Below are 57,671 nucleotides of genomic sequence, written 5' to 3'. Positions count from 1 at the left end.
CGCTGAAGGCTGGCCGCGAGCCGTCGCTGGAGGATCTGACCAGCCAGCAGACCGAGGTCGAGCTACGCATGCCCGCCCTGCTGCCGGATGATTACATCCCGGACGTCAACACGCGCCTGTCGTTCTACAAGCGCGTCGCCAGCGCCAAAAGCAGCAGCGAGCTGGAAGAGATCAAGGTCGAGCTGATTGACCGCTTTGGTCTGCTGCCCGATCCAGCCCGCACCCTGCTTGAGGTGGCTCGACTGCGTCAGCAGGCGCAGCAGCTGGGAATCCGCAAGCTGGAGAGCAACGATAAAGGCGGCGCGATTGAGTTTGCCGAGAAGAACCATGTCAATCCGGCCTGGCTTATCGGCCTGCTGCAGAAGCAGCCGCAACACTTCCGTCTCGATGGCCCTACCCGGCTGAAGTTTATGCAGGAGCTGGGCGAGCGCAAAACCCGCATGGAGTGGGTAAGTAACTTTATGAAGGAGCTGGCAGAGAACGCCATCGCCTGATCTCAAGGCGCACGCGATAAGGCGTGCGCCACTCTTTACAAATCCTTGCACATCTGAGAAACATTTCGACACACCTTGCGTCCATACTTCATGTTTGCCATTGCATAACAATTAGTTGCATAACTACAACCTGAAGCACGGTGGTCAAATGATTAAACAGATGCGCATTGCTCGCTGGATAACGCTGCTGGCCCTTGCGGCAGCGGCCCTTCTCTCTCTTTCCGCCCAGGCCAATACCTGGCCGCTTCCCGCTAACGGCAGCCGCCTGGTAGGCGAGAACCGTTTTCACCTCGTCGAAAACGACGGCGGCTCGCTGGAAGCGATTGCCAAAAAATATAACGTCGGCTTTCTGGCCCTGTTACAGGCTAACCCCGGCGTTGATCCCTACGTGCCGCGCGCCGGCAGCGTGTTGACCATCCCGCTCCAGACCTTGCTGCCGAACGTGCCGCACCAGGGAATCGTTATTAACCTGTCCGAGCTGCGCCTCTACTGGTTCCCGCCTGGTAAGAACGAAGTGATCGTCTACCCCATCGGCATTGGCCAGCTGGGAGGCGACACCTTAACGCCAACGATGGTCACCCGCGTATCGGATAAACGCGCCAACCCGACCTGGACGCCGACGGCCAACATTCGTGCGCGCTATAAGGCGCAGGGCGTGGAGCTTCCGGCAGTTGTGCCGGCTGGGCCAAATAACCCGATGGGCCACCACGCGATCCGCCTGGCAGCCTACGGCGGCGTCTACCTGATTCACGGCACTAACGCCGACTTTGGTATCGGGATGCGCGTTAGCTCGGGCTGTATTCGCCTGCGCGATAACGACATTGCGACGCTGTTCCGTCAAATCACCCCTGGAACAAAGGTCAATATCATCAACGCGCCGGTTAAAGCCTCGGTGGAGCCGGACGGCACGCGGCTGGTTGAAGTGCATCAGCCGCTGTCAAAATCCATTCACGACGATCCAAAAACGCAGCCGCTGGTGCTGAATGCCAGCATGGAGAGCTTTAGATCCGCTGCCGAGACCGACGCTGCGCTGATGGACAAAGTAATGGCCGTACGCTCGGGGATGCCAGTCGACGTAACGCAGCATGGCGCTGCATCAATGCAGTCCATGTAATAGGTAAAACGTTAAAAGTCATTAAGATATAACATAATTATTTTTAACTATTCCCTGCTGGCCTTTGGGGACAATTATTTTTATAATGATTGTTCAATAATTCAACATTGGGTGAGGAGCCACTATGACCACTGACGTCAGCAGTTGCACAAAAAAAAGCCGTGGCCGACCAAAAGTTTTCGACAGGGAAGCGGCGCTCGACAAAGCCATGACCCTTTTCTGGCAGCATGGCTATGAGGCCACATCGCTGTCCGATCTGGTCGAGGCCACCGGTGCGAAAGCCCCGACGCTCTACGCCGAGTTTACCAACAAAGAGGGGCTGTTCCGCGCCGTGCTCGATCGCTATATTTCGCAGTTTGCGACCAAGTACCAGGCGGAGCTGTTTTGCGATGAGAAGCGCGTTGAGCAGGCGCTGCTGGACTACTTTACCTCCGTCGCGACCTGCTTCACCAGCAAAGAGACGCCTTCCGGCTGCTTCTTAATCAGCACCTCGGCGGCGCTGGCGGCCTCGTCAAATGAGATTGCCCAGACGCTGAAGTCTCGTCACGCTTTGCAGGAAGCGGCTCTGCTGCGCTTTCTTGAGGAGCGCCAGCAGCGCGGCGAGATCCCCGCGACAGCCACACCGCAGACCATAGCCCAGTTTCTGAACTGCGTGATCCAGGGGATGTCGGTCAGCGCGCGTGAAGGCGCGTCGCAAGAGAAGCTGCTGCAAATTACCCGCACCGCCCTCGCCCTGTGGCCAGAACTCATCAAATCATAATATTCATCAAGTCATAGTATTGCCGTGGCCTATTTAAATAATAGGCCAAATCTTTCTCACACTTTTGTATGACTCTTGCTACCCTTAGTAAGTGATTATTCCCCTGCTAACCATTAGCAGGATTTTTTTCAGGACAATTTACGACTATTCACATGCAGAAGGATAACGGTCATGGTTTTGCTATTACCATTATTTAAAGTGTTAATAGTAATTACATTGTTATTTAGTCTCTGGGTAGTATGTGGTGGTTCGATCCTGTTCGCTTTCATCTCTGTGCTGATCACAGGATGCTTGCTGATCCGCCAGCAGAGTATGATTTGAATCTGAGCGTTCATAAAAGCCTTGCGTAAGCGAGGCTTTTTTATGCCATAAAAAAAGCTCCCCAGCCTGAGCGAATGGGGAGCTAAATCAGGGTACTGCTTTTTTATGCTTTGTTATCCAAAACCAGCTGCCCGTTGCTATCTAACGGGATCTGGGTACCGGGATCGTTCTCCATGCGAATTTTCCCGTGCTGGTCACCAATTTTGTAGGTAACGTCGTAGCCGAGCATCTTCTCTGATTTGTCATAGACGGTTTTGCAGCGCTGCTGCGTACTGGTATAGGTATCCCGCTCCTGCATGGCCCCCTGAACCTGGTTGCCGGCATAGCCGCCGCCCAGCGCCCCAACGACCGTGGCGACATCTTTACCGCGTCCGCCGCCGAACTGGTGACCAATCACCCCGCCCGCTACCGCGCCGAGAACCGAGCCGGTGAGGCGGTTTTCATCCTGAACCGGACGTCGATGGGTTACCGTCACGTTGCGGCACTCTTTACGCGGCGTTTTCACCGTCTCTTTAATAGGTGTAGCAGAAACCACCTGCGCGTACTGAGGGCCGCGATTGAAAACGTCTAAGCCTGCCACCGCAGCAACGCCCAGTGCAGCGGCCACACCAATTCCGATACCCGCTAACATGGATTTATTCATTGAATAGTCCTTCTGGTTGGCTCTGATGTCATAATTCTGCAATCAGCGTGGCAAGATGCCAATCAGAAAGGCGGTAAAAAACGGGGAGTTATGTGGCAGATCGCGGTGATTCAGAGAAATCTGAGCCACCTGATGGAAATCCACAGAAGGATATGCTAAACGCCCCGTCAGACGTGACGGGGCGACAGGCTTAGTGCAGCTTCAGTCGCGGACGGATCACGCGGTTGATGCTGCCTACCAGCATCATCAGACCCGTCTTGAAGTAGCCGTGCAAGGCTACCTGGTGCATACGGTAGAGCGAGATATAGACGAAACGCGCTACGCGCCCCTCTACCATCATCGAACCGCGCATCAGGTTACCCATCAGGCTGCCCACGGTGGAGAAATTCGACAGCGAAACCAGCGAGCCGTGATCTTTGTAGACATAGGCTTTCAGCGGCTTGCCTTTGATCTGCGCCAGAATGTTGTGCAGCGCGCAGGTCGCCATCTGATGCGCAGCCTGGGCACGCGGCGGCACGAAGCCCCCTTCCGGACGCGTGCAGGAGGCGCAATCGCCAATCGCATAGATATCCGCATCGCGGGTGGTCTGCAACGTCGGCTCTACCGCCAGCTGGTTGATACGGTTAGTTTCAAGGCCGCCAATCTCTTTCATAAAGTCTGGTGCTTTGATCCCTGCCGCCCAGACCATCAGATCGGCCTGGATATATTCGCCATCTTTAGTATGCAGACCGCCCTCGTCCGCGCTGGTGACCATGGTCTGGGTCAGCACGCGTACGCCCATTTTAGTCAGCTCGCTGTGAGCCGCCCCGGAGATGCGCGGTGGCAGCGCAGGCAGAATGCGCTCGCCTGCTTCTACCAGGGTCACGTTCAGCGCCTCGTTGGTCAGGCCCTTATAGCCGTAGCTGTGCAGCTGCTTCACCGCGTTGTGCAGCTCAGCCGACAGCTCAACGCCGGTGGCCCCACCGCCAACGATGGCAATGTTGACCTTGCCGCTGGCCCCAAGGTTAGCGGAGTACTTCAGGAACAGGTTCAACATCTCCTGATGGAAACGGCGCGCCTGATGCGGATTATCAAGGAAAATGCAGTGCTCTTTTACGCCCGGCGTGTTGAAGTCGTTGGAGGTACTCCCCAGCGCCATCACCAGCGTGTCATAAGGCAGCTTGCGCTCAGGCACCAGTAGCTCGCCCTTCTCATCACGCAGCTCGCCCAGGGTAATGGTTTTACCTTCACGGTTAATATCCACAACCGAACCAAGCTGGAACTGGAAGTCATGATTGCGCGCGTGGGCCAGATAGCTCAGCGCGTCCACGCCTTCATCCAGCGAGCCGGTGGCCACTTCATGCAGCAGCGGCTTCCACAGGTGGCTGTGGTTGCGGTCGACGAGGGTAATTTTAGCTTTTTTACCCCGGCCCAGCTTCTTACCCAGCTGGGTGGCCAGCTCTAGCCCGCCAGCTCCACCGCCAACAATCACAATCTTTTTCAATGGTGTAGTCAACATGACCCCCTAAAATATTAACCAATTGTTAACTAAAAGTTATGCAAATAGCTTTTAGTTAACAACAAGTTAGCTGCAAAAAACCTCATCTACCCCTTGAGAATAACATGAACGGTGCATTGGTCATACCAAAATTGATATATATCAAGTTTTGATGCATAAAAGATAACCAGGTTTCAGTCGAAGGGTGAAAAAAAACCAGCCATTAAAAGGCTGGTTTTTATGCTGGCGTCTTAGCCCAGGGTTTTGAAGGCCTTGATGCGCTGCAAATGAGGAGAGATATTCTTGAACTTATGCGTCTGCGCTTCGTCCCAGACAATCTCATAAAAGTCGTGCAGTACCTCGGCAGTGCGCTGGCTGTTTAGTGCTTCATCGTGGCGGGAGAGGATCGCCAGGCAGCGGTCGCGGTTCTTTTCGCGGAAGTTGGTTACACACTTGGTGGCGATATCCGCATACTCCTCCGGCCTGTCGATTTTGCCCTCCATATTCTCCTGTGGGTAGAGATTAGGATTAAAGATCACCTGCCGGATGTCGCAGAGAAAACCAATGCGCTCGGCCCAGTATCCGCCCAGGCCCACGCCGCAGATCAGCGGTCGCTCATCGACGTTAAGCTGCAGCATCTTATCGACCTCTTTCAGCAGATGCTGCATATCATGCTTCGGATGGCGCGTGCTGTAACTCAGCAGGCGCACGTCGGGATCGATAAACTGCAGTTGCAGAACCTTTTCGTGATTGCCCGGACTGTTTGAATCAAAACCGTGTAAGTAGATGATCATCTGTCCTCACCCTGTGCTATCTCCCTTTCAGGGAGCGTTAATGGGCCGCTGGCCGCTCCAGCCAGCGGGCCTGAAGCTGTTCCAGTTTGCTGTTCACCGCTTTCCATTCGGCAGACGCAAGCAGCTCCTGACGCGTAAACGAACCTCTATGATACAACTCTGTAACACGCGCTGCATTGATCGGCGACAGGTTATCCAGCACGCTCACCGCCCCCTGGCGATTATTACAGACCAGAACCATATCGCAGCCAGCATCCAGCGAGGCCTGGGCACGTTCGGCATAGCTACCCATGATCGCCGCCCCCTCCATGGAGAGATCGTCCGAGAAGATCACGCCGTCAAAACCCAGCTCACCGCGCAGCACCGTTTTCAGCCAGTGCGGCGAGCCGCTGGCCGGACGTGGATCCACCTCGCTGTAGATGACGTGTGCGGGCATAATGGCATCCAGCTTGCCGTCGCGGATCAGCGCGCTAAAGATCGCCATATCATGCTCGCGGATCAGCGCCTCTGGCCGCGGATCGCGCGGGGTCTCTTTATGGGAGTCCGCCGCAACCGCCCCGTGGCCGGGGAAGTGCTTGCCGGTGGCTTTCATGCCTGCCCGGTGCATACCGTCGATCACGCGGGTGGCGATAGCCAGCGCCTTATGCGGATCGGCATGGTACGCGCGCTCACCGATGGCCGCGCTGATATGGCCCACGTCCAGCACCGGCGCAAAGCTGATGTCGATATCCATAGCGATCATCTCGCAGGCCATCAGCCAGCCCGCCTCCTCGGCCAGCCTGCCGCCCTCCTCCATCCCGAGCAGTGCGGCAAACGACTGAGCAGCAGGCAGGCGCGTAAAGCCGTCGCGAAAACGCTGTACCCGGCCTCCCTCTTGATCCACCGCCACCACCAGCCGGTGGTGCGAGGCGGCGCGGATCTGCCGCACCAGCTCGCGCAGCTGCGCGGGATCGTGATAGTTTCGGGTAAAGAGGATCAGGCCTCCTACCAGCGGATGCGCCAGAATCTCGCGCTCCTCCGCATCCAGTTCATAGCCTGCCACATCTAACATTACCGGACCCACACTGACCTCTCTTATCCTTTTGTCTCTAACTGACACCATGTTTCATTTGCCAGCATAATAAATTGCAGCTCCCCGGTCTGCTGCCAGCGGCACTCGTACCAGCCCGCCATCAGCATCAGCACCCAGGGCCGCCAGCGCTGAACCTGCCGCACCAGCCGCGCGTTCTCTATGTTTGCCACGCGGGCGTAAGCATCAATAAGCCGCTGACGCTCAGCCTCATCCGCTGTCCAGACCGAGGCCAGCTCAAGGGCAATATCGCCATCGCCAGCATACTCCCAGTCAATCAGCCGCAGGCCAGAGTCGGTATGCACCAGGTTACCTGCATGCACATCCATATGTAACGGAGCCAGTCTGATAACGCCTGGCTCACGCTCACGCTTCAGGCGTTTTAGCCATATCAGCCAGCGCGGCGTACGCCGCGCAGGATCGCACGTCTGCCAATAGCGCTCCAGCAGCGGCAGCAGCGTGATGCGCCAGCCAAACCGGGGCTGCTGATGCAGATGATACAGCAACTCGGCAAGGTGATGGGTTTCCGGAAGCGTGGTTTTCACCTCGCCGGCAAGATAGTCTACGGCCATCCAGCCCTCACCCAGCCACTGTGGACGGGGTGCCAACGTATGCGGAAGTTGCTTAAGGGCGCGGTATTGACGGAGAAACGGCGCTGGCGTGGTAGCCGCATGCTGCTGGCGCAGCACCAGCCGCTGCGGGCCGTTGGCAATGACGCCGCTCCCGCCGCTCAGCCCAGTATGTTCAGGGCTGGCGACGAGCGTTGCGTGGGGAAAGAAGCGTGACAGGATTTCGTCACGCTCAGGATTACTGTTGTTGAACTGCACCTTTACCTGACCAGACGATCTCGCCCGTCTGCACCAGCATCAGCTGCATCTGTAGCGCGGGGGAGTTAACGTTGCCGGAGGCGCTGGTGTAGAGCACATACTGCGCCCCCACGTTGCGGGCGATACCGATCGCTTTACTGCGCGTGCCAAGGCTGTCCTGCGGCGACAGGCCGAGCTGCTGCTTGGCTACGGAGAGCTGCTGCGCAGAGACCAACGTAAACTTACCGTTATTCGCCAGCGCACCACGCAGGACCTCTGTCGCTTCGGCGGTATTCAGCGAGCCGTTGGTACGGTTATTGACGCTGTCCACCAGCAGCACGCTGCCACCGGAGGCGCCGCTGGCCTGCAGCATTTTGCTGACCATCGGTGACACCGCCCCGCTCCAGTCGAAATGACGTTCGCGCGGCGTCGGCTGCGCCGTTTCATCCTGGTGCTCAATCGGCCCCGGCTGGGAAGGGACAGACGGTACGGACGGCACCTCAGGAACCGGCTGCGGCTGCGGCTGTTCAATCGGCTGCTGCGGCTGCGGTTTGGCTTCTTCTACGGGTGCTGGCTGCTGCTCGCCCCGCATAATACATCCCGAAAGGATCATCGCTACGGTCGTGAGTAGCGCATACCGACCCAGTTTATTAATCAAGATTCACCCCTTACAGATAGAGATAGAGTCTCACCTTACGCGCGCCTAAATAGTTAGCGCTGCCGTAGAGCGTTACCGATGAATGCGCAGGAATGGTAATGCGCCGGGGCGCTTCCAGCGGATGCATTTCGAGACCCCTGGCGTCATACCAGAAAAAACGATAGTTGACGGTGGCGGGTTCGCCCCGTTCGTTATAGAGCGTTGAGGACGCAGAGGGCTGGATCTCAGCGTTATTCAGCACCGGTTTTTCTGCGCTTATGCCCGCCGCCAGCACGGTTGCTTCCATCACCAGCGTCTGCTCATCGCTCACCGGGATCGACGGACGCGAGCTACAGCCGGTCAATACAGCCAGCGCCAGCAGCGCGGCCAGGCCTCCTCTCAGCATCAGCTTAACCTTTATGTGTCAGCATCGGGCCCAGCGCGCGGCCACCCAGCAGATGCAGATGAATATGGTACACCTCCTGGCCGCCGTGGCGGTTGCAGTTCATGATCACCCGATAGCCATCTTCGGCAATCCCCTCCTGAGCGGCCAGCTTCGCGGCGACGGTGAGCATACGCCCCAGCGCCTGCTCGTGCGCCTCAGAGACGTCATTTAGCGTTGGGATCAGCAGGTTAGGCACAATCAGGATATGCGTCGGCGCTTGCGGAGAGATATCACGGAATGCCGTGACCAGCTCATCCTGCCAGACGATATCCGACGGAATTTCGCGGCGGATAATTTTACTGAAAATCGTTTCTTCGGCCATGACGTCTTCCTTAATGAATAACTGCGGGACTCAACAAGAGAGTATGATCGAGAATCTCCTGATGTTTCAACTATTACGCCGCTTTTCTTCACGCATTAGGATTAACCACTGCCGTTACGTCTGATTTTTCACCACTTAACGCCCTGCAATAATTCACTTAATAAATATTACATCTGTTTACAGCGATAAGATGAATGCGTATATTTCGCATTTGCATTTTCATGCGCAATTGCATGACAAGAACACACAGCACGCTCGGCATCGGCAACGTATCGGTCAGAGCGCACTATTTAACTTGCAAAAAGGGTTTACCATGTCTTTCACCGTTCACGCCAGGGATGGACACCGTCCTGCCGCCGCGCCATCCCTGCTGGCAGTCTGTATTGCTTTTGCACTTGCCCCTGCCGCTGGCGTTGCCGCCACGCCGGATACCACCGCGGATGATACCGTTATCGTTGATGGCTCAGCAGACAGCGCCTATGCCGAGCAAGAGCGCCAGGACTACAGCGTTAAAACCACCACCTCCGGCACCAAAATGCTGCTGGTTGCGCGTGATATCCCGCAGTCCGTGAGCATCATCAGCGAACAGCGCATTAAGGATCAGAAGCTGGAATCCCTCGGCGACGTGCTGAAAAACACCACCGGCATTACCCAAAGCGCGACGGACTCTGAGCGCACCAACTACTATTCCCGCGGGTTTGAGATCGACAACTTTATGGTCGATGGCATTCCGACCCTGTTTGAGACCCGCTGGAATATGGGTGACGCCCTGTCTGATACCGCTCTGTATGAGCGTATCGAAGTCGTCCGCGGCGCTAACGGCCTGACCACCGGCTCCGGTAACCCTTCCGCCGCCATTAACATGGTCCGTAAACATGCCGACAGCCGTGAATTTGTCGGCAACGTCTCCGCTGAGTATGGCAGCTGGAACAAACAGCGCTACGTGGCCGATCTCTCTACCCCACTCACCGACGACGGTCGCATTCGTGGCCGCATGGTGTCGGGCTACCAGCACAATGACAGCTGGCTGGATCGCTATAGCCAGGAGAAAAAATTCTTCTACGGTGTGCTGGATGTTGATCTGACCGACGCGACGACGTTCTCCGTCGGCTACGACTACCAGGAGACTAACTCCAACAGCCCCACCTGGGGCGGCATTCCACGCTGGTATACCGATGGCGGCCGCGTCAATCCGGATCGCAGCTTCAGCACCGCACCGGAGTGGGCCTATGTTGATAAAAAATCTGAGCGTACCTTCGCGACCCTGAAGCAGAAGCTTGGGGACAACTGGCAGCTGACCGTCAACGGCACCCATACCGAACAGAATCTCGACAGCAAGCAGCTCTATCTTGACGGCCAGGTTGATCGTGAGACCGGCCTGATGGTCAGCCCCTACGGCGCATCCTATCCTTTCGTGGGCGGCACCGGTTACAACACTGGCAAGCGCAAAGTTGACGCTATCGATACCTTCGCTAACGGCTCCTATGACCTGCTTGGCCGTCAGCACGAGCTGATGATCGGGACGAACTACAGCCGTCAGAACAACATCTACTACAGCTCCTGGGAGAACATTGGCGATACTCAGCTGGGTAACTACGCTGACTATAACGGTAACTTCCCGCAGACTAACTGGAACCCGCTGAGCCTGGCGCAGGATGACACTATCCACCAGAAATCAGTCTATACAGCGACCCGCCTCTCTCTGGCCGATCCGCTGCACCTGATCCTGGGGGCGCGCTATACCAAATACAACCTGGATACGCTGAACCAGCAGATGGAGAAGAACAATACCTCTCCTTATGCCGGCGTGGTGTTTGATATCAACGACAGCTGGTCCACCTACGCCAGCTATACCTCGATCTTCAAGCCGCAGACCCAGCGTGATGAGCAGCGTAAGTATCTGTCACCCATCACCGGTAATAACTATGAGGCCGGCGTGAAGGCAGACTGGATGAACAGCCGTTTGACCACCTCCCTTGCCGTGTTCCGCATTGAGCAGGATCACCTGGCGCAGTCTACCGGTCTGGTGATCCCTGGCAGCAACGGCGAAACTGCCTACCGCGAAGCGGACGGCACGGTGAGTAAAGGCGTTGAGTTTGAGATCAACGGGGCGCTGACCGATAACTGGCAGATGACCTTTGGCGCAACCCGCTACGTGGCGAACGATGCCGAAGGCGACGCGGTTAATCCGAACCTGCCGCGTACCACCGTGAAGATGTTCACCAGCTACCGTCTGCCGATGATGCAGGATCTGACCCTCGGCGGCGGCGTTAACTGGCAGAACCGCGTCTGGTCTAACGTTGCCGTTGCCGACGGCACGCTGCGCGCTGAGCAGGGTAGCTATGCGCTGGTGGATCTGTTTGCCCGTTATCAGGTCACTAAAGCGTTCTCTCTGCAGGCGAACGTCGACAACCTGTTCGACAAATCCTACGAAACCGACATCGACAGCCGCACCATTGTCTATGGCGAGCCGCGTAACTTCTCTATCAGCGCTAACTACAGTTTCTGATAGCAGTGATGTAAAAAAGGGAGCCGAAAGGCTCCCTTTTTATTTGCTTGTAAGCCAGCCTCTTACTTGCAGGCCGCTAAATCAGCCATCTGTTGCGCGTTGGGCATGCCCAGAATCTGCTGAAGGGCGCGGTCTTTATTCAGATAATAAATGGCTGGCGTGCCATTTGCCCCTAACTTATCCATAAGCTGCTGATTACGCTGAATTTGCTCAAAAACAGGGCGAGGCGTATTTTCTTTTAACGCCGGTTTGTTTTTACCGTTAGAGTTTTCAAGTTCGTGCCACGCCTTACGGGGATCGTCTGCTGCCAGGATGGCCGCTGCATATTGTCCACTCTCAGGGCGGATCACGCCTACCAGCAACGTTGTCATGCTGACGCGCTTGTCTTTAATAAGCGGCTGCACCTGATGCCAGAATTTATTGCAATAGGGGCAGAAGGGATCGGCAAACATCACCACCTTGCAGTTCGCCTCCTCGCTCCCCTCTTTTATCCCCTGCGCCTGGGTGAGCGTTTTCCACATCTCCCGGCCTGCCGGAATATAGATCTCATCATTGATAATTTTCTCGCTCAGGTTATTACCCTGGGCATCGTACATATAGCCTGAAATAGCGTGTTTTTTATCAGGCGTCAGATAGATCGTAACCCCAGTATCCTGATATTTGCCCAACCATCCTTCGACGCCTCCGGGTGCGGTAAAGGGTTTAATAATCTCAATCCCCTGCTTCTCTATCTGCTTGACGGGTTCAGGAAGCGGCGCGTTTTGCGCATGGGCCGCGAGGCTCCCCAGCAGAGAACATATCAATGCAATTTTTTTCATGGTTGTTCCTTAACAGCGGGTTTAATCATGCTGCTGATGCTATTTGAATTCAGTGTGCGTATTACCCTATCATCAATGAATACAAAAAGAGGAGCATAATGAATGGTTATGCTCCTCAACACAGCATCACAGTAATGCCCCTGCCCCAGGACGCCAGAAAATATTTAACCAGGATAATAAAACTCAATTCTTATGCCACTTGGCTCATAGCACATCATGTGCATTGACGGCCCCTCTTTTTAAGGAATTCAATCCGCCTGACGGACATGACGGTCAAGAAATTTCCGCACGTCGTCCCCTATCTCTTTCGCATGGGTTTCAAGCGCGAAGTGACCGGTGTCATAGAAGTTTATCTCGGCTTTCGGGATATCGCGCTTCCAGGCTTCCGCACCAGCGGCCATGAAGAACGGATCGTGTTTCCCCCAGACCGCCAGCAAGGGTGGCTGGTACTCTCTAAAATAGCGCTGAAACAGAGGGTACATCTTCACGTTCGAAGCATAATCCAGCAGCAGGTCAAGCTGGATCTCCGCATTGCCCGGCCGTGATACCTGCATCCCTTCAAGTGAATAGCCATCCGGGGAAACCAGGCTCGGATCGGTTACACCTTCCAGATACTGCCATTTGATTGACGCCGGCGTTGGAAAATCACGCAACGCGCTCCGGTTCCCGGAGGTCGGGTCGGCCCAGTACCTCTGAATAGGTGCCCAGGCCTCTCCCAGCCCCTCTTCGTAAGCGTTGCCATTCTGGGAAATGATGGCGGTAATCCGCTGCGGATGCGACAAGGCAAGACGCCATCCGACGGGAGCACCGTAGTCGTGAACCATCAGAGCATAGGGATCGAGGCCCAGCTCTTGAGTAAACCGGTCGATAGTTTCAGCAAGCTGGTCAAAAGTATAAGCGTATTCACCCCGTGCTGGCGCCTCGGTAAAACCGAAGGCCGGCAAATCTGGCGCTATCAGGTGATAACGATCTGCCAGCTGCGCAATAAGATCACGGAACATAAATGATGAGCCCGCGAAACCATGCAGCATCAGCAGGACTGGCGATGTCGGATCGCCAGCCTCACGGTAAAAAACGTTAACGTCACCCGCCTGTTTATAGCGGTAATGAACTTGTGCCGCTGGCCTGGCAGACGCGTTATCTGCAGCTGATGATCCAAAATGAGAAGATGTCATAGCAAACCCCTTGTAACCGTTAAAGTGCTTAATTGAAGGTTACACAAAATTGTGGTAACCTGTCAAAATTATTTAACGGGTTACAGGTGCGTATGGAAATCAATAAGCGTTCTTCTCCTCTATTCCTGGCCGATAACCTCGCACTGGATTTCATCAACAGTGAATACGGGACGGGTGACGACCGACATGATTGCTTTGATGACGATCGACGCGTTATCGACTGGCTGGAAACGGCGGGACTTGTGCCAAAAGACGCTGTGGCTCCGCCTCAATTACTGGCGGAGGCTCGCCAGCTCCGCGATGCCGCCCGGGCAGTCGTGCATGCCGCGATGAAGTCCAGTGAGGCAGATCTGACGGTCATTAACAGGATCCTTGAAAAAGGCCGTCCTGAGACGCGGCTGAAATGGGACCAGGATACGCAGCGCTATCGTGTGGATGTTCGTTCCGACGCTGACAGCCCCGAAGGCCTCCTCTGGCCGGTTGCCGATGCGCTTGTAAAACTGATCACGGATGAAAAGTTTGAATACGTGCGGCAGTGTGAAGCCCACAACTGTATTTTACTTTTTCACGATTTAAGTAAATCCCATCGCCGCCGCTGGTGCAGCATGGCCACCTGCGGCAATCGCATGAAAGTGGCTGCATTCCGCAACAGAAAAGGCGTTTAGCAAACCAGGCCGCACCTGTAAAAGTGCGGCTACGGTTAGCATTTATATCCACCCTCCCCAGCAGCCACCCCATCCTCGACACTCATTTTATCCCTGACAGCATTGTCTTTTCAGAAAACCACCTTGCCGTACAAAAATTATTTACCTCTTATTTATTGATTTAAAAGAATTTATTTCCTTAGTACCCCGCCCGTGTCGAAATACGCGAAAACAAACGCTTGACCAGGTAGAACGATCGTTCTACCTTTAAGACATGAACAAGAAGCCAAGTGATACCCGAGAAAAAATCCTCGCCACCGCTGAGCAGCTCATCTACCAGAACGGCATCCACGCCATGGGCATGGACCTTCTGGTGAAGACCTCCGGCGTCGCCAGGAAAAGTATTTATCGCCATTTCGCGAACAAAGAGGACGTGGCTTCGGCCGCGTTGAATGAGCGTGACGAACGGTGGATGCAGTGGTTCAGAACCGAATCTGATAAAGGCGAAACGCCTCAGGATCGTATTCTGAACATGTTCACTGTCCTGAAGAGCTGGTTTGAGTCTGAAGGCTTCCGGGGCTGTGCCTTTATCAACACAGCCGGAGAGGTGGGAGACCCGGACGATCCCGTTCGCCAGATAGCAAAGATGCATAAACAGAAACTGCTGGATTATGCCCTCGAACTTAGCGAGCAGCTGAATACTGAACAGCCCGAGGTCTTGGCCAGGCAGCTACTGGTTCTGATAGAGGGGGCTATCACCATGACATATGTAATGGGCGACCGGAACGCCGCTGATGACGCACGGGACGTTGCAAAAGTTTTGCTGGAGAGGTTCTCAGCCGGAGCCTGAGTAACAAATATTGCTATTACTTTAAATCGAAATTAACAGGAGTCTTACCATGACTGATACACAAGTACGTCCGCCGCTTCCGCCATTTACGCTGGAAACGGCTATTGAGAAAGTCCGTCTGGCTGAAGATGGTTGGAACAGCCGCGACGCGGCAAAAGTCGCGCTGGCTTACTCGCTGGATACCAAATGGCGTAACCGTGCAGAGTTCGCTAATAACCGCGAAGAGGCTGAAGGCTTCCTCGCCCGTAAATGGAAAAAAGAGCACGAGTACCGCCTCATTAAAGAGCTGTGGGCGTTTGGCGGGAACCGCATTGCTGTCCGCTATGCTTACGAATGGCGTGATGACTCGGGTAACTGGTTCCGCTCTTATGGCAACGAAAACTGGGAATTTGAGGCCGACGGCCTGATGAAGCGCCGCTTCGCATGTATCAATGACATGCCTATCAAAGAGAGCGAGCGCAAGTTCTTCTGGCCGCTGGGGCGTCGTCCTGACGATCACCCGAGCCTGTCCGATCTGGGTCTGTAAGTTATTACGTTATCCCGCGTAAGGCCCACGACTCCTCTCCTGGCCGGGGCTTTACTCAACCCGTCGATGTTAAGTTGAGACTGGGGCTTTTTACAATTTTGTCGGAGCGCGGGTTTACCGGGGCAAGTACAGTCCATCTATTTTACCTCGGTAAGTAGCGCACTATTTTATAGCAAACGATATTATTAAGGTCATATTATGAATATTAAATCTGTATTGCTGACTGCCGCAATGGCAGCCGTTTCAGGCAACAGCTTTGCCGATGCTCCTCAGCCGGAGCGTCACGTGCAGGCGTTTCTCAACGCCCTGAACGGTGCCGGAGGTAAGCCTATGGAGCAGATGTCTCCACAGGATGCGCGTCAGGTGCTGATCAACGCCCAGAAAGGCGCAAAGTTACCTGCAGCAGACGTCACTGAAAAAACGATCAATGTTGATGGCGGTGCGATCAAACTTCATATTGTGAAACCCCACAACGCACACGGAACCCTGCCTGTCTTTATGTTCTTCCATGGCGGCGGCTGGGTTCTGGGCGATTTTGCCACCCACGAACGTCTCGTCCGTGACCTGGTGAGTGAGTCAGGTGCAGCGGCTGTCTTTGTCAATTACACACCATCACCGGAAGCGCATTTCCCGGTTGCCATTAATCAGGCCTATGCAGCAACCCGCTGGGTTGCCGAGCACGGTAACGAAATTGGCGTTGACGGTAGTCGCCTGGCACTGGTAGGTAACAGCGTCGGCGGAAACATGGTTGCCGCCGTAGCGCTCCAGGCCAAACAGCATAAAGCGCCGGCAATCCGCTATGAGGTCATGCTCTGGCCTGTGACTGACGCGAATTTCAATACCGGTTCTTACAGCCAGTATGAGAACGGCTATTTCCTGTCGCGTAATATGATGAAGTGGTTCTGGGATGCCTACACCACTAAAGAGAGCGATCGAAACAACATCCTGGCATCGCCGCTACGCGCAACGCCTGAACAGCTGACGGGACTGCCGCCCACTCTGATCCAGACTGCTGAACTTGACGTACTGCGCGACGAAGGTGAGGCGTTTGGCCGCAAGCTTGATGCCGCCGGCGTCAATGTGACGGTTACCCGCTACAATGGGTTAATTCATGACTACGGTCTGCTGAACGCGCTGAGCGACGTGCCCGCCGTGCGGACCGCACTTGGTCAGGCCGCTTATGAACTAAAAGAACACCTGAAATAACTGCATGCTGACCGGTCGGTTTCATCGGCCGGTCGTTCCGCTGCGATAATGACGTCATGTCCCGGTAGAGCGGTAGCATGAGTCGAGTTTATCGAGAAAAGTGAATGACGCATCACGGGATCTTCTTTCTGAAAACGCAGGCAGCCCGGTTTTTCAGTTGCCGGGCTTAATGTTGAGGGGATCAGAAAGGCTTGGTTGGCAGATACTTGCCGTCCAGGGTGATCACCGCACGATGGCCGCCGTCCGGATCTTCAACTTTCTTAATGTCCAGTTTGAAGTTAATGGCGCTGATGATGCCGTCACCGAACTTCTCATGAACCAGAGCCTTCAGGGTGGGCCCGTAAACTGACATCATCTCGTAGAAACGGTAGATGGTCGGATCGGTCGGGATGCCATCGGCAAAGCTGCCGCGAACGGGCACTGACTGCAACAGTTTAACTTCATCGGCATTCAGGTCGAGCTTCCTGCCGACAACTGCTGCGGCATCGGCAGGCAACGGATGCTGACCAAGCAGGGCTGCGGTAACGAAGGCTTCGGATAAACCGGTGCCGTCAACGATGTCGGCGAAGGAGAGATCCTTGCGTGCCTTAGTCAGAATAATGGTTTCGGTGAGTGCCTGACGTGCGGCCTGAGTGACTTGAGTCTGGATCATGGTCTTTTCTCCTGAGAAGTAAAGGGTTCAGGCAACATGCCTGGCTTGTGAGGAAACGGCGTTTACGTCTGGATTTTCAGCAAGGGACACAAAGGTGCCGGCTCTGCCATCAAAAGCATCAATGCGACCGCTCTCAATGTCATAGACCCAGCCGTGCAGCGTTACACGTCCCTCTTCAAGCGCCAGGCGAACGGATGGATGAGTCTGGATATTAGCCAGCTGCGCGATGACGTTTTCGCGCACCATCGCCGCGACTTTGGCGGACGGGTCAGGATGTTGTCGGGCCTCATTCACCACACGGGCGGAGTCGGCATAGCGCAACCAGCTCGATACGGCGGGCATATGGTCGAGGCATTTGCAGGTGGCAACGGCAGTCATGGCGCCACAGTCAGAGTGGCCGCAAATTACGATGTCATTCACCTGGAGAGCAGCAACCGCATATTCCACTGAGGCTGAAACGCCGCCCGGTTCCGGGCCATAAGAGGGCACAATGTTGCCGGCGTTGCGGATCACAAATAAGTCGCCAGGTTCGCGCTGGGTAACCAGTTCAGGCACCAGGCGGCTGTCGGAGCAGGAAATAAACAACGCCCTCGGGTTCTGCTGGTTGGCCAGACTTTTGAACAGCTTGACGCGCTCGGGGAAGACGTTTTTCTGGAACTTCAGAAAACCTTCAATAATCTCTTTCATGGTTGCAGTCTCAGTGCCGGTTGTGTGGGACAAAGAGTAAGCAACCTCTGGTATAAGGTAAAAGTCTACATTATTATGGATTGCTTCAGATAATCTTATGGGATAAACGATGCTTGCGCGGCACATACGGTATTTTCAGGCGGTTGCTGAGCACCTCAGCTTCACCAAAGCTGCTGCAGCGCTGCACGTCTCTCAGCCAGCGCTCTCGCAGCTGGTAAAGCAGCTGGAAGAGGAGCTGGGCACCCAGTTGTTCGATCGGTCTGGCCGTACAACACGTCTGACTGATACCGGGCACGCTTATCTAGAGTATGTGCGCCGCGCTTCTCAAGAGCTGCGGGACGCTACGCGCGCTATCCACGACGTAAACGATCTCAGCCGTGGATCGCTCCGCTTAGCCGTAACGCCAACCTTCACAACATATCTTGTCGGGCCGCTGGTCGAGGCATTCCACCTTCGCTATCCAGAAATCACCCTCAACGTGCGGGAAATTTCACAGGAAAGCATCGAAGCGCTGCTTCAGGAAGGGGAGCTGGACGTGGGGATCGCATTCGGTGATGTTCACTGTTCGGACATTGACGCGATACCGCTGCTGGACGAAACGCTTGCCCTCGTGATCAACAAAGGACACAGGCTCGCGAAGGAAAAATCTGCCGGGCTACGGGCTTTAAATACCGAGTCCCTCGTATTACTCAGCAAGGAGTTCGCGACCCGCGAGCAGATTGACAGCTTCTGCCGTAAACACAGCATTCATCCAAAAGTCGTGATGGAAGCTAATGCTCTCGGGGCGGTAATCGAAATTGTCCGCAGGACATCTTTATCCACGCTGCTGCCCGCCAGGACCGCCCTTGTCCAGGATAATCTGGTAGCGATCGCGCTCGAACCCGAACGCCTGACGCGCACAGCGGTCCTGATGCGCCGAAGAGATGCTTATCAGAGCTTTGCAGCCCGGGCATTTACTGAAATAGCCGTGGACGTATCCGCTCAGCTGAATGCATAACCGCCTTTATAGCAGTTACAGACAGTTACTTGGGCGGCGAAACGGCAGCCACCGTATGCTGGAAAACGTAGGGATCGGAGAGTAGTTCAAACTGCTCATCATCCGGATAGGTGACCGCCACATGATAATTCTCGCCTGCAAACGCCTTCACCGCCGATAGATCTTCCCAGTACGTTGCGAGGAAAAAGTGCTCCCAGTCGCCCTGCGTCTCTCGGCGAACAAACGCCCCCCGGTTTCCCGGTACGCTTTTTGAATGATCGACGCCTGTTTTATCAAGGTGCTCTGCAAAGCCTTCAGCATGCTTTAGTGGAACGCAGCCGTGCCATGTCCGGACAATCATAATTTATCTCCTTTTCGCGTTAACGTATTACCCTATCATCAATGATTATGCTTCTTTAGAGAAAAAGGCTGCTGGCCTAAACCAGCAGCCCTTGTAAAGGCGCTCGCGATGCTCAGACACATCCTTCCTGAAAAGGCGGGGTTGCCCCCGCCTCCATGTTGCTACTTACCGGATTCGCAGGCCATCGAAGCAGCCACCTCCCTGCTCCCATCTCTGTAGCGAATTTCACACAGTGATTTTCGCGTCAGCCAGGTGAATATCAACAGCGTTAAACAGACAATTAATACGCACCAGATGAGAGCGTTCCATGGCAGCTTCATAGCCTTCTTCTCCTTGCCTTGTGGCGGGTAAACGGCTACTCTGATGTTGTCGAGCATAAGAGCAAGCCTCGTTGGTTAATTGAAAAATGACCTTCGGGGCTTTCTTCTTTCTGCCTCACCACATCTTTACCACTTCAACGTTATGAGGCAAAAAGCCTCAAGCGCCACGGCTATTCTACTGCGTCCATGCTCTCTGTGTTGCGGCGCGCCACGCATAACACCTTGCTGCTGCAAAATATTTTAATAAACTGACGAGGCCTGATTTTCATCTTTTTCTTCTAATAATGCGCGTAAAGCAGGCTAATATAGAGAACAGCGTTAAGAGAAGAATAACTGATTTTTTAACCGAGCTGACTACGCAGGGTTGTTGGCAGGTATAAGGGGAAAGAATGCCTTTTTTATTTGGTGAGTTATCTGTCGCTCCGGCATGGGTGCCAGCTGTATTGGTCGTGACGCTCTCGCTCGCGGTGGGTTTTCTCGCAAGATTTATACTGCTACAGTTCATTCGCTACTGGCAGAGTCGTGACAGAAAGCTATTCAAATCCCTTGAGAAACACCTTCGCGGATCAATGTTCCTTTTCATCCCCCTGCTGTTAATACGCGTGGGAGTTAATTATGTCCATGTTCAACCTGAATACATTACATTCATTACAACGACAATTAATATATTTATAATATTATCATTTTGCTCAGTCCTGATACGATTAATTAATGTTGCGCAGGATATGCTTTTTATACGCTATGACATTAACATTTCCAATAACCTTCGCGCCCGCAAAATTCGCACTCAGATAATCTATGTTAAGAAAGTCGCTATTGTTGTGCTGGTGACGCTCTGTCTTTCACTGATTTTACTTAGCTTTCCTGGCGTTCGAAAATTTGGTACGACCATTCTGGCTGGTGCAGGGGTTGCCGGAATTATAATTGGTTTTGCCCTGCAGAAATCACTTGTCAATTTGTTTGCCGGAATTCAGATAGCGTTTACACAACCCATAAAAATCGATGATGCTGTAGTGGTTGAAAAAGAGTGGGGTTGGATTGAAGAGATAAACCTGACGTATGTTGTAGTGCGTCTCTGGGATCTGCGCCGACTGGTCTTACCGATCACCTACTTCACAGAAAATCCATTCCAAAACTGGACGCGTAACAATGCACAAATTTTGGGATCTGTTTTTCTTTATGTTGATTATTCCATGCCCTTAGAGCCTCTGCGAAAACACTTTGAAAAGGTGCTCAGTGAAACAAGACTTTGGGATCAACAAACTCAGGTCCTTCAGGTTACCGATACGACTGAAAAAACGATGACCATCAGATTGTTAATGACGGCGCAAAATTCACCTACGGCCTTCGATTTACGCTGTTACGTGCGGGAAAAAATGATTGAGTTTATTCAACAAAATTACCCGCAGAGTCTTCCTCAGGTCAGGGCGACGCTGACCAGTCCCGGTGCCTCCGGGAGTGAGTGATTATCTTACAGGCGGAGCGTAGCGAATCTGTCAGCGGATTACATCAGACTTAGGTCATCTGTATGTCCGCTGGTTGATAATGTTGGCCGCAATTTCTTAGGGAGCATAATAAAAGCATTATAAATATTTCCTGCAAACACTATTAAAAGTGGCAATATAATTTTTTCGATGTATAATATGCACGTGTTTTTAACAAGGAATTGACTTGTCACATAAAATGACAGGAATTGTCAAAAGTTTTGACGTTCTTAGTGGTAAAGGGCTCATCACCCCTTCTGATGGCCGAAAAGACGTTCTGCTTCACATTTCAGCCGTTCACTCCCGCGAATCAGAATTACTCATCCCAGGAAGCCGTATTGAATTTTGCCGGATCAACGGTCTCAGTGGACCTGTGGCTGCAAACATCTACCTTTCCTGAATTTCAGGACATTAAAATAAATAGATTAAAAATTAACCGCATGTGATACGGTGAAGCTCATTCATTGAAAGGTTAATGATTATGTCCATTATCGATTATGCAATGAACCTCTTTAGCGGTGCGCCTGCCGGCACTGCTACCTGCCCTGTTTGTCTCTCGACGCCAGCACCGCGCACAGAGCCCATATTCTATACTTAAGTCAAATTCCAGCAGATGTAAAATCCCTGATGCCTTACGCCCATCCTGAGAGAACGTTTCTGAACTGATTTCACACCTGCTCCTGCGCGCTAACGTCTCATCAGAGCAACGCTATGAAAAAGACCCCAAGAGCGTGGTTTAACCGCTCCCATACTCCTGCGCATGCCGCTGAAAACGTTACCTTTTCGGCGAACGATCCTACTGGTGAAAGCAGTCCGCGGTCAGAACTTTTTTCGACCGCCCAGATGGAACGCTACGGTCAGAAGCTGGCCCGGACCCATAAAGTATCGCCTGATAAGCCTCCTTATTATCTCCTGAAACGACTCGGCGAAAACGAGGCCGTTATTACGCAAAACTGCTATGAGCTTAACGCGGGTAAAAAGACCACTATCTTGCCCGCCGGGGAGTGGTTGCTGGACAACTATTACCTGATTGAGGAACAGATCCGTACTGTCCGCCAGCACTTACCGAAAAGTTTCGGTAAAGGTCTTCCCTCGCTGATGTCGCCGCTGAACTGTCCACGAATTTACAATATTGCCTCAGAGGCCATCGCTCATGGTGATGGCCGTTGGGATACTGCCAGCCTGACCAGCTATCTCACCGCCTATCAGCAGGCGACACCGCTGACATTAGGTGAAGTCTGGGCCTTACCGGGAATGCTGCGCCTGGCGCTGATTGAAAATCTCCGTCGTATCAGTACAGAGGTGATAAAGGCACAGCGGGAACGAAACCTGGCAGATACATGGATAACACGATTTTTTGAATGTGCGGAGCGCGCGCCTGCTGATTTAATCATGATGGTTGCCGATATGGCGCGCTCCCAACCTCCGTTAACCAGTGCCTTTGTGGCAGAACTGGTGCGGCGCCTGCAGGGCCATGGCAACGCGTTGTCGCTACCTCTGACCTGGGTTGATCAGTGTCTCCGGGAACAGGGAGTCACCACCGATATTCTTATACATAACTTCAATCAACAGCTTGCCGCCAGCCAGCTATCGGTTAGTAACAGCATCGCAGGGCTGCGATTAGTGAGCGAAACGGACTGGGCTGATTTCGCAGAAACGATAAGCGTTGTTGAACAGGCACTGCGCAACGATCCTGCTGGTATCTATCCCCGGATGCACTTCAATACCCGGGATCACTACCGCCATGTAGTAGAGATCCTGGCCAGAGACAGTGGTCTCAGTGAGCCGGAAGTTGCTGACAGGGTTCTGCTGCTTTCAGGGGCCAGGACGCCCGGTACACAGGAATATCACGTTGGGTACTATCTCGCGGGAGAAGGTCGACAGCAGCTGGAAATTCATCTGTTGGCAGACACGTCCAGGCTGATACGATTACGACACAGTTTCAATAGAGTAACCTTGCTCTCCTGGCTTGGAAGCCTGGCATTGTTGACCACCGCAATGACCGCGGCAATATTGCATGAAACTGCCATGCAGGGGGCAGACTGGCTGCCGATCGCAGTGATATTGCCTCTGATTATCGCTTTAACGCAGTTAACGAGTGATTTACTCAGTGATGCAACCACGCGTTTTCGCGTTCCTCGACCGTTGCCAGGCATGGATTTTTCAACCGGCATTCCCGCTGACAGTGCAACCATGATCGTCATCCCCTGCATGCTAACCAGCCACGAAAGTTTCTGCAAACTCCTCACCAGTCTTGAAGTCTGCTGGCTGGGGAATCAAAACGAAAATCTTAGATTTGCTCTGCTCACTGATTTCGCTGATTCTGAAAATGAACCCTCGCCGGAAAGTAACGCACTGCTCAGACAGGCTATCGCCGATACGCAGGTGCTTAACCGCCGTTACCCCTCCAGCCGCCCGCGTTTTTATCTGCTACACCGTCAGCCTGAATGGAATCCGACAGAAGGAAAGTGGATGGGCTATGAACGCAAGCGGGGAAAACTGGCGTTGCTGAATAGCTGGCTGCGCCATCCGGGGACACAGTTCATCAGCGTTGCAGACATGCCTGCCCACCTTTTGCCGGGGCACATTAAATACGTCATTACCCTGGACAGTGATACGGTGCTGCCGCGCGATACGGCACACAAACTGGTCGCGGCGATGGCGCATCCGCTGAATACGCCAGAGTACGATCCGGTCCGCCAGAGGGTCGTCAAAGGATACGGCATTCTGCAACCTGGGCTTGCAGAGGAGATACCACGCAACGGGCAAGGACGCTATGCCGCTCTGCGTAGCAGCGTACCGGGCAATAACCCCTACTCGATGATGTCTTCGGATATCTATCAGGATCTCTTTGGGGAAGGATCTTTCGTGGGCAAAGGCATTTATGATGTCGATATCTTTGTGCAGGCCACTGCTAACACCTGCCCGGAAAATCTGGTTCTCAGCCATGATCTCCTTGAAGGATGCTATGCACGCTCAGGTCTGCTAAGTGAAGTGTTACTCTACGAACAGTACCCTAATAATTATCTGTCGGATGTTGCACGGCGTTCACGCTGGATCCGGGGGGACTGGCAACTGCTTAACTGGTTGAAACCACACGTCAGAAAAGCCGATGGAACCCGAGGTAAGAATCCGCTGACCGCGCTTTCTTACTGGAAATTACTTGATAATCTGCGCCGCAGTCTGGTTGCCCCCTCGCTACTGATATTGCTGTTCTTCACCCTGCTTTGGGTGCCTAATCCGTTTTATTGGCTGGGCGTACTGTCGCTGATATGGCTGTTGCCAGCCATCCTCTGCATCGCCCATGATTTTCTGCATAAACCTCTGCGTCGCCGCCTGAAGCCGCATCTGTTAATGGTGGGCACGAGCGCGCTGAAGCGTCTGTCAGGTATCGGCCTGAATTTCATGATACTGCCGCACGAAGCGGGATACTCGCTGAAAGCGATTGCCGTGACGCTATGGCGACTGGGGATCAGCAGGCATAACCTCAGCCAGTGGGTCAGCCACAGCCAGGACAGCTATCAGGCCAGACCCACGGTTGCGCGTTTTTATCTGGCTATGTGGCTGAACGTTGTAGGTGGCGTGACGCTAATCATACTGACCGGACAACTTGCGCCGCAACTGCTGGCGATTGCGTTGCCGATCGGTTTGCTCTGGTGTCTGGCACCGCTGCTGATGAGCTGGCTGAGCCGCCAGCCTGTACGCAGGGTGTTTTTGCCAAATCAGGAACAAAAACAACTCTTACGCCAGACAAGTCGTGAAATCTGGGCATTTTTTGAAACCTTTGCCACAGAAAAAGAGAACTGGCTTCCACCTGATAATTACCAGGAAATACCGCAACCCACGGTGGCTCATCGTACTTCCCCTACCAATATAGGCCTCTCCCTTATGGCTAACCTGACGGCCTGGGACTTTGGCTATCTGCCTGGAGGCGAGGTGCTCCGACGCGTATCGCTCACGCTCGACACATTGGATAAAATGGAGCACTACCGGGGCCATCTCTATAACTGGTATGACACCCGTACGCTGGCCCCCCTTAGCCCCCGCTATGTCTCAAGCGTCGACAGCGGCAACATGGCAGGGCATCTGCTGACGCTGCGGGCAGGGCTGTCCGCTATGCGTCATCAGCCCGTATCAAACACACAGCAGATACTGGCAGGACTGAACGATACGCTGGATATTCTGGAAAAACAGTGGGGGCAGAACCGACCTGACAGCCTGCAACTGCTGCGCAAACACTGTTTGAGCGCCGAGTCGCTATCTCCGCAAGCGTTTTTTAGCGAGCTGAAAAACATGCGTACCCAGTGCAACCATCTGACAACGCAGAGTCATAAGGGGTCTCCCCTTCAGGTACGTTGGGCAAGACATCTGGAGCATCAACTGGTTCAGCTTTGCCATGAGTGGTCGCTGCTGCTTGGCTGGTTACCCGCCTCCTGGAACGAACAAACACTGCCGACGCTGAGCGAGCTTGCCCGTGCGACATTTACCGGAGAAGGAACACCTCCGGCGTCAGCGACGGGGCAAGCCAGAATGCGGCTCAATATTATCACCGAACTTGAACAGCGACTGGATGAGCACTCCCGGATGGATTTCGCCTTTCTCTATAGCGAAGCCACCAGTCTGCTCAGGGTCGGTTATAACTGTGACACGAATACGCCTGACAAGAGCCACTACGATCTCCTGCCATCTGAAATCCGCCTGACCAGTTTCCTCGCCATCGCGACTAATCAGCTGCCTCTTAAAAGCTGGTACGCGCTGGGTCGACTGTTTACCACGATTGATAATGAAACCGCCCTGATGTCATGGAGCGGATCGATGTTTGAATACCTGATGCCGAATCTGGTGATGCCCACCTGGCCTGGTAGTCTGCTTGATGAGATGAGTAAGTCGGCGGTTATGCGCCAGATTCACTGGGGAAAAGAACGCGGGGTACCGTGGGGTGTATCAGAGTCTGGTTATCATGCTTTTGATGTTCAGCATAATTATCAGTATCAGGCATTTGGCGTGCCGGGTCTCGGTCTGCGCAGGGGACTTGCCGATGACATGGTCGTAGCTCCTTACGCCACACTGCTGGCACTGATGATTTCACCCCAGAGAGCCTGTGAGAATCTGTTCAGGCTGCAAAAAAATGGTGCCCATGGCGAATATGGTTTTTATGAAGCGCTGGACTATACCCCTTCGCGCCTTGCAACCGGTCAGCTCTATGCGGTGGTAAAGTCATGGATGGCACATCACCAGGGCATGGCTTTTCAGGCACTGGCTCATGTACTGCTAGACGCCCCCATGACTGAGCGATTCATGTCCAGTACGGTGTTCCGCTCAGCGAGCCTGCTATTACAGGAGCGCGTGCCGGATGCGATCGATCTCTACAGCCCCCGCCGTCATTTTGAATCTCATGAGGGCAGAGTTAAACCCGTTCGCTATGAACCCCGAATCTTTAATGGAGTGGATACACCCACCCCGGATATTCAGCTCCTGTCCAACAGCCATTATCATCTGATGTTGACAGCAGGGGGTGGCGGTTACAGTCGCTGGAATGATATTGCTCTTACGCGCTGGCGCAGTGATACCACCCGCGATAACTGGGGAGCATTCTGCTATATCCGCGATATACAGACGGGGAGTGTGTGGAGCAATACCTGGCAACCGACAGGCTACACCAAAGGACATGATGAGGAAGTTATATTCACCGATGCAAGTGCTGAATTCAGGCGCTCCTTTGGGGAACTCAGCGTCAAAACGCAGGTTGTGATCTCCCCGGAGGATGATATTGAGTTGCGACGGCTTACACTGATCCATCGTGGTCGCCAGCCGCGCGCTCTGGAATTGACAACCTATGCCGAAGTGGTTTTAGCACCTGATGCCAGCGATCTGGCGCACCCGGCATTCAGCAATCTGTTTATTCAAACTGAGCTGGATCCTGAGCGCGACGCTATTCTTTGCCACCGACGCCCGCGCTCCCCGGATGAACCCAGTCCCTGCCTGTTTCACATGATGGTGGTGCATGGCGATAACCGACATAACGTCTCGTTTGAAACGGACAGGGCAAAATTTCTTGGTCGCGGCAGAAACCCTGCTGATGCCCTGGCGATAGAGGCTGGAGGAGCGCTCAGCAACACGTCGGGGTCAGTGCTGGATCCGATTCTGGCAATACGCCACGCCATCACTCTGCAACCGGGGCAGCCGATCACCATTGATATCATTTATGGCATCAGCGAGACCCGCCAGCAGAGCCTGGCGTTGCTGGAAAAGTATCGCGATTACCCTATCGCGGATCGCGTCTTTGAACTGGCCTGGTCTCACAGTCTGGTAGTACTACGCCAGATGAACGCCAGTGAAGATGATGCCACATTGTTTAATCGTCTCGCCAGCGCGGTGCTTTACCCTGTCCAGGAGCTGCGCGCCGAAGGTCTGGCGATCGGCCGCAATCGGCGTGGACAGTCCAGTCTGTGGGGCTGGGCAATCTCAGGCGATCTGCCGATAGTGTTGCTCAGTATTACCAGCGAGGAAAGTATCTCCTCCGTTACCACCCTGATACAGGCACACCGTTACTGGAGACAGAAAGGACTGAATGTTGATTTGGTTATCCTGAATAACAGCCCCGGCGGCTACCAGCAGGGATTACAAAATCAGATTATGGAATTAATTTATGCCGGGTCTGAAGCCAGTCTGCTGGACAAAAAGGGCGGGCTTTTTGTCCGTAATGGCGAGCATCTCTCTACTGAAGATAAGTTGCTTTTGATGAGCGTGGCCTGTCTTTATATTGATGACCGCGCAGGTGGCATTAATGAGCAGCTTAACCAGCGTCTTCATACCCTAAAACCTCCGGTCAGAGCACTCATTCCACGTGTTGTACGGGAGCATAATCAACATACGGACTGGAGCCCCGATACCCGTCAGTTATGCCATTTTAATGGCTACGGTGGATTTTCGCAGGATGGTCGAGAGTACCAGATTCTCCTGCGGGAAAATGCGCCGACACCGGCCCCCTGGTCAAACGTACTGGCAAATTCCCGTTTTGGCAGCGTGATTTCAGAGGCGGGACAGGCCTACACCTGGTATGAGAATGCACATGAATACCGGTTGACGCCGTGGGAGAACGATCCGGTGAGCGATCGCAGCGGCGAGGCATTTTATCTGCGCGATGAAGAGAGCGGTGAATACTGGTCACCGACGGTTTTGCCTGTTCGCGGACACGGTGATTACCTGACCCGCCATGGTTTTGGTTACAGCGTTTTTGCCCATCGTGAGAGTGGTATAGACAGCGAGCTGACGGTGCTGGTTGCTGAAGCGGCGCCGGTTAAACTGGCGATCCTGACGCTCAGTAACACGTCGGGACGGACACGTAAACTCTCCGTCACTGGCTATGTCGAGTGGACGCTCGGCGAATCCCGAACTCGCTCAGCCCCTCACATTGTGACACATGCAGCCACTATTCCTGGCGGCTGTAGCGTTCTGGCGAACAACTTTTACGGTAATAACGGTGGCGAGCGTACTGCTTTTATTGCCGTCAGCGGTAATGACTGTTCGCTGACGGGTGACCGCCGGGAATTTATCGGCCGTAATGGCTCTCTGCACGCCCCCTCCTCCATGAAACTGCGCAGACTTTCAGGTAAGACGGGAGCCGGTCTGGATCCCTGCGGGGCGGTACAATCGGCAGTCACATTAATTGATGGCGATCAGAGGACGTTTATTTTTATCCTTGGCGCAGAAGAGGATCCTGTACGTGCTCAGGAAACGCTTAACCACTATATGAATGAGGATACGGTCCGTCAGGCGCTAAACCGTGTTCACGCCCACTGGCATAATGTGCTCGATAAAATCGTGGTTAACACCCCCGACACCTCCGTAAATTTACTGGTTAATGGCTGGCTGTTGTATCAGACAGTAGCCTGTCGTCTTATGGCTCGCAGTGGTTACTATCAGTCAGGTGGTGCATTTGGTTTTCGCGATCAACTGCAAGATACGTTGGCATTGAGCCATGCCGATCCGAACCGGATGCGTGAACAGATAATCCTGTGTGCATCACGGCAATTTATCGAGGGAGATGTGCAACACTGGTGGCACCCTCCACACGGCAACGGTGTTCGTACCCGCTGTTCTGATGACTACCTGTGGCTTCCCCTTGCCGTTTGCCACTATGTTGAAACCACGGGGGATAAAGATGCCCTTGAAATACGCACGCCTTATCTCGAGGGGCGTCCGCTTCAGCCTGGGGAAGAGTCTGTCTATGACACGCCGGTCATCAGCGGCACCGAAGAGACACTCTGGTTACACTGCGTCAGAGCGATTAAATATGGACTGCGGTTCGGGGAGCATGGTCTGCCGCTGATGGGCGCGGGCGACTGGAATGATGGGATGAACCGGGTGGGTATCGAAGGCAAAGGTGAAAGCGTCTGGCTGGGCTTCTTCCTGTACGACATTTTGCAGCGCTTCGCGGCGCTGGCGGAGAGCAGGCAGGATGAGGGTGTCGCCTCAATGTGTCGTACACAGGCCTTGCGCCTGCAAAAAAATCTCGAAGCCCACAGCTGGGATGGCGAGTGGTACCGGCGCGGCTATTTTGACGATGGTACTCCACTGGGGTCGAAAGCCTCACAGGACTGCCGGATTGATGCGATTGCGCAGAGCTGGTCTGTATTGTCCGGGGCCGCAAGCCCGGAACGGTGCGCAAAGGCCATGCAGGCACTGAATCAGCACCTTGTAGATAACGAGGGGGGGTTGATAAAACTGTTAACGCCTCCGTTCGATGGCCATGGCCCTAATCCGGGTTATATTCAGGGGTATCTGCCTGGTGTGCGTGAGAACGGGGGGCAGTATACACATGGTGCCATCTGGGCAGTGATGGCATTTGCCCGAATGGGGAGTAGTGAACGCGCCTGGCAACTCTGGTCAATGCTCAGCCCGATAAATCATGCTCTGGATGCAGACTCGGTTGGGATTTATAAAGCTGAGCCTTATGTCATGAGTGCTGATGTCTACAGCGTCGCGCCCCATACCGGACGTGCAGGCTGGAGCTGGTATACCGGTTCCGCAGGCTGGGCCTGGCGTTTACTGACCGAGGAGTTACTGGGAATAAAACGTTCCGGTGCTGTCTTAACTGTTCATGCCCGGTTGCCGGATGCGTGGCCATCTTTTTCTATGGCCTACCAATATGGCAAAAGCCGTTATCAGATCAGTGTCTCACGCGGCGATGCAGAATATCGCCTTACACTCGATGGCGTTATCCTGGCTGATGACAGAATACCGCTGCAAGATGATGGGCAAACCCATACGGTTGAGATCATTCAGAACTGACACTGATTCCAGACGCGCATTAACGCCTGCCGTTAATGCGCGAGTTATCTCTGTGCCCATAGTACAAGGGATCCCTCGAACCACTTAGCACCCCAGAAAAAAATCCTTCATCTATACTGAGTTACGTTTAGTGAGCTGTGCGGCTGTCATTGCCCTGCGTGATGATTAGCCGCAGTAGACTACTACGACAGCAGATTAATTATTGTTCATTTTGGAGAGAGGATTTCCTGGTATGTTGCAATCTCAACCCTCACGCTTCGGCAGTATACTTCTGCTGCTATCTGCCGTGATTGGCTTCGCAGTCGCTTTATATGCGTGGCTAACGCCGCTTACCGGTGTCACCGGCACTATCGGTGCCCTCGGCGTCGCCGTTGCCAGTGTGTTTCTGGCGATACTGACCTTCATACTGCGTGCTGCATCCCGCCGTGGAACGCGTATTTTCCTGATTGTTGTCACTCTTGTCATGTTGTTCGGTATTGGTTTTGCAGGCGCATTGCTGCATCAGTACCTCATTACTGCAGCAATGGTAGTCGGCCTGATTGGTTTGATTGCGCTGAGCAGCAATTCCGTTCGTACCAATCATCGCGCCAGAGTCTGAGGAGCCGCCCGTGCATAACGAAAAACATTCTCCATTACTGAAAGTCAGCATGACGGCGCTCGCATTGCTGGTTGCGCCGCTCTCGCTGCATGCACAAGAGAAGGCCGCTGAGGCCTCTCAGGGAACCCAGGAAAAGCTGAACGTCGATGCCGCCGATCAGCAGGCGCCAGGAACCACAAAAACCACTGACGATGTCTCAACCGGCAAAAATGACGGACAGAAGGTGGAGTCTGCCGTACAGCCCGCCACGCCGCTGGTGCCTGCTACTGCTACCTGGGACAGCTTTCATGGCCAGCTTAACGCCCAGAAATACAGTCCACTGACGCAGATTACGGCGGACAACGTCAGTAAATTAACTAAAGTCTGGGAATTTCATACCGGTGACGTCTCGGATGGCAAAGGTGATACCCCTGCCACCGTCTGGTCAGCAACGCCTATTTTTGCCAACGAAACGCTCTATATCGGTACCCCTTTTGATCGCCTGATTGCGCTCGATCCGGGTACAGGGAAAGAGAAGTGGCATTACGATACTAAATCATCGCGCAAGGCCCTGACCCAGCCGGTTCTCAAGAACCGCGGCGTCTCCTACTGGCAGGCTAAAAATCCGGTCGCCGGACAGGCATGCCAGAAAATCGTTTATATGGGTAACGTGGACGGCCATCTCTATGCGCTGGATGCCGACTCAGGGAAGCCGTGTGCAGGCTTTGCTGATAACGGCGTGCTGGATATCAATCAGTGGAACACGGTCAACGCCAAATATCCGTTATCTATCCTGCAGCCGCCAACCGTGGTAGGTAATCATCTGCTGGTCGGCTGGGCGGGTAAAGACTGGGCCTATGCCGAGGCCCCTCCGGGTACCGTGTTCTCAATCAACGCGCAAACCGGCGCGCGTGAGTGGACCTTTGACGCGATTCCGGCAGAGATCCGCCAACACACCGGTACAGCCAACGTCTGGACCCATATGTCTGCCGATGAGGCCAATGGCCTGGTCTATCTCCCGGTCTCGTCCCCCTCCCCTAACTACTGGGGTGGCAATCGTGTTAAACCTATTCCGCTTGCAACCTCCACTACTGCGCTGGATATCAATACCGGTAAAGTTGTCTGGTCTCGTCAATGGGTTCATCACGACGTGTGGGATTACGATATCAACTCTGCGCCGACCCTGATGGATATCACCGTCGATGGCAAACAGATCCCGGCACTGGTACAGGCGACCAAACAGGGCTTTCTGTTTGTTGTGAATCGCCTGACGGGCGAAGATGTCTGGCCGATTGAAGAGCGTCCGGTACCACAGGGAGATGGTTCGGTACAGGGTGAAGTGCTTTCGCCAACGCAGCCCTTCCCGACGAAGCCTGCGCCGCTGCTCGATCAATCGAAGAAGCCAGAGATCTGGAAACTGGCAGATGCCGTAGGTGCGGGCCAGTGCTCTCGCCTGTGGGATAAGCTGAGTTACGACGGAATGTACACGCCGCCTACGACCAAGGGAGAAGGTGCCCTGACCTATCCAGACAGTGCCGGTGGCGTTCAGTGGGGCGGTGTGGCGTTCGATCCGAAAAAACAGATTGCCATCGTCAATACCTCACATATTGTGCAGTACCTGAAACTCTATAGCCGTGAAGATTATAAAAAGGCGGATAAAGGTTCCGGCAATGAGAGCGGCTTTGCGCCTCAGGAAGGTGCACCTTACGGTATGCGTCTGATGGTGGCGAATAACTGGCTTGGCATGCCGTGCTGGCAACCCCCATTTGGTGAAATCGTAGCGCTGGATATGCACACGGGGGATGTGAAGTGGCGTCGTCCAGTGGGTGCATCGCAGCAGTATGGCTTCTTTATGCCAGAGAGCTGGGGCTCCCCGACCATCGGTGGTCCAGCCGTGACGGCAGGGGGCGTGGTGTTTATCGGTGCCTCCATGGATGCCAAAGTTCGCGCCTATTCAGTGGATAGCGGTGAAGAGCTATGGTCCGATCAGGTAGAAGCACCTGCGGTAGCGAACCCCTCGATCTATGAGTACAAAGGCCGTCAGTATGTCGCCTTTGTCGCGGGGGGCAATACTATTCTGAAGGATCAGGTAGGCGATCAGGTTGTCGTTTACGCGCTTCCTGAATAACCGTTTAACATACCGTTAAGCAAACTGCGTGGGGCCTTCGGGCCCCATTTTTTTAATTTGTGTCGGGGTCGCCCCCTGCTATGTCAGGACTTAAACAGGTTCTTCTGCGTATGAGGCTGGCAGCGAAGATACTGGCTGGCTGCCCTCACCTGTGCGCCCAGCGTTGCGGCGGCATGCCACGGCCAACGCGGATCGTACAACGCCGTACGCGCAATCCCAATAATATCTGCATCGCCGCTCGCGACAATGGACTCTGCGTGTTGGGCTTCGGTAATCAATCCAACGGCTACCACCGGAATAGTGACTGCGGACTTCACTGCTCGTGCTAGCGGAACCTGATAGCCCGGATAGACATCGATTTTTTGATCGGGATGGAGACCCCCGCTTGATACATGGATCGCATCAACACCGCGCGCTTCAAGCATTTTTGCAAACGCCACGGCTTCCTCAATATTGAATCCGCCCTCTACCCAGTCCGTCGCGGAGATGCGCACGCTGATCGCTTTTTCTGTTGGGAAGGCTTCACGGACCACGTCAAAAATTTCCAGTGGGAATCTGGCGCGGTTTTCCAGTGAGCCGCCGTACTCATCGGTGCGCTGGTTTGATAACGGCGACAGGAACTGATGCAGCAGATAACCATGTGCGGCGTGAATTTGAATTAGATCGATACCCAGCCTGGCAGCGCGTTTTGCGGCATTGGCAAACTGGGTGCGAACCTCGTCTAGTCCGGCACTGTCCAGGGCGGTCGGGAGCGTGTAGCCCGTGGTGTAGGGAACGGCGGAGGGGGCTAACGTTTGCCACCCGCCCTGCTGATCAGGCGGAATTTGCCCCTGTTGATCCCAGGGTTTGTAGGTCGATGCTTTTCTTCCCGCATGAGCCAGCTGGATCGCAATGGGCATATCCGACCATTTACGGATTGCATCAAGCACCCGGGCCATGGCTGCCTCACTCTTATCATCATAGAGACCGACGTCGGCAAAGGTGATACGCCCTTCAGGGGAGACGGCAGTGGCTTCAATGGTCAGCAAACCCGCACCGGATTGCGCCAGCTGCCCCAGATGCATCATGTGCCAGTCAGTCATGCATCCCTCTTCAGCGGAGTACTGGCACATGGGGGCTATCACGATCCGGTTTTCAATCTCCAGATTTCTGATGCGTAGCGGGGTAAATAGCGTGGGTTGTGGCATAAGACTTCCTTTCGGTTTCAGCATTTATAGAAATCTTAATATAGCGCATAAAAAAGGGAGCCTTACGGCTCCCTCAGTCTCCCCAGACTGCAAATTAGCTGTTGCGGATGTACTCATCCATTTCGGTTTTCAGGTTATCGGATTTAGTACCGAAAATAGCCTGAACGCCCGAACCTGCAACCACCACACCCGCTGCACCCAATTTCTTCAGGCCAGCCTGGTCAACCTTCGCCACGTCGGCCACGCTTACGCGCAGACGCGTAATACAGGCGTCGAGGTTAGTGATGTTCTCTTTACCACCGAAGGCGGAGACCAGTGCCGGAGCCATCTCGCTGGTTGCGCCAGCTTTAGTGTCTTCGGTTGCGTCTTCACGACCTGGGGTTTTCAGATCCAGCGCTTTGATCAGCACGCGGAACACGGTGTAGTAGATTGCCGCGTAGCACAGGCCAACAATCGGGAACAGCCACAGTTTGCTGCCGTTACCGCTCAGCACGATGAAGTCAATCAGACCGTGTGAGAAGGAGGTCCCGTCACGCATACCCAGCAGGATACAGATCGGGAAGGCCAGACCTGCCAGCACCGCATGGATTGCGTACAGGATCGGCGCAACGAACATGAAGGAGAACTCGATCGGCTCGGTGATACCGGTCAGGAACGAGGTCAGCGCGGCGGAGATCATGATACCGCCCACTTTGGCACGGTTTTCCGGTTTTGCAGAGTGCCAGATGGCAATCGCAGCAGCCGGCAGGCCGTACATTTTGAACAGGAAGCCGCCAGAGAGTTTACCTGCGGTCGGGTCACCTGCCATGTAGCGTGGGATATCGCCGTGGAAGACCTGGCCTGCCGCGTTGGTGTATTCACCAATCTGCATCTGGAAAGGAACGTTCCAGATGTGGTGCAGACCGAACGGTACCAGGCAGCGCTCAATGAAGCCGTAGATACCAAACGCCACAACCGGGTTCTGGTAAGCAGCCCACTGGGAGAAGGTCTGGATAGCCGTACCGATCGGTGGCCAAATGAAGGAGAGGATCACGCCCATGAAGATCGCAGCCAGACCAGAGATGATCGGCACGAAGCGCTTACCAGCGAAGAAGCCCAGATACTCAGGGAGCTTGATGCGGTAGAAGCGGTTGAACATGTAGGCAGCAATCGCACCTGCGATGATCCCGCCAAGAACACCGGTATCAGCCAGGTGTTTCGCCGTAATCTCTTCCGCAGGCAGATGCAGCACCAGCGGCGCAACCACGGCCATGGTTTTCACCATGATGCCATAGGCAACCACTGCCGCCAGCGCAGACACGCCGTCGTTATTGGTGAAGCCAAGTGCAACACCGATAGCGAAAATCAGAGGCATGTTAGCAAAAACGGAACCGCCCGCTTCTGCCATAACATGGGAAACCACTTCTGGAAGCCAGGTGAAGTTAGCCGAACCGACGCCAAGCAGGATCCCTGCAATGGGCAGTACGGAAACGGGCAGCATCAGTGATTTACCGACCTTTTGCAGGTTAGCAAATGCATTCTTAAACATAATTGAGAGTGCTCCTGAGTATTTGTGCTTTTTTTACGTTTTCACGCATTGGCACGGGGGGAGAACCGCGCCCTGGACAGAGCATCTAAGTGCCCTTTATTTATTACACAGAGTAAAATAAATCGCCCTAAGTTTGTTTGACGGTTATCACGTTTCAAAACGCGGTCACCGGAAAACTTTCACTTATTTACAAAAACGGAGTCTGAAAGTATCAAAAAGTCGACTCACCGCCAAGTTTATGGCGGTGCACTGTACTCGCATTGTCAATTAATTACGAGCCTTAAAAAAACAGACTTATGGGCGGGATAGGAGACGCGCGGGGTCGATATGGAACAGCGTGGCGAAGTTTTGCGTGGTCTGCTGCGCCAGCGTCTCCAACGATACGCCCTTCAGCACTGCCATGTACTCCGCAACGTCGCGGGTCATTGCAGGCTGGTTCTCTTTGCCCCGGTGCGGAACCGGTGCCAGATAGGGTGAATCCGTCTCCACCAGCATTCTGTCCAGCGGTACGTAGCGTGCAGCGTCGCGCAGCTGTTCAGCGTTACGGAAAGTAACAATGCCAGAGAACGAGATATAGAACCCCATATCCAGCAGCTTTCCTGCCGTTTCTCTGTCTTCTGTGAAACAGTGTAGTACGCCACCGCAATCCGTCACCTTTTCCTCGGCCAGAATCGCCAGCGTATCTTCGCGAGCATCGCGGGTATGGACGATCACTGGCTTATTCAGCTCGCGACCAATGCGGATATGGTTGCGGAACGACTCCTGCTGAATGGGTTTGGTCTCCGGGGTATAGAAGTAATCCAGCCCGGTCTCGCCCATGGCTACGACGCCCTCTTCTGCCGCCAGGGTACGCAGCTCCTCAACGTCATACGCCTCGTCCTGATTAAGCGGATGCACGCCGCAGGAGAAAGCTACGTTGTCACGATTGCCCACCAGCTCACGCATGGCGCGGTAGCCCGGCAGCGTCGTAGCCACCGCAAGGCAAAACTTAACGTCGCGGGCGGCCGCTTTGGTCAGCACGTCGTCCACGTCCCGGTGCAGGGATTGATAATCAAGGCCATCAAGATGGCAGTGGGAGTCGACTAAAAACATAATGTCTCTCTTAAAGATGGGATACAGGCAGCACGGCGTCGGGTTGCAGCCAGTGCTCCTGGCTCAGGAGTAAATCGGTTAGCAGCAGTTCGCGATTAACGCCGGTCACGGTCAGCAGCTGCTCCCGGCAGGTAAAGATCGCCGCCAGGAGAGCCCGCAAACGCGCAGGCGCAATAATTCTCGCCAGCCGGGTGACCAGCGGATAGGCGTCGGCGTTGCCGATCTGCGTCGCTCCCTGCTGGATTTTCATGGCGTCAAGATAGAGCGAGGCCAGCCAGTGCAGACGATCGGCAACGCTGTCATGGTTAAGCGCGGGCAGCAGAGAGAGCCAGTCGCTGCTGGTCAGGGCTGCATCCACGGCAGCGCACAGCGTCTGGCGCTGCGCCCACGCATCGGTAGAGAGCAGGGTTTGTGCCGCGCCAGGCGCACCGCCGCAGAGCCGCAGCGCCGTCAGGATCGCCTCGGGCGAGGCCTGGACCTCCCGCGACAGCCAGGCGCAGGCATAGCGCTCGTCCGGTGGCGCAAGGTGATGCAGGCGGCAGCGGCTGCGCAGAGTGGCCAGCAGGCGGGCCGGCTCACGGCAGGCGAGGAAGAACCAGGTATTGGCCGGGGGCTCCTCCAGCGTTTTAAGCAGAGCGTTAGCGGCGGCCTCGGTCAGCCGGGCCGCATCGCTGACCCACACTACTTTCGCGCCGCTCAGGCGTGCATGCTCGTAAAGCTTCTCGCTCACCGCACGCACCGCATCAATACCCAGCGTGCTTTTGCCCTTCTCCGGCTCCAGCACATAGTAATCCGGGTGCGTTCCGGCCTGCATCAGCTGACAGCCGCGACAGCGACCGCAGCTTTTATGTCCGTCGGGCTGCTGGCAGAGCAGATAGCGCGTCAGAGCATAGATTAACGCCTCATCACCCATACCGGGCAGAGCGTGGATCAGTAGCGCATGGTGTCCGCGTCCGGCCTGGTAGCTGGCGACCAGGCTTTCAAAGTCTGGGCGTAACCATGGATACCATTTCATGCGCCCTGCTCCTGCACCCAGGCGGTGACCGTCTGACGAATGTCGCTCATCACCTCGTCGAGGGATCGCGTAGCGTCGATGGTTTTAATCCGCGGATCGGCAGCGGCAAGCTCAAGGTAACGGGCGCGGGCGCGATGGAAGAAGTCATAGGACTCCTGCTCGATGCGGTCCAGCTCGCCCCGGGCGCGGGCGCGTTTCAGGCCCACTTCCGGCTCAACGTCGAGGTAGAGCGTCAGGTCGGGACGAAAATCGCCTAATACGGTGTCGCGCAGGGTGGCCAGCATATGCGCATCAATACCGCGTCCGCCGCCCTGATAGGCCTGAGTAGAGAGATCGTGGCGATCGCCGATCACCCAGCAGCCGCGGGCCAGCGCGGGCTTGATGACCGTTTCCACCAGCTGGACGCGGGCAGCATAGAACATCAGCACTTCGGCTTTGTCGGTAATGACCTCATCACCTACCGATTTGATGTCCAGCACCAGGCTGCGCAGCTTTTCGGCAAGCTGCGTCCCGCCCGGCTCGCGGGTAAAGATCATCTCGCCCACCCCAAGCTGGGTCAGCGTCTCCACGACGGTATCGCGGGCGGTGGTCTTTCCGGCCCCTTCCAGCCCTTCGATAACGATGTATTTACTGGCCATTTTTTTCCTTAAGCACTTTCAGATAGTCCTGCACCGCGCGGTTGTGGCTGACGAGGTTGGTGGTAAAGGTATGCCCCCCCTTGCCGTCAGCAACAAAATAGAGATACGGCGTTTTAGCCGGATGCGCAGCGGCACGCAGCGATGCGTCGCTCGGGATGGCAATCGGTCCCGGCGGCAGGCCGCTAATGGTATAGGTATTATACGCCGTTGGCGTTTCCAGATCGCTACGGCTGATTTTACCGGTGTAGCTGTCGCCCATGCCGTAAATAACGGTGGGATCGGTTTGCAGACGCATGCCGGTACGTAGACGGTTGATGAAGACCGAGGCGACCCGATCCCGCTCGCTGGCTACCGCCGTCTCTTTTTCAATAATCGAGGCCATGGTCACCAGCTGGTTTTGATCTTTATACGGCAGACCCTCCGCCCGCCCTTCCCAGGCTTTGTTCACCGCGGCGACCATTTTATCATGGGCGCGTTTAAGCATGGTGATGTCAGTGGTATGGGCAGTGTAGAGCCAGGTATCGGGCCAGAACCACCCCTCGATCCACTCAGGATGCTCAAACTTAAGCGCCTCTGCCACCGTGGCGTAGCTGTCATCTTTCAGGGTGTGCTGAATATAGGGCGCATCGCGAAGCTGCTTCAGGAGGTCGCTGAGACGCATCCCCTCTACCAGCCGCAGCGGGAACTGCGCCTCTTTGCCGCTCTCCAGCAGCCGCAGCATGTCGCGCACCGACATATCCGGGGTAAAGCGATAGGTCCCGGCTTTGAAATGGGAGAGCGCAGGCTCCACGCGCAACAGCCACTGGAAGACGCGAGGACGATTAATAATCTTCTCACTATAGAGCTGGGTTCCCAGCGCCTGGCGACCGGTGCCTGCTTTCAGGGTAAAGATGGTCTCTGCGTTAATGAGCAGCTTGCTCTCCGCCAGCTGGCGAACCTTCCAGTAACCTGCTCCGGCAGCAATGCCCAGCAGCACCAGCAGAAGTACAACAAAACGAAACATTTTCTTCATGACGAGATCGCACGCTCACAAAGGGGAGATAAAAAGGAATACAGCTCGCGGGATGTCCACTCCCACTCGCCGCAGGCGTTAACCGGCACGACAGGCATCAGCGCGTTACAGATCAGCACCTCATCGGCATCGGCCAGCGCCTTCGGCCGCGCGGCAACTTCCGCGAAGGTAAAGCCCGAGGCGGTCAGCCGGTCGATAATAAACTGACGCATAATGCCCTTCACGCCTGCCTGGTCAAGACAGGGCGTAAATACCCTCATGCCCTGACGCCAGAATAAATTCGCGGCACAGCATTCCGTAAGCAACCCGTCGCTGTCAAGAACCAGCGCCTCGTCGCCTGCCGTCTGCTCAAGATGAGTACGAATCAGCACCTGCTCCAGGCGGTTAAGATGCTTTACACCTGCCAGATGCGGGTTACGCCCCAGCCGGATCGGGCTGAGCGCGAGGGTGATCCCCTCCTGCTGCCAGCGGGCATAGTGGGCAGGCAGCGCTGACAGGCTCAGGATGCGCGTAGGCGTCTGGCAACCCGCGGCACTGTAACCGCGCCCGCCCGCACCCCGGGTGATCATCACCTTCAGTACGCCCGTCTGCTGACGACCTGCCAGAGCGATCATCTCCTGCTCGAGGATAGCCCAGTCGGTAAACGGGATAAATAAGCGCTCACAGGCATCGCGCAGGCGCGCAAGATGGGCCTGAAGCAGCTGGATCTCACCGGTTTGGATCCGGGCGGTGGTAAAGCAGCCGTCGCCGAACTGTACAGCCCTGTCGTTCGCCGCCAGCGTCTGCTGTTGGCAGCCATTTATCAAGAACATAGCGGCTCCTCTATCCGTGGCCGGGTAGTCTGGCAGGATGCGAAACACAGGACAAGCGGAGAAAGCTGAATTGAAAGGGAAAACATGTTGAACGGACCGGGCAGCACAGAGGCTACCCGGTCATACGGCGTTAGATCCGTTTAAAGATCAGCGAGCCGTTAGTACCACCGAAGCCAAAGGAGTTACACAGGGTGTACTCCAGATCGCTCACCTGGCGTGCGACATGCGGAACGTAGTCCAGATCGCAACCCTCATCCGGGTTATCCAGGTTAATGGTCGGCGGGATCGCCTGATCGCGCAGGGCCAGGATGGAGTAGATAGACTCTACCGCGCCCGCTGCGCCCAGCAGGTGACCGGTCATGGATTTGGTGGAGCTGACCATAACGCGGCTTGCCGCTTCGCCAAACACGGATTTCACCGCCTGGGTTTCGGCTTTATCGCCGGCCGGGGTGGAGGTGCCGTGGGCGTTAACGTAGCCAATCTTCGCCGGATCCAGCTGGGCATCACGCAGCGCATTGGTCATCGCCAGCGCCGCACCCGCGCCGTTTTCCGGCGGCGAGGTCATGTGGTAGGCATCGCTGCTCATACCAAAGCCAACCAGTTCGGCATAGATTTTCGCGCCGCGTTTTTTCGCATGCTCGTACTCTTCCAGCATGACCATACCCGCGCCGTCGCCCAGCACAAAACCGTCACGATCTGTATCCCACGGACGGCTTGCCGCCTGCGGATTGTCGTTACGGGTGGAGAGCGCACGCGCTGCGCCAAAGCCGCCCACGCCAAGCGGGGTACTGGCTTTTTCAGCGCCGCCTGCCAACATGGCGTCAGCATCGCCGTAGGCGATAATACGCGCCGCATGGCCGATGTTGTGCACGCCAGAGGTACAGGCCGTAGCGATGGAGATGCTCGGGCCCTGAAGACCAAGCATAATCGTCAGATGACCGGCTACCATGTTAACAATGGTAGAGGGCACAAAGAATGGGCTGATTTTACGCGGGCCGCCGTTAACCAGCGAGGCGTGGTTCTCTTCGATCAGGCCAAGACCGCCGATACCTGAACCGATAGCGGCCCCGATACGGTGAGCGTTCTCTGGGGTGACCTCAAGGCCAGAATCCTGCATGGCCTGCCAGCCCGCAACAACTCCATATTGAATGAAGGCATCCATCTTGCGCTGCTCTTTGCGCGAGATGATGTCATCACAGTTAAAATCCTTTACTAAGCCAGCAAATTTTGTTGCATAGGCGCTAGTATCGAAATGGTCGATCAGGCTGATGCCACTCTGACCGGCAAGGAGAGCACTCCAGGTAGACTCTACGGTATTGCCGACAGGAGACAACATGCCAAGTCCGGTCACAACTACACGACGCTTAGACACGTTTGTCCTCCAGGGAGGGATAAAAAAGAGATGGGTGGGAGAAAAAGATAAAACTCAGGCGGTCGAATGACCGCCTGGAGATGTTCACTTATGCCTGGTGACCGTTGATGTAATCAATGGCAGCCTGAACAGTAGTGATCTTCTCAGCTTCTTCGTCCGGAATCTCAGTATCAAACTCTTCTTCCAGAGCCATTACCAGCTCAACGGTGTCAAGAGAATCCGCGCCCAGATCGTCAACGAAAGAAGCATTGTTAGTCACTTCTTCCTGCTTAACGCCCAGCTGCTCGCCAATAATTTTCTTAACGCGTTCTTCGATAGTGGTGCTCATACTCTTAAATTTCCTATCAAAACTCGCTTTCGCGATGGTTTTCGTAGTGTATAAAATGTTGAAAAATTTGCAACTAAATCCCGGCAGGTCCTACCACGATTTTGCGCTATTTTGAGGCCAATTGGGCTGATAACGCAAATAAAATTATTTCCATTTGATGCTTTAGGAAATAACGTGGTTAAACCATATACATTCCGCCGTTGACGTGCAGGGTTTCACCAGTGATGTAACCCGCTTCGTCAGAAGCTAAAAATGCTACCGCGCTGGCAATCTCTTTTGGATCGCCAAGACGACCCGCCGGAACCGCTGCCAGCGTACCCGCACGCTGATCTTCGGTCAGCGCACGCGTCATGTCCGTTTCAATAAAACCCGGAGCAACAACGTTTACAGTAATACCGCGGGACGCAACTTCACGCGCCAGCGACTTACTGAAACCGATCAGGCCTGCTTTCGCCGCAGCGTAGTTAGCCTGACCAGCATTTCCCATGGTACCCACCACAGAACCGATAGTGATAATGCGACCATGACGCTTCTTCATCATAGCCCGCATTACCGCTTTTGACAGGCGGAAAACAGAAGAGAGATTGGTTTCGATGATATCGTTCCACTCGTCGTCTTTCATCCGCATTAACAGGTTGTCGCGGGTAATCCCGGCATTATTGACCAGAATATCCACTTCGCCAAACTCTGCACGGACATTTTCCAGCACAGATTCAATAGATGCAGGATCGGTCACGTTTAACAGTAAACCTTTGCCGTTTGCACCTAAATAGTCGCTGATGGCCTGCGCGCCGCTTTCGCTGGTCGCGGTACCGATCACCTTCGCGCCGCGGGCAACGAGGGTTTCAGCAATTGCGCGGCCAATGCCACGGCTTGCACCGGTAACCAGTGCGATCTTTCCTTCAAAACTCATGGTTTTGGGTTCCTTGTTTATTGCTCAGCCGCCGCTGACAGTGCCGCAGGCTCGTTAATAGCCGAGGCGGTCAGGGTGTCAACAATACGCTTGGTCAGGCCAGTAAGCACTTTGCCCGGACCGACTTCATACAGGTGCGTAACGCCCTGAGAAGCGATAAATTCAACGCTTTTAGTCCACTGTACCGGACTGTAGAGCTGGCGGACCAGCGCATCACGGATAGCTTCCGGCGAGGTTTCGCACTTCACGTCAACGTTGTTTACCACCGGAATAGCCGGCGCGTTGAAGGTGATTTTTTCCAGCTCGGCGGCCAGCTTCTCTGCTGCGGGCTTCATCAGCGCGCAGTGGGACGGCACGCTTACCGGCAGCGGCAGCGCGCGTTTAGCACCCGCTGCTTTACAGGCCGCGCCTGCACGCTCAACCGCGTCTTTATGCCCGGCAATGACCACCTGACCCGGCGAGTTATAGTTCACCGGAGAGACAACCTGGCCTTCAGCAGCCTCTTCACAGGCTTTAGCAATCGCCGCATCGTCAAGGCCGATAATCGCCGACATGCCGCCGGTGCCTTCCGGTACCGCTTCCTGCATAAATTTGCCGCGCAGCTCAACGAGACGTACGGCATCGGCGAAATCGATCACGCCCGCGCACACCAGCGCAGAGTATTCGCCCAGGCTATGGCCTGCCATCAGCGCCGGGGTTTTACCGCCCTGCTGCTGCCAGACGCGCCACAGTGCGACGGAAGCCGTCAGCAGCGCGGGCTGTGTCTGCCACGTTTTGTTGAGCTCTTCTGCCGGGCCCTGCTGGGTCAGAGCCCACAGGTCATAGCCCAGCGCCGCAGAAGCTTCACGGAACGTCTCTTCCACCAGCGGAAACTGTGCTGCCACATCGGCCAGCATACCCACGGTCTGAGAACCCTGTCCCGGGAACACAAAAGCAAATTGCGTCATCTTATTTATCCTTAATACTAGAAACGAACCAGCGCAGAGCCCCAGGTGAACCCGCCGCCGAAGGCCTCAAGCAGCACCAGCTGGCCCGGCTTGATACGTCCGTCGCGCACGGCTTCATCCAGCGCACAAGGCACCGACGCCGCAGAGGTATTGCCGTGACGGTCAAGGGTAACGACCACTTTGTCCATCTCCATACCCAGCTTTCTCGCCGTCGCGCTGATAATGCGCAGGTTCGCCTGGTGCGGAACCAGCCAGTCCAGCTCGGCGCGATCGATATTATTCGCCGCCAGCGTCTCTTCAACGATGTGCGCCAGCTCGGTCACGGCCACTTTGAAGACTTCGTTACCCGCCATGGTCAGGTAGGTGGGGCTGTCCGGCGTGACGCGATCCAGGTTCGGCAGCGTTAACAGCTCGCCGTAGCTCCCGTCTGCGTGCAGATGGGTAGAGATGATACCCTGCTCTTCGGATGCGCTCAGCACTGCCGCGCCCGCGCCGTCACCGAAGATAATGATCGTTCCGCGATCGGTCGGATCGCAGGTACGGGCCAGCACGTCAGCGCCGATCACCAGCGCATGCTTCACCGCACCGCTTTTGACATACTGATCGGCAATGCTCAGGGCATAGGTAAAGCCTGCGCAGGCGGCAGCCACATCAAATGCCGGGCAGCCTTTGATCTCCAGCAGGCTCTGCACCTGGCAGGCCGCGCTGGGGAAAGCATGGGTCGCCGAGGTGGTGGCGACGATGATCAGACCGATCTCAGTTTTATCAATGCCCGCCATGTCGATGGCGCGCTTAGCAGCTTCGAAACCCATGGTTGCCACGGTCTCATCCGGGGCGGCAATGCGGCGCTCACGAATGCCTGTGCGGGTGACAATCCACTCGTCAGAGGTATCGACCATCTTTTCCAGATCGGCGTTGGTTCGCACTTGCTCGGGCAGGTAGCTGCCGGTACCACTAATCTTCGTATACATATACGCTCAGTCTTTTTCCGGTAACACAGATTCCAGGCGAGCGGCAATCCGTTCGGGGACGTGCCGCTGCACCGCCTGCACTGCCTGTTCAATCGCGACTGCAAACGCGCGCTGATTGGCTGCACCATGACTCTTGATCACCGTGCCGCGCAATCCTAACAGACAGGCACCATTATACTGGTCGGGGTTGAGGTGACTGAATCGCCTTGTCAGGCTTTTTTGTAACCAACGCTTTAATAAAAGCAGCCACCACGACCGTTTTTTGCCTTCGCCCTGCGATTTCAGCAACGACAGGAACATTCTGACCATGCCTTCCATCGTCTTCAACGTCACGTTGCCGGTAAAGCCGTCGCAGACCAGCACGTCCGTTTTGCCGGTGAGCAGCTCATTGGCTTCAAGATAGCCAATATAGTTGATCGATGGGATCGATTTTAGCAGCGCCGACGCATCGCGGATGCTGTCGAGGCCTTTGACCTCTTCTTCCCCGATATTGAGCAGCGCCACGCGCGGATGTTCAATACCGATGACCTCTTCAGCCATCACCGATCCCATAATGGCGAACTGCACCAGCATGGTACTGTCACAGTCAACGTTAGCGCCGAGATCCAGCACCACGGTTCTGCCCTTCTGCTGATGCGGCAGCACCGTCATCAGCGCCGGACGTTCAATACCGTCAATGGGCTTAAGCAGTAGCTTAGCCAGCCCCATCAGCGCCCCGGTATTGCCTGCGCTGACGCAGGCTTCGGCACGCCCCTCTTTGACCAGCTCAAGCGCTATACGCATAGAGCTACCCCGGCTGTTGCGCACGGCCTGGGCGGGACGGACATCACTGGCAATAACCGACTGGGCAGGAATAACCTGCAGGCGCGAGCGCTGATCAAAATCGGCTTTAGCAAGTAATGGCGTGATAGCGTCGGGATGACCGACTAACAGAAGTGTGAGTTGAGGGTTAGAATGCAGTGCCTGCAATGCTGCAGGCACTGTCACGGAAGGGCCAAAATCGCCCCCCATGACATCTAACGCCAGGGTTAGACGTGTCAAGGTATCGTCGTGCCTGGTTCGGTTAACCCCCGCTTACACGGGGATTTCCTCACTAAGCTTCATCACGCTTTTTACTCTTCGTCTTTCACGCCGCAGGGGCGTTAGCTACGTTCGGTCACCCCAATCGCATAGTTATCTATGCTCAGGGGCTTCTCTCACTTGCCGCCTTCCTGCAACGCGAAATACTTTGAGTAAAGCGTGATTACTTAGTGATAACCTTGCGACCGCGGTAGAAACCGTCAGCGGTCATGTGGTGACGCAGGTGAGACTCACCAGACGTTTTGTCTACAGACAGGCTGGTGACTGCGGTCAGCGCGTCATGGGAACGACGCATGCCACGTTTGGAACGGGTTGGTTTATTTTGTTGTACGGCCATGGACCTTACTCCTCAATTACGGTAACTCCATTACTACGGAGAAACCTGTTACTTACGCTTTAAGCTGGCTAATACGGCAAATGGATTTGGCTTCTGTGCCTCTTCAGGCAGTTCACCAAAGACCATGTCCGCGTCGGACACTTCACAGTGTTCAGAATCATGCACCGGCACTACCGGCAAGGAGAGGATAATTTCATCCTCGACCAGTGCCAGCAGGTCGATTTCACCGAATTCGTTAACCTGAATCGGTTCATACGCTTCCGGGAGTGCTTCGGCCTGCTCGTCTTTGACGATCGGGCTAAAACAATATTGCGTGTAGACCTGATGGGCAAACGTCTTGCCGCAGCGCTGACACTCGAGCGTTACCGAAACTTTTGCATCGCCGGTTAAAACCGCAAGGCGCTGGTTATCGATAGCGAACGACATGGAGCATTCCACATCACTGTCTACACTGACTACGGATTCAGCGACGCGCTCGGCCTGCTCACGAGTGTATACACCCTCGTAATCAAGGCGTTTTTGAGCGGTACGAACCGGATCAAGAGTCAGGGGTAATTTTACCTTTTGCATAGGGCGCGCATATTAACTTTGTAACGTTCTGGAGTCAAAGAAAAAGGCAGTCTGTGATTGCCTTTTGCCAATTATTCGCACACATTGCGGCCTGTAGTTTAAAATGCCTGACCTCGTTATGCCATATAGGGTAGAAAAAATATGTCGAATATTATTCTTGCGTCCACGTCTTCTTACCGCCGCGCGCTGCTGGAAAAACTCGGCATTGTCTTCGAGTGCGCCGCACCGGACGTGGATGAGACCCCAGAGCCTGGCGAATCGCCGCGTCATCTGGTGCTGCGCCTGGCGCAGGCCAAGGCCCAGTCGCTGGCGGAACGCTACCCTCACCACCTGATTATTGGCTCCGATCAGGTCTGTGTGCTGGACGGGGAAATCACCGGCAAGCCGTTAACGGAGGAGAAAGCCTTTCAGCAACTCATGAAGGCGCGGGGTAATATCATCACCTTCTATACCGGGCTGGCGCTCTATAACTCCGCCACCGGTCATCTGCAAACCGAGTGTGAACCGTTTGACGTCCACTTTCGCCACCTGAGCGAGCAGGAGATTGCTGACTATCTGCGTAAGGAGCGGCCGCTGAACTGTGCCGGCAGCTTTAAAAGCGAGGGATTAGGGATTGCGCTGTTTGACCGTCTTGAGGGCCGGGATCCAAATACGCTGGTGGGGCTGCCGCTGATTGCGCTGTGCCAGATGCTGCGCCGGGAGCACTGCAATCCGCTGTTAGCATGAAGTGAGTAATGCCCGGCAGGCTCGCCGGGCATTACGTTACCCGCGCAGTACCTTCAGGCAGCGTTTGAGCTGCTCATCCAGCGGGGCTTCAATGCGCAGAGTTTCGCCGGTTCCCGGATGGGTAAACTTCAGCGCCGCCGCGTGCAGGAAGAGTCGGTTTAACCCGGTTCCCGCCAGCTGCTTATCAAACTCGCGGTCGCCATAGCGATCGTCAAAGGCGATGGGATGCCCGGCGTGCTGGGTATGAACACGAATCTGGTGAGTACGGCCGGTAATAGGGCTACAGCGCACCAGGGTAGCAAACGCATAGCGCTCCTCAACCTTAAAGCGCGTCTCTGACGGTTTGCCTTCGCTATTCACGCGGACGATCCGCTCCCCGCTCTGCAGAATATTTTTCAGTAGCGGAGCCTGTACCGTTTTGACATGCGACTGCCACTGGCCGCGCACCAGCGCCAGGTAATCTTTTTGCATGCCTTTCTCGCGCAGCTGCTCATGCAGGGAGCGCAGCGCCGAGCGCTTCTTGGCCACCAGCAGCACGCCGGAGGTATCCCGGTCCAGACGGTGTACCAGCTCCAGGAAGCGCGCTTCCGGACGCAGAGCGCGCAGGCCTTCAATGACGCCGAAGCTCAGCCCGCTGCCGCCGTGGACGGCGGTGCCTGACGGCTTGTTCAGCAGCAGAATATGATCGTCTTCATAAAGGATGACATCCGCCAGCGCCGCTACCTTATTCAGATGCGGTGACACCGCCTCCTCTTCACGCTCGGCAACGCGTACCGGCGGGATACGCACCTCATCCCCGCCCTCCAGCTTATACTCGGGCTTCACGCGCTTCTTGTTAACCCGCACTTCGCCTTTACGCAGGATGCGGTAAATCATACTTTTCGGCACGCCCTTCAGCTGGGTGCGTAAAAAGTTATCGATGCGTTGCCCGGCGTCGTCGGCCGCGATAGCAACAATTCTTACGGATGGAGTCTCAGTTTTCATGGGGGGCGATTCTAAAAGCCTCGCCCGATTCGCGCCACTCATTTTTATGTGCTTATATTTATCTCTATCGGTGTCATGTTGACCGTCATCACGCTTTTCGCTGGGTTTTAGCACAATCCCTGGGCAAACGTGAAAAAACTGTTAGTAACCGGGTGATAAATGGCAAAAGTCATCTTGCTATAACAGATTTAGCAAGGAATAATGAGGCTGTTTTCCGCTTGAATCTTGTTAAACAAGGAAATTTGCGGAATGACCAGTTTTGCCTGTCCGATCATCCACGCAGCAATGGCGTAAGACGTATTGATCCTTCAGGCACTTAGCGGGCTGCGGGTTGCAGTCCTTACCGGTAGAGGGATCGACCCTGGAGAGTAATACCCAGGCAGTTCCCCTGATAATTGCGCTGTTTTTCCGTATGAAATACAGGCAACCGACACTCTGCGCCTCTTAAGCGTGCGATAACCGTGAGGTTGGCGACGTGAACAGACACGAGGCCATCGGTTCACCCCGGAAAGGCGTTAACTATGCCCGCAGCCTAGTCGTCAATGTAAGAATAATGAGTAAGTTACGATGAAAAGAATGTTAATTAACGCAACTCAGCAGGAAGAGTTGCGCGTCGCCCTTGTTGATGGGCAGCGCCTGTACGACCTGGATATCGAAAGCCCGGGACACGAACAGAAAAAAGCGAACATCTACAAAGGTAAAATTACCCGTATTGAACCGAGCCTTGAAGCCGCATTTGTTGACTACGGTGCTGAGCGTCACGGTTTCCTACCTCTGAAAGAGATCTCCCGCGAATATTTCCCTGCAAACTACAGTGCCCATGGCCGCCCGAACATCAAAGATGTGCTGCGCGAAGGCCAGGAGGTCATTGTCCAGATTGACAAAGAAGAGCGCGGTAATAAAGGCGCGGCCTTAACCACCTTTATCAGCCTGGCCGGTAGCTATCTGGTTCTGATGCCAAACAACCCGCGCGCGGGTGGCATCTCTCGCCGTATTGAAGGCGATGACCGTACCGAGCTGAAAGAGGCGCTGGCGAGCCTGGATATGCCGGACGGCATGGGGCTGATCGTTCGTACCGCAGGCGTAGGCAAATCTGCCGAAGCGCTGCAGTGGGACTTAAGCTTCCGCCTGAAGCATTGGGAAGCGATCAAGAAAGCCGCTGAAAACCGCCCTGCTCCGTTCCTGATCCACCAGGAGAGCAACGTTATCGTTCGCGCCTTCCGCGACTATCTGCGCCAGGATATCGGTGAGATCCTCATCGACAACCCGAAAGTGATGGAGATGGCACGCCAGCATATCGCTGCGCTGGGCCGTCCTGACTTCAGCAGCAAAATCAAACTCTACACCGGTGAAATCCCGCTGTTCAGCCACTATCAGATCGAATCGCAGATCGAGTCCGCCTTCCAGCGCGAAGTGCGTCTGCCTTCTGGCGGCTCTATCGTTATCGACTCCACCGAAGCGCTGACCGCGATTGATATCAACTCCGCCCGCGCAACCCGCGGCGGCGATATCGAAGAGACGGCGTTTAATACTAACCTGGAAGCGGCAGACGAAATCGCCCGCCAGCTGCGCCTGCGCGACCTCGGCGGCCTGATCGTCATCGACTTTATCGATATGACCCCGGTTCGCCACCAGCGTGCGGTTGAAAACCGCCTGCGTGAAGCCGTGCGTCAGGATCGCGCCCGTATTCAGATCAGCCATATTTCGCGCTTCGGCCTGCTGGAGATGTCCCGCCAGCGTCTGAGCCCGTCCCTCGGCGAGTCCAGCCATCACGTCTGCCCGCGCTGTAGCGGTACCGGCACTATTCGTGACAACGAATCCCTGTCGCTCTCTATTCTGCGCCTGATCGAAGAGGAAGCGCTGAAAGAGAACACTCAGGAAGTTCACGCGATTGTTCCCGTGCCGATTGCCTCCTATCTGCTTAACGAGAAACGCGCTGCGGTAAGCGCGATCGAAGCGCGTCAGGGCGGCATTAAGTGCGTTATCGTGCCGAATGACCAGATGGAAACCCCGCACTACTCCGTGCTGCGCGTGCGCAAAGGCGAAGAGACCTCGACCCTGAGCTATAAGCTGCCGAAGCTGCATGAAGAGGCGATGGCGCTGCCGTCCGAAGAGGAGTACGCCGAGCGCAAACAGCCTGAACAGCCTGCGCTGGCCACCTTCGTGATGCCTGACATTCCGCCTGCGCCTGCGCCACAGTCCGCGCCGGTTGCTGAAGAAAAAGCACAGCCAGCCGCTGCACAGCCTGCCGCTCCGGCGGAAACGGGCCTGCTGGGCCGTCTCTTTGGCGCCCTGAAGAAGGTATTCGCCAGCGAGCCTGCCAGCCAGCCGGTTGAGGTTAAAGCGGAAGAAGAAGTTAAAGAAGAGAAACCGGCCCGTTCCCAGGAGCGTCGTAAGCCGCGCCAGAACAACCGCCGTGACCGCAACGACCGCGGAGATCGTGGCGATCGTAACGAACGTCGCGACAGCCGTAGCGAAGGCGCAGAAGCGCGCGAAGGCCGTGATAACCGCGACAATCGTGATAACCGCGACAACCGTGAGCGTGACGAGAATCGCCGTGGTCGCCGTGAAAAACAGCAGCCGAACGGTGAAGTTCGCGAAGTCCGTCAGCCGCAGGCCGTTGTTGAGGACGCAGATAAGTCTAAATCCCGCGATGAGCAGCAGCAGTCCCGCCGCGAGCGCAACCGTCGTCGCAACGACGAAAAACGTCAGGCTCAGCAAGAAGTTAAAGTGCTGAACCGCGAAGAGCAGCCAGTCCTGGAAGTCGAAGCGGAACAGGAAGATCGCGTTCAGGTGATGCCGCGCCGTAAACAGCGCCAGCTGAGCCAGAAAGTGCGCTTTGAGTCTGCGCCGTCTGCCGACGCTGGTGTTGATGAGATCGCTGCCGCGACGCCGGTGACAGATGCCCAGGCATCCCATACTGAGCTGGCGAAGGTAGATCTGCCTGCGGTTGTTGAGCAGCCGGTTCAGGAGCAGGAAGAGTCCAGCGAGAATCGTGATAACGCCGGGATGCCGCGCCGTTCACGTCGTTCTCCGCGTCACCTGCGCGTCAGCGGCCAGCGCCGTCGTCGCTACCGTGACGAGCGCTACCCGACCCAGTCCCCGATGCCGCTGACCGTAGCCTGTGCATCGCCGGAGATGGCGTCAGGTAAAGTGTGGATCCGCTACCCGGTCGCGCAGAACGTTGAGCCGGTACAGGATGAGACCACCGTTGAAACCGCACCGGAAGCTATCCAGCAGCCGATCGTTGAGCCAGTAGCAGAGCCGATTGCGGCATCTGTTAGCGCTGAACCTGCTGTAGTTGAACCGACAGTTGTTGAAACTGCTGTAGTTGAACCGACAGTAGTTGAACCGACAGCCGTTGAGCCTACCGTCGTCGAGCCGCAAGCCGCCGTGAGCGAGCCGCAGCCTGCCGCAGTAGACACTACGCATCCTGAAGCGATTGAGACGCCGGTTGACGAGCAGCCGCAGCTGATCGCCCCGGAAGACGTGCCGGTTGCTGAGCACATCGCGGAGATCGCAGAGCCTGCTGAAGCACCAGCCGAAGTGGTTGAAGAGGTGAAAGCCGCTGAGCCTGTCGCGGAAGCGCAGCCAGAAGCTGAGGTGAAGCCAGCCGTGGAAGCGCAGCCTGTGGTTGAAGCCCAGCCTGAGCCAGAAGCGAAGCCTGCTGTCGAGCCGAAGCCGGAAGCAGACGTTAAGCCTGCTGTTGCCGCTCAACCTGTCGCCGCTAAGGCACTGCACAGCTTTGCCACCGCGCCGATGACTCGCGCGCCAGCCCCGGAATACGTTCCTGAGCCGCCGCGTCACAGCGACTGGGTTCGCCCGGCGTTTGACTTCGATGGCAAAGGTTCTGCGGGCGGCCATAGCGCTACCCATCAGGCTACCGCCCCGGCAACGCGCCCGCAGCAGCCTGAATAACGCACTCTGCGAGTAACAAGCCGACCTCCGGGTCGGCTTTTTTTATGCCCCGGAGGCGGGAAGGCGCATACCGGTAATGTCAGGAACCGCCTCGCGCATCATTTGCAAAAAGGCCCGCAGCCGGGCCGGATAGTAACGCGCCCACGGGTAAACCAGGTGCACCGGCAGCGGGGCAGGCTCCCAGTCGGGCAGCAGCCTGACCAGCCTCCCCTCACGGACATCCTCCGCCACCGCCCAGCTTGAGATGATCACCGCGCCTAATCCCTGCAGGGCCGTACTGCGCGCAACATAGAGGCTGTCGGTATAGAGCCGCGGAGCGATAGTCACCTGCTCAACCGTCCCGGCGGTATCGGTCAGGCTAATGCTGTGCTGGTAGAAAGTGCTGAGCGCCACCCACGGCAGCGCCGCCAGTTGCTGTGGCCCGGTCACCGCCGGGTAGTCAGCGAGCAGCGCAGGCGCAATCACAACGCTACGCGGCACCTCCGCCAATAGCACCGACACCGTACTCGGATCGATCTCCGCGCCGACGCGAATCGCGCAGTCGATGTTAGTGCTCAGAAAATCGACGTTTTTATCGTTTAGCATCCACTCAACCGAGAGCTGTGGATGCTGGCTAAGAAACCGGGTTAGCGGCGCAAGCAGTTGCTCCTGGCCAAAAGCGTGCGGGGCACGCACCCGCAGCGTACCGACCGGCTCATCGCCAGCGTGGCTCACCTCATCCTCCAGGGTGGACCAGGCCGATAGCAGCCGCCTGGCATGCTGGTAGCAGCGTTCGCCGTCATCGGTCAGCTTCATGGCGTGGGTCGTGCGCAGGATCAGCTTAACCCCCAGCAGCGCCTCCAACGACTGAAGACGGCGGCTTACCGTCGCCTGGGTGGTTTCCAGCAGCCTCGCGGCGGCTGACAGGGAGCCGCTCTCAACGATGCGGACAAAGGTGTGCATCAGATCGACCCTGTCTATACGTTCAGTTCGCTTCATTTTATTCCTGCCTATACATTTCGCGTATAGCTCTTTTACCACTGGACCGGCTACCGCGTCACGCCATCTTCCGCAAAAATGTCTTCACACCACCTTTGAGGACTCTATTATGAACCGCCAGGCATCACCCTTTGACGTACCGCGCTGGATTATTTTTATTCTGGCGATGGGAGCCGGATTCAGCGTTGCCGCTATCTATTATGCTCAGCCTCTGCTGCCGCTGATGGGTCGCGATCTCCATTTAACCGTTAACGGCATGGGTCTCGTGCCGACGCTGACCCAGGCAGGCTACGCGCTGGGCATTCTGTTCCTGCTGCCGCTGGGGGACCGCTACGATCGCCGGATGCTAATCCTGATAAAATGCGCCGCGCTGGCCCTCTTCCTGCTGATCTGTAGCCTGACCAGCCATCTCAATACGCTGCTGGCGGTAAGCCTGCTGCTGGGGATGGCCGCCACGATGGCGCAGGATATCGTGCCTGCCGCAGCGATACTTGCGCCAGAAGGCAAACAGGGAAAAACCGTAGGCACCGTGATGACAGGTCTGCTGCTGGGGATCCTGCTCTCCCGTACGGTAAGCGGCTTCGTGGGTGCGGCCTTTGGCTGGCGGGTGATGTACCAGCTGGCAGCGGCGAGCATCGCGTTTATTGGCGTCGTGATGTGGGCGGTGCTGCCACGCTTTGCTACCCACTCCGACCTCAGCTATCCGGCGCTGATGCGCTCAGTAGCCCAGCTGTGGGGGCGCTACCCTGCCCTGCGCCGCGCCGCGCTGGCGCAAGGCTTTCTCTCGGTAGCCTTTAGCGCCTTCTGGTCTACCCTGGCGGTCATGCTGCTGGATCGTTTTCACCTCGGCAGCGCAGCAGCAGGTACCTTCGGGATTGCTGGCGCGGCGGGTGCGCTGGCTGCACCGCTGGCCGGGGGGCTGGCCGATCGGGTCGGGGCAGCGAAAGTCACCCAGCTGGGTGCGGCGCTGGTCACCGTCTCCTTTGCCCTGATGTTTGTCCTGCCGCTGCTCTCTACCCAGATGCAGCTGGTTGTGATTGCCATTGCGGCGGTAGGTTTCGATCTGGGACTACAGTCGAGCCTGGTTGCTCACCAGAATCTGGTTTATAGCCTTGAGCCGCAGGCGCGGGGTCGTCTCAATGCGCTGCTGTTTACCGTGGTGTTTATCGGCATGGCGGCTGGCTCTGCCCTCGGCAGTAAAATCTATACCCTGGCGGGCTGGCCTGGCGTTGTGGCCCTGGCGACGGTCTCAGGCATTATTGCCCTGGCAATCCGCCTGACAACCGGTACGCGTCGCCCAGAGGTAGCAAACGTTGGATAAAAAAAACCGCCCCGGTCAATGAGGGCGGTCTGCAAAGAGAGTGCATACCTGTCCATTTAACCGGACAGGTTTTCTTTTTATTAAGAGTTAATCTGGAACAGCGACATGCCTTGCATATCGGAAAACGCTTTATAGGATGCCTGAAGCGCCGCCTGCTGCATGGTGTAGGAGGAGATAGCCGCATTCCAGTCAACGTCAACCAGATCGCTCATCTGCTGGGTTTGACCCAGGGCACGATCGGTACCCAGCGCGTCAAGGTTGTCCAGCTCGTTAAGCTGCGTTCCGACTTCAGCACGCACGGCAAGCACGTTGTTAAGTGAATTGCGCAGGCCACGGTTGGTTTTATCCATTACGTCTTGCGCCTTGGTCTGGGCCGTCTCATCCCCGCTTACCGGGGTCTTCAGCGAGGCAATAGCCGAATCCAGCATGGCAAACAGGTTCGTTTCCGGGGCGGTGCCGTCTGGCTCGGGTACCGCGTTGCTGGTTACGCTGTCAAAAACCTGGGTGCCGGTGTGGGCAATCACCATTGACCGCGCGGCGTCTACCTGCTGGGTAATGGGCTGCGCGCCGCCGCCGTACTGACCGGTGGCCTGATTGAACGGTGCGCTTTCGGTTTTGTAGCCGCCAAAAATATAGCGACCGTTGCCGTCGGTGCTGTTGGCAAGGTTCATGATCTGGTCGCGAATACCTTGCAGATCGGTTGCCAGCGAGGCACGGTCGTCATCGCTCAAGGAGCCGTTGCCGCTGTTGATGACCTTGGACTGCGCGGACTGGATCGCGGTAGAGACCTGGTCCAGGATGCTGTCTTCCAGCGACACTTTCTGCGTCGCGAAGGTGCGAGCCAGCTGATACTGGCTGTTCTGCGCCTGGGCCTGGGAGAGCACCACCGCCTGCGAGGCGGCGATAGGGTCATCAGAGGCGCGGTTGACGCGCTTGCCGGTAGACATCTGCTCCCCGTAGCCTAGCCACTTGCTCTGCGAACTGGTGACACCACGCATGTTTTGTTCATACATCATCTGAGTGCTAACGCGCATCATCAACCTCTTGCTTAGCGGATGTTCAGTAACGCATCAAACAGCGAGCTCGCCGTCTGTAAAACCTGTGCGTTTGCGAGATAATATTGCTGGTAACGCTGTAAGTTACCGTACTCTTCGTCGAGGTTAACGCCGGAGATAGACTGCTGCTGGTTGCTCAGCTGCGTCACCACGTTATCCTGGGTGGTGCTGCTGCTCTTCAGCGTGGCCGTGGTGCTGCCCACGGTGCTGACCAGCGCGGCATAGGCATCGTTGAAGCTCTTGTTGCCGCCGACGCTTTTGCTTTTTTGCAGATCCAGCAGCGCCTGGCCGTTGACGTTATCGCTATCGCCGCTGGTGGCGGACGCCGCCATGGCAATTTTTGACTCGTCCTGGAAGGCCAGATCCATATTGACGATGGCATTGGCCGTCGGCTTGATAATAAAGCTGTCGTTATTGCCCGCACCGTTGGTAGCGCTAATGTTGACCTTCAGGCCGTCAAAGTTCAGGCTGCCGTCGTTAGCATCCGGCGTGGCGGTAAACGAGGTGTTGTCTGACAGGCGAGTGACCTGCCACTTCGAGCCGTCGTAAACTACCTTATAGTCGGTCGCCTGCACCTTGCTGCTGTCGCTCACCGTGGTGGTCAGCGCCGCATCGCCGGTGTTGCGTGCGTTGCTCAACGTGGAAGGCGATCCAATGGTAAAGAAGTCGCCGCCCTTGTCGCCGTTAGCGTCATAGCCTTTGGCATGCTGGGTGTTGAAGGCGTCGGCAAAGGAGAGCGCCAGCTGGCCCAGCGAGTTGCGGGTCTGGTCGAGGTTCTGGCTGCGGAAGGTCAGCAGGCCACCAAGGGAACCGCTGTTGAGCAGCTTCTCTGGGATCTCCACGTTGCCCGCGGTGGCATCAACGTAGGCCACGGTGGTACGGGACGGATCCGCGCTGGACGGCACGGCAGCCAGCTGACGCGAAGAGCTGCCCTGAACCAGGGTGTAGCCATTAGCCATGCTGATGTTATAGGTGCCGCCGTCCTGAACGCTCACTTCCACGCCAACAATCTTGTTGAGCTCGCTCACCAGCTGATCGCGCTGATCCAGCAGGTTATTTGGCGAGGAGCCTGCGCCCACGCCGGTCAGACGGGAAATCTGATCGTTAAGGTTAGCGATCTGGGTGGTGTAGTTGTTGATCTGATCCACGCTGGAGGAGATAGACAGGTTAACCTGCTTATCCTGATCGCGCAGATACTGATCGGTTACCTTGAACTGGTTTACCAGCCCGTCGGCTTTGCCCAGCAGGGTCTGGCGGGAGGCTGGATCTTCTGCGTTGCTGACCAGCGTTTGCAGGCTGGTAAAGAAGCCCTGCATGGTGGTGGCCAGAGTATTCGTCGAGCCAGAGAGCATGTCATCAATCTTAGACATCTGCTCATAGCGCGTGGTCAGGCCGCTGCTCTGGGTCTGCGCGGCGCGCAGCTGATTGGTGATGAAGGCGTCATATTCACGCTGGACGCCGGTGACGTTCACCCCGTTGCCAACCCAACCGCCTGCACCCAGCGTACTGTTTGCCTGTGCCAGCACCGTTGTCTGACGGGTATAGCCCGCGACGTTATAACTGGAGATGTTATTACTGACGGTATTCAACGCGGCCTGGGCTGCATTCAGCCCGCTCATGGCGCTGTTAATCAAGCTACTGGACATGGAGATTCCTTATACACTTTTAGACATAAGTCCTGCTAACGATTATCGGCAGCGCCAGGCTGAACTTGAGTGCTGTCAGAACAGATTTTCAATATCGTTGCTGTAGGCTTTACTCACCTTATCGCTAAGGGATTTCAGCTGCTGGATCATGC

At 55.6% G+C, this 57,671-nt stretch carries 52 protein-coding genes (2 of these 52 only partly in view); 17 read left to right on the top strand and 35 right to left on the bottom strand.

What is annotated here, in order from left to right:
• From mfd to WFN61_RS03830, 3 genes are all read left to right on the top strand, one after another.
• A protein-coding gene (mfd, locus tag WFN61_RS03840) for a transcription-repair coupling factor (protein WP_337037720.1) crosses the window boundary here: on the top strand, positions 1 to 494 show its final stretch. It extends 2,953 nt beyond the left edge of the window; only the last 494 of its 3,447 coding nucleotides appear in the window; its start codon lies off the left edge, out of view; its stop codon occupies positions 492 to 494.
• A 148-nt stretch (positions 495 to 642) separates the two neighbouring features.
• A complete protein-coding gene (ldtC, locus tag WFN61_RS03835) occupies positions 643 to 1,608 on the top strand; it encodes a L,D-transpeptidase LdtC (RefSeq protein ID WP_337037717.1) in 966 nt (321 codons plus the stop codon).
• A gap of 124 nt (positions 1,609 to 1,732) precedes the next feature.
• The gene (locus WFN61_RS03830; protein WP_144812328.1) at positions 1,733 to 2,368 is read left to right on the top strand and encodes a TetR/AcrR family transcriptional regulator; all 636 of its coding nucleotides are present in this window, start codon (positions 1,733 to 1,735) and stop codon (positions 2,366 to 2,368) included.
• A 424-nt stretch (positions 2,369 to 2,792) separates the two neighbouring features.
• Here the strand turns inward: WFN61_RS03830 and WFN61_RS03825 are convergent, their stop codons facing one another.
• The 8 genes from WFN61_RS03825 to hinT form a co-directional block, all read right to left on the bottom strand.
• Positions 2,793 to 3,332, bottom strand: coding sequence for a glycine zipper 2TM domain-containing protein (locus WFN61_RS03825; protein ID WP_042392843.1), 540 nt, complete (start codon positions 3,330 to 3,332; stop codon positions 2,793 to 2,795).
• A gap of 190 nt (positions 3,333 to 3,522) precedes the next feature.
• Positions 3,523 to 4,827, bottom strand: a complete 1,305-nt coding sequence (locus tag WFN61_RS03820) for an NAD(P)/FAD-dependent oxidoreductase (RefSeq protein ID WP_337038092.1) — start codon at positions 4,825 to 4,827, stop codon at positions 3,523 to 3,525.
• Positions 4,828 to 5,060: 233 nt separating this feature from the next.
• Positions 5,061 to 5,603, bottom strand: a complete 543-nt coding sequence (gene ycfP / locus WFN61_RS03815) for an alpha/beta hydrolase YcfP (protein ID WP_257757232.1) — start codon at positions 5,601 to 5,603, stop codon at positions 5,061 to 5,063.
• Positions 5,604 to 5,640: 37 nt separating this feature from the next.
• On the bottom strand, positions 5,641 to 6,666 hold the full coding sequence (gene nagZ, locus WFN61_RS03810) for a beta-N-acetylhexosaminidase (RefSeq protein ID WP_257757231.1): 1,026 nt from the start codon (positions 6,664 to 6,666) through the stop codon (positions 5,641 to 5,643).
• An 11-nt stretch (positions 6,667 to 6,677) separates the two neighbouring features.
• A complete protein-coding gene (gene thiK / locus WFN61_RS03805; RefSeq protein WP_337037713.1) occupies positions 6,678 to 7,499 on the bottom strand; it encodes a thiamine kinase in 822 nt (273 codons plus the stop codon).
• On the bottom strand, positions 7,480 to 8,133 hold the full coding sequence (gene lpoB / locus WFN61_RS03800) for a penicillin-binding protein activator LpoB (protein WP_144814587.1): 654 nt from the start codon (positions 8,131 to 8,133) through the stop codon (positions 7,480 to 7,482). Before lpoB ends, thiK begins: the two co-directional genes overlap by 20 nt.
• Before the next feature lie 13 nt (positions 8,134 to 8,146).
• A complete protein-coding gene (locus tag WFN61_RS03795; protein ID WP_144812341.1) occupies positions 8,147 to 8,521 on the bottom strand; it encodes a YcfL family protein in 375 nt (124 codons plus the stop codon).
• Between the two features lie 4 nt (positions 8,522 to 8,525).
• On the bottom strand, positions 8,526 to 8,882 hold the full coding sequence (gene hinT, locus WFN61_RS03790; RefSeq protein WP_042392832.1) for a purine nucleoside phosphoramidase: 357 nt from the start codon (positions 8,880 to 8,882) through the stop codon (positions 8,526 to 8,528).
• Between the two features lie 313 nt (positions 8,883 to 9,195).
• Here hinT and fhuE point away from each other — a divergent pair, with 313 nt between their 5' ends.
• A complete protein-coding gene (gene fhuE / locus WFN61_RS03785; protein ID WP_337037710.1) occupies positions 9,196 to 11,391 on the top strand; it encodes a ferric-rhodotorulic acid/ferric-coprogen receptor FhuE in 2,196 nt (731 codons plus the stop codon).
• A gap of 62 nt (positions 11,392 to 11,453) precedes the next feature.
• Here the strand turns inward: fhuE and dsbG are convergent, their stop codons facing one another.
• Complete coding sequence (gene dsbG / locus WFN61_RS03780; protein ID WP_257757228.1) at positions 11,454 to 12,209, bottom strand: thiol:disulfide interchange protein DsbG; 756 nt, start codon at positions 12,207 to 12,209, stop codon at positions 11,454 to 11,456.
• A 248-nt stretch (positions 12,210 to 12,457) separates the two neighbouring features.
• Positions 12,458 to 13,384, bottom strand: a complete 927-nt coding sequence (locus WFN61_RS03775) for an alpha/beta fold hydrolase (protein ID WP_337037707.1) — start codon at positions 13,382 to 13,384, stop codon at positions 12,458 to 12,460.
• A gap of 92 nt (positions 13,385 to 13,476) precedes the next feature.
• On the opposite strand from WFN61_RS03775, the gene WFN61_RS03770 reads away from it, so the two are divergent.
• The 4 genes from WFN61_RS03770 (at position 13,477) to WFN61_RS03755 (ending at position 16,610) form a co-directional block, all read left to right on the top strand.
• A complete protein-coding gene (locus WFN61_RS03770) occupies positions 13,477 to 14,049 on the top strand; it encodes a CGNR zinc finger domain-containing protein (RefSeq protein ID WP_337037704.1) in 573 nt (190 codons plus the stop codon).
• Positions 14,050 to 14,302: 253 nt separating this feature from the next.
• On the top strand, positions 14,303 to 14,878 hold the full coding sequence (locus WFN61_RS03765; RefSeq protein WP_257757225.1) for a TetR/AcrR family transcriptional regulator: 576 nt from the start codon (positions 14,303 to 14,305) through the stop codon (positions 14,876 to 14,878).
• Positions 14,879 to 14,927: 49 nt separating this feature from the next.
• A complete protein-coding gene (locus tag WFN61_RS03760; RefSeq protein ID WP_222890164.1) occupies positions 14,928 to 15,404 on the top strand; it encodes a nuclear transport factor 2 family protein in 477 nt (158 codons plus the stop codon).
• Between the two features lie 198 nt (positions 15,405 to 15,602).
• Positions 15,603 to 16,610, top strand: a complete 1,008-nt coding sequence (locus WFN61_RS03755; RefSeq protein ID WP_144812364.1) for an alpha/beta hydrolase — start codon at positions 15,603 to 15,605, stop codon at positions 16,608 to 16,610.
• A gap of 181 nt (positions 16,611 to 16,791) precedes the next feature.
• Here the strand turns inward: WFN61_RS03755 and cynS are convergent, their stop codons facing one another.
• The gene (gene cynS / locus WFN61_RS03750) at positions 16,792 to 17,262 is read right to left on the bottom strand and encodes a cyanase (protein WP_144812368.1); all 471 of its coding nucleotides are present in this window, start codon (positions 17,260 to 17,262) and stop codon (positions 16,792 to 16,794) included.
• A 27-nt stretch (positions 17,263 to 17,289) separates the two neighbouring features.
• Positions 17,290 to 17,949 carry a carbonic anhydrase gene (locus WFN61_RS03745; protein WP_312273676.1) on the bottom strand — a complete coding sequence of 220 codons (660 nt, stop codon included), beginning with the start codon at positions 17,947 to 17,949 and terminating at the stop codon, positions 17,290 to 17,292.
• Between the two features lie 109 nt (positions 17,950 to 18,058).
• On the opposite strand from WFN61_RS03745, the gene cynR reads away from it, so the two are divergent.
• Complete coding sequence (gene cynR / locus WFN61_RS03740; protein WP_337037698.1) at positions 18,059 to 18,946, top strand: transcriptional regulator CynR; 888 nt, start codon at positions 18,059 to 18,061, stop codon at positions 18,944 to 18,946.
• 25 nt (positions 18,947 to 18,971) lie between these two features.
• Here cynR and WFN61_RS03735 read toward each other — a convergent pair whose 3' ends face one another.
• The 3 genes from WFN61_RS03735 to WFN61_RS03725 all read right to left on the bottom strand — a co-directional run bounded on the left by WFN61_RS03735 (position 18,972) and on the right by WFN61_RS03725 (position 19,694).
• Positions 18,972 to 19,286, bottom strand: coding sequence for a hypothetical protein (locus WFN61_RS03735; protein WP_144812378.1), 315 nt, complete (start codon positions 19,284 to 19,286; stop codon positions 18,972 to 18,974).
• 161 nt (positions 19,287 to 19,447) lie between these two features.
• On the bottom strand, positions 19,448 to 19,567 hold the full coding sequence (locus WFN61_RS03730; protein ID WP_257758266.1) for a type I toxin-antitoxin system Hok family toxin: 120 nt from the start codon (positions 19,565 to 19,567) through the stop codon (positions 19,448 to 19,450).
• Entirely contained in the window at positions 19,512 to 19,694 is a 183-nt protein-coding gene (locus tag WFN61_RS03725; protein ID WP_257758265.1) for a FlmC family protein, read from the bottom strand. The genes WFN61_RS03730 and WFN61_RS03725 overlap by 56 nt, the downstream gene beginning before the upstream one ends.
• 301 nt (positions 19,695 to 19,995) lie before the next feature.
• Between WFN61_RS03725 and WFN61_RS03720 the strand changes: the two genes are divergently transcribed.
• From WFN61_RS03720 to WFN61_RS03700, 5 genes are all read left to right on the top strand, one after another.
• Positions 19,996 to 21,072 (top strand): mechanosensitive ion channel family protein, encoded by a 1,077-nt coding sequence (locus tag WFN61_RS03720; protein ID WP_144812481.1) that lies wholly within the window; start codon positions 19,996 to 19,998, stop codon positions 21,070 to 21,072.
• Between the two features lie 205 nt (positions 21,073 to 21,277).
• A complete protein-coding gene (gene cspF / locus WFN61_RS03715) occupies positions 21,278 to 21,490 on the top strand; it encodes a cold shock-like protein CspF (protein WP_144812484.1) in 213 nt (70 codons plus the stop codon).
• 311 nt (positions 21,491 to 21,801) lie between these two features.
• Complete coding sequence (locus WFN61_RS03710; protein ID WP_337037691.1) at positions 21,802 to 30,384, top strand: GH36-type glycosyl hydrolase domain-containing protein; 8,583 nt, start codon at positions 21,802 to 21,804, stop codon at positions 30,382 to 30,384.
• A 232-nt stretch (positions 30,385 to 30,616) separates the two neighbouring features.
• The gene (locus WFN61_RS03705) at positions 30,617 to 30,982 is read left to right on the top strand and encodes a hypothetical protein (RefSeq protein ID WP_144812490.1); all 366 of its coding nucleotides are present in this window, start codon (positions 30,617 to 30,619) and stop codon (positions 30,980 to 30,982) included.
• Between the two features lie 10 nt (positions 30,983 to 30,992).
• Entirely contained in the window at positions 30,993 to 33,089 is a 2,097-nt protein-coding gene (locus tag WFN61_RS03700; protein ID WP_312282154.1) for a pyrroloquinoline quinone-dependent dehydrogenase, read from the top strand.
• A gap of 83 nt (positions 33,090 to 33,172) precedes the next feature.
• Here the strand turns inward: WFN61_RS03700 and WFN61_RS03695 are convergent, their stop codons facing one another.
• From WFN61_RS03695 to yceD, 15 genes are all read right to left on the bottom strand, one after another.
• Positions 33,173 to 34,276 (bottom strand): NADH:flavin oxidoreductase/NADH oxidase, encoded by a 1,104-nt coding sequence (locus WFN61_RS03695; protein WP_337037687.1) that lies wholly within the window; start codon positions 34,274 to 34,276, stop codon positions 33,173 to 33,175.
• 94 nt (positions 34,277 to 34,370) lie between these two features.
• Positions 34,371 to 35,804 carry a PTS glucose transporter subunit IIBC gene (ptsG, locus tag WFN61_RS03690; protein WP_144812504.1) on the bottom strand — a complete coding sequence of 478 codons (1,434 nt, stop codon included), beginning with the start codon at positions 35,802 to 35,804 and terminating at the stop codon, positions 34,371 to 34,373.
• A 294-nt stretch (positions 35,805 to 36,098) separates the two neighbouring features.
• Positions 36,099 to 36,896 (bottom strand): metal-dependent hydrolase, encoded by a 798-nt coding sequence (locus WFN61_RS03685; RefSeq protein ID WP_257757217.1) that lies wholly within the window; start codon positions 36,894 to 36,896, stop codon positions 36,099 to 36,101.
• A 10-nt stretch (positions 36,897 to 36,906) separates the two neighbouring features.
• Positions 36,907 to 37,911: a DNA polymerase III subunit delta' gene (gene holB / locus WFN61_RS03680; protein ID WP_337037684.1), complete on the bottom strand. Its 1,005-nt coding sequence runs from the start codon at positions 37,909 to 37,911 to the stop codon at positions 36,907 to 36,909.
• Positions 37,908 to 38,549 carry a dTMP kinase gene (gene tmk / locus WFN61_RS03675; RefSeq protein ID WP_154057040.1) on the bottom strand — a complete coding sequence of 214 codons (642 nt, stop codon included), beginning with the start codon at positions 38,547 to 38,549 and terminating at the stop codon, positions 37,908 to 37,910. Before tmk ends, holB begins: the two co-directional genes overlap by 4 nt.
• Complete coding sequence (yceG, locus tag WFN61_RS03670; protein WP_337037682.1) at positions 38,539 to 39,561, bottom strand: cell division protein YceG; 1,023 nt, start codon at positions 39,559 to 39,561, stop codon at positions 38,539 to 38,541. Before yceG ends, tmk begins: the two co-directional genes overlap by 11 nt.
• On the bottom strand, positions 39,558 to 40,373 hold the full coding sequence (gene pabC, locus WFN61_RS03665) for an aminodeoxychorismate lyase (protein ID WP_144812519.1): 816 nt from the start codon (positions 40,371 to 40,373) through the stop codon (positions 39,558 to 39,560). The genes yceG and pabC overlap by 4 nt, the downstream gene beginning before the upstream one ends.
• A 130-nt stretch (positions 40,374 to 40,503) precedes the next feature.
• Positions 40,504 to 41,745, bottom strand: a complete 1,242-nt coding sequence (gene fabF, locus WFN61_RS03660; protein ID WP_144812523.1) for a beta-ketoacyl-ACP synthase II — start codon at positions 41,743 to 41,745, stop codon at positions 40,504 to 40,506.
• Positions 41,746 to 41,833: 88 nt separating this feature from the next.
• Positions 41,834 to 42,073 (bottom strand): acyl carrier protein, encoded by a 240-nt coding sequence (acpP, locus tag WFN61_RS03655; RefSeq protein ID WP_042392766.1) that lies wholly within the window; start codon positions 42,071 to 42,073, stop codon positions 41,834 to 41,836.
• Positions 42,074 to 42,251: 178 nt separating this feature from the next.
• Positions 42,252 to 42,986: a 3-oxoacyl-ACP reductase FabG gene (gene fabG, locus WFN61_RS03650; RefSeq protein WP_042392763.1), complete on the bottom strand. Its 735-nt coding sequence runs from the start codon at positions 42,984 to 42,986 to the stop codon at positions 42,252 to 42,254.
• A gap of 17 nt (positions 42,987 to 43,003) precedes the next feature.
• The gene (fabD, locus tag WFN61_RS03645) at positions 43,004 to 43,933 is read right to left on the bottom strand and encodes an ACP S-malonyltransferase (protein WP_238084348.1); all 930 of its coding nucleotides are present in this window, start codon (positions 43,931 to 43,933) and stop codon (positions 43,004 to 43,006) included.
• Between the two features lie 17 nt (positions 43,934 to 43,950).
• Positions 43,951 to 44,904: a beta-ketoacyl-ACP synthase III gene (locus tag WFN61_RS03640; RefSeq protein WP_144812529.1), complete on the bottom strand. Its 954-nt coding sequence runs from the start codon at positions 44,902 to 44,904 to the stop codon at positions 43,951 to 43,953.
• Positions 44,905 to 44,910: 6 nt separating this feature from the next.
• A complete protein-coding gene (gene plsX / locus WFN61_RS03635) occupies positions 44,911 to 45,945 on the bottom strand; it encodes a phosphate acyltransferase PlsX (RefSeq protein ID WP_144812532.1) in 1,035 nt (344 codons plus the stop codon).
• Between the two features lie 202 nt (positions 45,946 to 46,147).
• Positions 46,148 to 46,321, bottom strand: a complete 174-nt coding sequence (rpmF, locus tag WFN61_RS03630) for a 50S ribosomal protein L32 (protein WP_042392755.1) — start codon at positions 46,319 to 46,321, stop codon at positions 46,148 to 46,150.
• Between the two features lie 48 nt (positions 46,322 to 46,369).
• Positions 46,370 to 46,891: a 23S rRNA accumulation protein YceD gene (gene yceD / locus WFN61_RS03625; RefSeq protein WP_042392753.1), complete on the bottom strand. Its 522-nt coding sequence runs from the start codon at positions 46,889 to 46,891 to the stop codon at positions 46,370 to 46,372.
• Between the two features lie 141 nt (positions 46,892 to 47,032).
• Here yceD and WFN61_RS03620 point away from each other — a divergent pair, with 141 nt between their 5' ends.
• Entirely contained in the window at positions 47,033 to 47,617 is a 585-nt protein-coding gene (locus tag WFN61_RS03620; RefSeq protein WP_144812535.1) for a Maf family protein, read from the top strand.
• Between the two features lie 36 nt (positions 47,618 to 47,653).
• Here the strand turns inward: WFN61_RS03620 and rluC are convergent, their stop codons facing one another.
• A complete protein-coding gene (gene rluC / locus WFN61_RS03615) occupies positions 47,654 to 48,601 on the bottom strand; it encodes a 23S rRNA pseudouridine(955/2504/2580) synthase RluC (RefSeq protein ID WP_186370500.1) in 948 nt (315 codons plus the stop codon).
• A gap of 567 nt (positions 48,602 to 49,168) precedes the next feature.
• Between rluC and rne the strand changes: the two genes are divergently transcribed.
• Positions 49,169 to 52,519 (top strand): ribonuclease E, encoded by a 3,351-nt coding sequence (rne, locus tag WFN61_RS03610; protein WP_337037678.1) that lies wholly within the window; start codon positions 49,169 to 49,171, stop codon positions 52,517 to 52,519.
• Positions 52,520 to 52,561: 42 nt separating this feature from the next.
• Here the strand turns inward: rne and WFN61_RS03605 are convergent, their stop codons facing one another.
• Complete coding sequence (locus WFN61_RS03605; RefSeq protein WP_337037677.1) at positions 52,562 to 53,497, bottom strand: LysR family transcriptional regulator; 936 nt, start codon at positions 53,495 to 53,497, stop codon at positions 52,562 to 52,564.
• Positions 53,498 to 53,606: 109 nt separating this feature from the next.
• Here WFN61_RS03605 and WFN61_RS03600 point away from each other — a divergent pair, with 109 nt between their 5' ends.
• Positions 53,607 to 54,818, top strand: coding sequence for an MFS transporter (locus WFN61_RS03600; protein WP_337037675.1), 1,212 nt, complete (start codon positions 53,607 to 53,609; stop codon positions 54,816 to 54,818).
• A gap of 80 nt (positions 54,819 to 54,898) precedes the next feature.
• On the opposite strand, the gene flgL is transcribed toward WFN61_RS03600, so the two are convergent.
• From flgL to flgJ, 3 genes are all read right to left on the bottom strand, one after another.
• Positions 54,899 to 55,852 (bottom strand): flagellar hook-associated protein FlgL, encoded by a 954-nt coding sequence (gene flgL, locus WFN61_RS03595; RefSeq protein ID WP_144812551.1) that lies wholly within the window; start codon positions 55,850 to 55,852, stop codon positions 54,899 to 54,901.
• Positions 55,853 to 55,866: 14 nt separating this feature from the next.
• On the bottom strand, positions 55,867 to 57,519 hold the full coding sequence (flgK, locus tag WFN61_RS03590; protein WP_144812554.1) for a flagellar hook-associated protein FlgK: 1,653 nt from the start codon (positions 57,517 to 57,519) through the stop codon (positions 55,867 to 55,869).
• A gap of 75 nt (positions 57,520 to 57,594) precedes the next feature.
• Positions 57,595 to 57,671, bottom strand: partial view of a flagellar assembly peptidoglycan hydrolase FlgJ gene (gene flgJ / locus WFN61_RS03585; RefSeq protein WP_257757205.1) — the 3' portion only. The gene runs 880 nt beyond the window's last position; 77 of the gene's 957 nt are visible here — the last part of the coding sequence; its start codon lies off the right edge, out of view — the gene reads right to left on this strand; the stop codon is at positions 57,595 to 57,597.

Origin of the sequence: Pseudescherichia sp. AS216 (genome assembly GCF_037152055.1) — a bacterium.
GTDB lineage: Bacteria > Pseudomonadota > Gammaproteobacteria > Enterobacterales > Enterobacteriaceae > Pseudescherichia.
Note: the sequence above shows the minus strand (reverse complement) of the source record. Positions and strands in the feature narration are given on the sequence as shown.

Bases quoted from the DNA above. Each gene is read 5' to 3' on its own strand.
- pabC (WP_144812519.1), bottom strand. From the start codon at position 40,373: ATGTTCTTGATAAATGGCTGCCAACAGCAGACGCTGGCGGCGAACGAC.
- yceD (WP_042392753.1), bottom strand. From the start codon at position 46,891: ATGCAAAAGGTAAAATTACCCCTGACTCTTGATCCGGTTCGTACCGCT.
- WFN61_RS03720 (WP_144812481.1), top strand. From the start codon at position 19,996: ATGCCTTTTTTATTTGGTGAGTTATCTGTCGCTCCGGCATGGGTGCCA.
- holB (WP_337037684.1), bottom strand. From the start codon at position 37,911: ATGAAATGGTATCCATGGTTACGCCCAGACTTTGAAAGCCTGGTCGCC.
- fhuE (WP_337037710.1), top strand. From the start codon at position 9,196: ATGTCTTTCACCGTTCACGCCAGGGATGGACACCGTCCTGCCGCCGCG.
- ycfP (WP_257757232.1), bottom strand. From the start codon at position 5,603: ATGATCATCTACTTACACGGTTTTGATTCAAACAGTCCGGGCAATCAC.
- WFN61_RS03755 (WP_144812364.1), top strand. From the start codon at position 15,603: ATGAATATTAAATCTGTATTGCTGACTGCCGCAATGGCAGCCGTTTCA.
- flgK (WP_144812554.1), bottom strand. From the start codon at position 57,519: ATGTCCAGTAGCTTGATTAACAGCGCCATGAGCGGGCTGAATGCAGCC.
- WFN61_RS03705 (WP_144812490.1), top strand. From the start codon at position 30,617: ATGTTGCAATCTCAACCCTCACGCTTCGGCAGTATACTTCTGCTGCTA.
- acpP (WP_042392766.1), bottom strand. From the start codon at position 42,073: ATGAGCACCACTATCGAAGAACGCGTTAAGAAAATTATTGGCGAGCAG.
- rluC (WP_186370500.1), bottom strand. From the start codon at position 48,601: ATGAAAACTGAGACTCCATCCGTAAGAATTGTTGCTATCGCGGCCGAC.
- WFN61_RS03710 (WP_337037691.1), top strand. From the start codon at position 21,802: ATGAAAAAGACCCCAAGAGCGTGGTTTAACCGCTCCCATACTCCTGCG.
- WFN61_RS03775 (WP_337037707.1), bottom strand. From the start codon at position 13,384: ATGACATCTTCTCATTTTGGATCATCAGCTGCAGATAACGCGTCTGCC.
- WFN61_RS03695 (WP_337037687.1), bottom strand. From the start codon at position 34,276: ATGCCACAACCCACGCTATTTACCCCGCTACGCATCAGAAATCTGGAG.
- WFN61_RS03760 (WP_222890164.1), top strand. From the start codon at position 14,928: ATGACTGATACACAAGTACGTCCGCCGCTTCCGCCATTTACGCTGGAA.
- WFN61_RS03620 (WP_144812535.1), top strand. From the start codon at position 47,033: ATGTCGAATATTATTCTTGCGTCCACGTCTTCTTACCGCCGCGCGCTG.
- WFN61_RS03825 (WP_042392843.1), bottom strand. From the start codon at position 3,332: ATGAATAAATCCATGTTAGCGGGTATCGGAATTGGTGTGGCCGCTGCA.
- tmk (WP_154057040.1), bottom strand. From the start codon at position 38,549: ATGGCCAGTAAATACATCGTTATCGAAGGGCTGGAAGGGGCCGGAAAG.
- WFN61_RS03600 (WP_337037675.1), top strand. From the start codon at position 53,607: ATGAACCGCCAGGCATCACCCTTTGACGTACCGCGCTGGATTATTTTT.
- flgL (WP_144812551.1), bottom strand. From the start codon at position 55,852: ATGCGCGTTAGCACTCAGATGATGTATGAACAAAACATGCGTGGTGTC.
- WFN61_RS03770 (WP_337037704.1), top strand. From the start codon at position 13,477: ATGGAAATCAATAAGCGTTCTTCTCCTCTATTCCTGGCCGATAACCTC.
- cynR (WP_337037698.1), top strand. From the start codon at position 18,059: ATGCTTGCGCGGCACATACGGTATTTTCAGGCGGTTGCTGAGCACCTC.
- WFN61_RS03795 (WP_144812341.1), bottom strand. From the start codon at position 8,521: ATGCTGAGAGGAGGCCTGGCCGCGCTGCTGGCGCTGGCTGTATTGACC.
- WFN61_RS03735 (WP_144812378.1), bottom strand. From the start codon at position 19,286: ATGATTGTCCGGACATGGCACGGCTGCGTTCCACTAAAGCATGCTGAA.
- dsbG (WP_257757228.1), bottom strand. From the start codon at position 12,209: ATGAAAAAAATTGCATTGATATGTTCTCTGCTGGGGAGCCTCGCGGCC.
- WFN61_RS03830 (WP_144812328.1), top strand. From the start codon at position 1,733: ATGACCACTGACGTCAGCAGTTGCACAAAAAAAAGCCGTGGCCGACCA.
- WFN61_RS03765 (WP_257757225.1), top strand. From the start codon at position 14,303: ATGAACAAGAAGCCAAGTGATACCCGAGAAAAAATCCTCGCCACCGCT.
- hinT (WP_042392832.1), bottom strand. From the start codon at position 8,882: ATGGCCGAAGAAACGATTTTCAGTAAAATTATCCGCCGCGAAATTCCG.
- rne (WP_337037678.1), top strand. From the start codon at position 49,169: ATGAAAAGAATGTTAATTAACGCAACTCAGCAGGAAGAGTTGCGCGTC.
- yceG (WP_337037682.1), bottom strand. From the start codon at position 39,561: ATGAAGAAAATGTTTCGTTTTGTTGTACTTCTGCTGGTGCTGCTGGGC.
- ptsG (WP_144812504.1), bottom strand. From the start codon at position 35,804: ATGTTTAAGAATGCATTTGCTAACCTGCAAAAGGTCGGTAAATCACTG.
- WFN61_RS03745 (WP_312273676.1), bottom strand. From the start codon at position 17,949: ATGAAAGAGATTATTGAAGGTTTTCTGAAGTTCCAGAAAAACGTCTTC.
- WFN61_RS03605 (WP_337037677.1), bottom strand. From the start codon at position 53,497: ATGAAGCGAACTGAACGTATAGACAGGGTCGATCTGATGCACACCTTT.
- ldtC (WP_337037717.1), top strand. From the start codon at position 643: ATGATTAAACAGATGCGCATTGCTCGCTGGATAACGCTGCTGGCCCTT.
- WFN61_RS03640 (WP_144812529.1), bottom strand. From the start codon at position 44,904: ATGTATACGAAGATTAGTGGTACCGGCAGCTACCTGCCCGAGCAAGTG.
- fabD (WP_238084348.1), bottom strand. From the start codon at position 43,933: ATGACGCAATTTGCTTTTGTGTTCCCGGGACAGGGTTCTCAGACCGTG.
- fabG (WP_042392763.1), bottom strand. From the start codon at position 42,986: ATGAGTTTTGAAGGAAAGATCGCACTGGTTACCGGTGCAAGCCGTGGC.
- rpmF (WP_042392755.1), bottom strand. From the start codon at position 46,321: ATGGCCGTACAACAAAATAAACCAACCCGTTCCAAACGTGGCATGCGT.
- WFN61_RS03685 (WP_257757217.1), bottom strand. From the start codon at position 36,896: ATGTTTTTAGTCGACTCCCACTGCCATCTTGATGGCCTTGATTATCAA.
- cynS (WP_144812368.1), bottom strand. From the start codon at position 17,262: ATGATCCAGACTCAAGTCACTCAGGCCGCACGTCAGGCACTCACCGAA.